General features: G+C 57.7%; 35 protein-coding genes and 1 pseudogene (1 of these 36 running past the window's edge). 24 read left to right on the top strand and 12 right to left on the bottom strand.

Annotation, left to right across the window (positions count from 1 at the left end; genetic code table 11):
- Positions 1-62: the final stretch of a hypothetical protein gene (locus tag CSK29544_RS24665; RefSeq protein ID WP_007854613.1), read on the top strand. The gene continues 106 nt to the left of window position 1, outside the view; the window shows 62 of its 168 coding nt (coding positions 107-168); its start codon lies off the left edge, out of view; it ends in the stop codon at positions 60-62.
- Positions 63-186: 124 nt separating this feature from the next.
- Entirely contained in the window at positions 187-3,126 is a 2,940-nt protein-coding gene (locus CSK29544_RS21595) for an autotransporter domain-containing protein (protein ID WP_007887724.1), read from the top strand.
- Between the two features lie 62 nt (positions 3,127-3,188).
- On the opposite strand, the gene glgX is transcribed toward CSK29544_RS21595, so the two are convergent.
- From glgX to CSK29544_RS21560, 7 genes are all read right to left on the bottom strand, one after another.
- Positions 3,189-5,264: a glycogen debranching protein GlgX gene (glgX, locus tag CSK29544_RS21590; RefSeq protein WP_007887722.1), complete on the bottom strand. Its 2,076-nt coding sequence runs from the start codon at positions 5,262-5,264 to the stop codon at positions 3,189-3,191.
- A gap of 68 nt (positions 5,265-5,332) precedes the next feature.
- Positions 5,333-7,864: a malto-oligosyltrehalose synthase gene (treY, locus tag CSK29544_RS21585; RefSeq protein WP_007887720.1), complete on the bottom strand. Its 2,532-nt coding sequence runs from the start codon at positions 7,862-7,864 to the stop codon at positions 5,333-5,335.
- Positions 7,861-9,645 (bottom strand): malto-oligosyltrehalose trehalohydrolase, encoded by a 1,785-nt coding sequence (gene treZ, locus CSK29544_RS21580; RefSeq protein WP_007887718.1) that lies wholly within the window; start codon positions 9,643-9,645, stop codon positions 7,861-7,863. Before treZ ends, treY begins: the two co-directional genes overlap by 4 nt.
- 305 nt (positions 9,646-9,950) lie before the next feature.
- A complete protein-coding gene (locus tag CSK29544_RS21575; RefSeq protein ID WP_007873333.1) occupies positions 9,951-11,270 on the bottom strand; it encodes a type II toxin-antitoxin system HipA family toxin in 1,320 nt (439 codons plus the stop codon).
- A 2-nt stretch (positions 11,271-11,272) separates the two neighbouring features.
- Positions 11,273-11,554: a helix-turn-helix domain-containing protein gene (locus CSK29544_RS21570; protein WP_007887716.1), complete on the bottom strand. Its 282-nt coding sequence runs from the start codon at positions 11,552-11,554 to the stop codon at positions 11,273-11,275.
- Between the two features lie 130 nt (positions 11,555-11,684).
- Complete coding sequence (locus CSK29544_RS21565) at positions 11,685-12,482, bottom strand: siderophore-interacting protein (RefSeq protein ID WP_007887714.1); 798 nt, start codon at positions 12,480-12,482, stop codon at positions 11,685-11,687.
- Positions 12,479-13,690: an MFS transporter gene (locus CSK29544_RS21560; protein WP_007887712.1), complete on the bottom strand. Its 1,212-nt coding sequence runs from the start codon at positions 13,688-13,690 to the stop codon at positions 12,479-12,481. Before CSK29544_RS21560 ends, CSK29544_RS21565 begins: the two co-directional genes overlap by 4 nt.
- Positions 13,691-13,825: 135 nt before the next feature.
- Here CSK29544_RS21560 and CSK29544_RS21555 point away from each other — a divergent pair, with 135 nt between their 5' ends.
- Genes CSK29544_RS21555 through CSK29544_RS21535 form a run of 5 tightly spaced genes read left to right on the top strand, consistent with a single transcriptional unit; the run spans position 13,826 to position 21,793 of the window.
- Positions 13,826-15,574 (top strand): IucA/IucC family protein, encoded by a 1,749-nt coding sequence (locus tag CSK29544_RS21555; RefSeq protein ID WP_029039469.1) that lies wholly within the window; start codon positions 13,826-13,828, stop codon positions 15,572-15,574.
- Positions 15,567-16,514 carry a GNAT family N-acetyltransferase gene (locus tag CSK29544_RS21550; RefSeq protein WP_007887706.1) on the top strand — a complete coding sequence of 316 codons (948 nt, stop codon included), beginning with the start codon at positions 15,567-15,569 and terminating at the stop codon, positions 16,512-16,514. The genes CSK29544_RS21555 and CSK29544_RS21550 overlap by 8 nt, the downstream gene beginning before the upstream one ends.
- Positions 16,511-18,256, top strand: a complete 1,746-nt coding sequence (gene iucC, locus CSK29544_RS21545) for an IucA/IucC family protein (RefSeq protein ID WP_007887703.1) — start codon at positions 16,511-16,513, stop codon at positions 18,254-18,256. The genes CSK29544_RS21550 and iucC overlap by 4 nt, the downstream gene beginning before the upstream one ends.
- Complete coding sequence (locus tag CSK29544_RS21540) at positions 18,253-19,575, top strand: lysine N(6)-hydroxylase/L-ornithine N(5)-oxygenase family protein (RefSeq protein WP_007887702.1); 1,323 nt, start codon at positions 18,253-18,255, stop codon at positions 19,573-19,575. Before iucC ends, CSK29544_RS21540 begins: the two co-directional genes overlap by 4 nt.
- A 22-nt stretch (positions 19,576-19,597) precedes the next feature.
- Entirely contained in the window at positions 19,598-21,793 is a 2,196-nt protein-coding gene (locus CSK29544_RS21535; RefSeq protein WP_007887699.1) for a TonB-dependent siderophore receptor, read from the top strand.
- 165 nt (positions 21,794-21,958) lie between these two features.
- Here the strand turns inward: CSK29544_RS21535 and CSK29544_RS21530 are convergent, their stop codons facing one another.
- The 3 genes from CSK29544_RS21530 to CSK29544_RS21520 form a co-directional block, all read right to left on the bottom strand.
- Positions 21,959-22,168: a hypothetical protein gene (locus CSK29544_RS21530; protein WP_007887696.1), complete on the bottom strand. Its 210-nt coding sequence runs from the start codon at positions 22,166-22,168 to the stop codon at positions 21,959-21,961.
- Between the two features lie 154 nt (positions 22,169-22,322).
- Complete coding sequence (locus CSK29544_RS21525) at positions 22,323-23,291, bottom strand: ParB family protein (protein WP_029039471.1); 969 nt, start codon at positions 23,289-23,291, stop codon at positions 22,323-22,325.
- Positions 23,292-23,298: 7 nt separating this feature from the next.
- The gene (locus CSK29544_RS21520; protein WP_007887690.1) at positions 23,299-24,495 is read right to left on the bottom strand and encodes an AAA family ATPase; all 1,197 of its coding nucleotides are present in this window, start codon (positions 24,493-24,495) and stop codon (positions 23,299-23,301) included.
- An 851-nt stretch (positions 24,496-25,346) separates the two neighbouring features.
- Here CSK29544_RS21520 and CSK29544_RS21515 point away from each other — a divergent pair.
- The 10 genes and pseudogenes from CSK29544_RS21515 (at position 25,347) to CSK29544_RS21480 (ending at position 45,623) form a co-directional block, all read left to right on the top strand.
- Positions 25,347-26,360: a RepB family plasmid replication initiator protein gene (locus tag CSK29544_RS21515; protein ID WP_007887687.1), complete on the top strand. Its 1,014-nt coding sequence runs from the start codon at positions 25,347-25,349 to the stop codon at positions 26,358-26,360.
- 638 nt (positions 26,361-26,998) lie between these two features.
- Positions 26,999-28,663, top strand: coding sequence for a ShlB/FhaC/HecB family hemolysin secretion/activation protein (locus CSK29544_RS21510; RefSeq protein WP_007887684.1), 1,665 nt, complete (start codon positions 26,999-27,001; stop codon positions 28,661-28,663).
- 13 nt (positions 28,664-28,676) lie between these two features.
- A pseudogene (locus tag CSK29544_RS25200) lies at positions 28,677-30,678 on the top strand (two-partner secretion domain-containing protein); the annotation flags it as partial.
- Positions 30,679-30,699: 21 nt separating this feature from the next.
- Positions 30,700-32,709 carry a beta strand repeat-containing protein gene (locus tag CSK29544_RS25195; RefSeq protein ID WP_369843536.1) on the top strand — a complete coding sequence of 670 codons (2,010 nt, stop codon included), beginning with the start codon at positions 30,700-30,702 and terminating at the stop codon, positions 32,707-32,709.
- Positions 32,710-33,023: 314 nt separating this feature from the next.
- A complete protein-coding gene (locus CSK29544_RS25110; protein WP_369843534.1) occupies positions 33,024-40,580 on the top strand; it encodes a hemagglutinin repeat-containing protein in 7,557 nt (2,518 codons plus the stop codon).
- Positions 40,580-41,059, top strand: coding sequence for a hypothetical protein (locus CSK29544_RS21495; RefSeq protein ID WP_029039472.1), 480 nt, complete (start codon positions 40,580-40,582; stop codon positions 41,057-41,059). Before CSK29544_RS25110 ends, CSK29544_RS21495 begins: the two co-directional genes overlap by 1 nt.
- Positions 41,044-41,451: a polymorphic toxin type 25 domain-containing protein gene (locus CSK29544_RS24475; protein ID WP_133051732.1), complete on the top strand. Its 408-nt coding sequence runs from the start codon at positions 41,044-41,046 to the stop codon at positions 41,449-41,451. Before CSK29544_RS21495 ends, CSK29544_RS24475 begins: the two co-directional genes overlap by 16 nt.
- A gap of 1,506 nt (positions 41,452-42,957) precedes the next feature.
- Positions 42,958-43,575 (top strand): histidine phosphatase family protein, encoded by a 618-nt coding sequence (locus CSK29544_RS21490; protein ID WP_007887654.1) that lies wholly within the window; start codon positions 42,958-42,960, stop codon positions 43,573-43,575.
- Between the two features lie 98 nt (positions 43,576-43,673).
- Complete coding sequence (locus CSK29544_RS21485; RefSeq protein ID WP_029039473.1) at positions 43,674-44,441, top strand: COG4705 family protein; 768 nt, start codon at positions 43,674-43,676, stop codon at positions 44,439-44,441.
- 123 nt (positions 44,442-44,564) lie between these two features.
- On the top strand, positions 44,565-45,623 hold the full coding sequence (locus tag CSK29544_RS21480) for a ParB/Srx family N-terminal domain-containing protein (RefSeq protein WP_029039474.1): 1,059 nt from the start codon (positions 44,565-44,567) through the stop codon (positions 45,621-45,623).
- Positions 45,624-45,627: 4 nt separating this feature from the next.
- Here CSK29544_RS21480 and CSK29544_RS21475 read toward each other — a convergent pair whose 3' ends face one another.
- Positions 45,628-46,158 (bottom strand): GNAT family N-acetyltransferase, encoded by a 531-nt coding sequence (locus CSK29544_RS21475; RefSeq protein ID WP_007887644.1) that lies wholly within the window; start codon positions 46,156-46,158, stop codon positions 45,628-45,630.
- Positions 46,159-46,451: 293 nt separating this feature from the next.
- On the opposite strand from CSK29544_RS21475, the gene CSK29544_RS21470 reads away from it, so the two are divergent.
- From CSK29544_RS21470 to CSK29544_RS21440, 7 genes are all read left to right on the top strand, one after another.
- The gene (locus CSK29544_RS21470) at positions 46,452-47,660 is read left to right on the top strand and encodes an MFS transporter (protein ID WP_007887641.1); all 1,209 of its coding nucleotides are present in this window, start codon (positions 46,452-46,454) and stop codon (positions 47,658-47,660) included.
- 210 nt (positions 47,661-47,870) lie between these two features.
- A protein-coding gene (locus CSK29544_RS21465) for an IS1-like element IS1B family transposase (protein WP_095033700.1) occupies positions 47,871-48,568 on the top strand; the annotation gives its coding sequence in 2 pieces (ribosomal slippage) (positions 47,871-48,120 and positions 48,120-48,568; 699 coding nt in all).
- A 37-nt stretch (positions 48,569-48,605) separates the two neighbouring features.
- Entirely contained in the window at positions 48,606-51,296 is a 2,691-nt protein-coding gene (gene mgtA / locus CSK29544_RS21460) for a magnesium-translocating P-type ATPase (protein WP_007896771.1), read from the top strand.
- Between the two features lie 207 nt (positions 51,297-51,503).
- On the top strand, positions 51,504-52,760 hold the full coding sequence (locus CSK29544_RS21455) for an SLC5/6 family protein (RefSeq protein ID WP_007896773.1): 1,257 nt from the start codon (positions 51,504-51,506) through the stop codon (positions 52,758-52,760).
- Positions 52,761-53,331: 571 nt separating this feature from the next.
- Positions 53,332-54,102 (top strand): AAA family ATPase, encoded by a 771-nt coding sequence (locus CSK29544_RS21450; RefSeq protein WP_029039500.1) that lies wholly within the window; start codon positions 53,332-53,334, stop codon positions 54,100-54,102.
- 361 nt (positions 54,103-54,463) lie between these two features.
- Positions 54,464-56,410, top strand: coding sequence for a methyl-accepting chemotaxis protein (locus tag CSK29544_RS21445; RefSeq protein WP_007896778.1), 1,947 nt, complete (start codon positions 54,464-54,466; stop codon positions 56,408-56,410).
- Between the two features lie 223 nt (positions 56,411-56,633).
- Positions 56,634-57,035, top strand: coding sequence for an Exc2 family lipoprotein (locus CSK29544_RS21440; protein ID WP_029039501.1), 402 nt, complete (start codon positions 56,634-56,636; stop codon positions 57,033-57,035).
- 39 nt (positions 57,036-57,074) lie between these two features.
- Here CSK29544_RS21440 and CSK29544_RS21435 read toward each other — a convergent pair whose 3' ends face one another.
- Positions 57,075-57,671: a glutathione S-transferase family protein gene (locus CSK29544_RS21435; RefSeq protein ID WP_007896783.1), complete on the bottom strand. Its 597-nt coding sequence runs from the start codon at positions 57,669-57,671 to the stop codon at positions 57,075-57,077.

Raw genomic sequence — 57,671 nt, 5'->3', positions numbered from 1 at the left:
TGTTTCGTATGCCCGAGGGCGATCCGCTGAAAAAAGACGAACAGCCCAAAGAGCACGAATAATCGCCTGCGCCTACGCCGCTAATTATCCCCGAAAACCCCGTTATATCGGCCCATCGCTGCCGCCTGCGCAATGTTACGCTGCGTGATAATCCAGTCATTTTAATAATTTCACGGCAGGTGATTGATGGCGCGTCACGTTTCCGGGCTGCTGAAAGCGGTCTGTTTCCTCTTTGTTTTTGCCGTGCTGTTTGCAGTGACGCTCTCCCCTGCCCGCGCGCTTTCCACCGCGTGCACGGCGCTGAACGCGGCAAGCCCGGTGAGTTCCGGCCTCAGCACGTACAACGCCAGCAGTTTCAGCGCAGATGAAACCCTCACCGTCTCGTTTACCGACAGTGGCGCGGGTACAGGCGGCCTGCCGATGAATGCGGATACCGTCATCATGCAATCCCGTGACTTCTCGCAGCATTATCTGGTGCATTACAGCTCCGACGGTAATGCGGGGAGTTTCAGCACCACGCTGACCGGCGCACAGCTCACGGCGGGCGGACTCTGGTTAAAAGTCTCAACGGCCAACGGCTTTATCAGCCCGGTGACTATTTCCTGTACCGCGGCGGTCACGCTCTCCTCCGATGCCACGCTGAGCGGGCTCTCGTTTTCCGGCGGCGCGCTCTCGCCTGGCTTCTCAGCCAGCAACACCAGCTACCACGCGACGGTCGATTACGCGGTCTCCTCGGTGACGCTGACGCCAGTCACCACCCACGCCGCCGCCACCGTCACCGTGAATGGCAACGTCGTGTCTTCCGGCTCCGCATCGCCCTCTGTCAACCTGAGCGTGGGTACCAATACCATCACGATCGTCGTGACCGCCGAAGATGGCACCACCAAAAACTACAGCGTTGTTATCCAGCGCAACGAGCAGACGCCCGTGGCGGGTAACGTCAGCGCGCAGGTGGCGTCCAACAGTCAGGATAACCCCATTGCGCTCACGCTCTCCGGCGGTACCGCGACGGCGGTGAATCTGGTTAGCGCGCCGCAGCACGGCACGCTGATGATTTCCGGTACGACGGTTACGTACACGCCGCTGGCCGGGTATAGCGGCAGCGACAGTTTTACCTACAACGCCAGTAACAGCGCGGGCACCTCGGCGAACGCCACAGCATCGCTGACCATTACCGCGCCCGCTGCCGTGACGATATCGCCCGCCAGCGGCGCACTCGCGCCTGCCACCGTGGGCAGCGCCTGGTCGCAGAACGTTTCCGTCACCGGCGGCACAGCGCCTTATACCTGGACAGCGCATGGCCTGCCGGCAGGTATCACGCACAACAGCGCGACCGGCGTGCTCTCCGGTACGCCCACCACGTCCGGCAGTTTCAGCATTTCGCTGACCGCGCAGGATGCCAGCGGCGTTTCCGGTACCGTAACCTATACGCTGGTGGTATCGAACGGCGCACCGACTGCCGCCACGCTCGCGGTGACGCCAGCAGCGGGCACGCTCCCCTCCGGCACCGTTGGCACAGCCTTATCGCAAACTTTCGCCGTCAGCGGCGGCGCAGCGCCGTATCGCTGGCAGCTGAGCGGCTCGCTACCCGCAGGGCTCACTTTCTCCGACGGCCTCCTGAAAGGCACGCCGGGCGTGGCAGGCGACAGCGCCTTTACGCTGTCAGTCACCGATGCGAACGGCGCCACGGTTCACGCGGCCTACACGCTGCACATTAACGCCGCGGCGGCACAGGCGGTGGATCAGAGCGCGTCGCTCTCTGCCGGGCGCGTTACCCGCGTGTCGCTCACGCGCGGTGCCACCGGCGGCCCGTTCACCGGTGCGCGTCTGCTGACAGCTCCGGATAAACGCCAGGGCACGGCCAGCATCCAGCCGCAGGGTAGCGATTACGAACTGACATTTACCGCCGCGCCGCAGGCCAGTGGTACCGTTGTACTGCGCTATGTGCTGTTAAGTGCTTCGGGCATCACGCCGCCTGCGACCATTACGTTCTCCATCGCCTCACGCCCCGATCCGTCGAAAGACGCCAGCGTGACGGGCACCGTCAGCGCGCAATACCAGGCGGCGCAGAACTTCGCCCGCGCGCAAATCCGCAACTTTAACGATCGCCTTGAACAGCTGCACGGCAGCGAAGACGTACCGTCCAGTCTGAATGGCGTGCATTTCGCCCTGCCCACCTCGCCGGCGGAACGCGGGCTGGATACCGATCTCTGGAACGCCGCGCTTCAGCAGCAGGCGCAGCTGGATGCGCAGAACAGTCTGCCGCCCGCGCTGCCATTTGGCACGCAGACGCCTGGCCAGCGGCTCTCTTACTGGACGGGCGGCTATGTCGATTTCGGGCGCGATAAAGACGCCACGATGCGCCTGAGCCATACGCTGGTGGGCGTCAGCACCGGCGTGGATTACCGCTTCACGCCCACCGTGACGGCAGGCGTGGGGATGGGGTTCGGGCGCGACGTCAGCGATATCGGCGACACCGGCACCCGCAGCAATGGCCGCTCACTGAGCACCGCGCTCTATGCGAGCTATCACCCGGACGCGGTTTTCGTCGACGGGCTGTTAGGTTACAGCCGCCTCGATTTCGACAGCAAACGCCACGTGAGTGAAACAGATGTGTATGCGCGCGGCAGCCGCGCCGGCAGCCAGGTCTTTGGCGCGCTGACCTCCGGCTACGAATTCCGCCTGCCGCAGAGTCTCGTCTCGCCGTATGGCCGCGTGCAGGTTTCACAGACGCATCTGGAGAGCTACAGCGAATCGGACGCGGGCATGTATAACCTGGCGTTCGCGCCGCAGCGTTTTTCACAGGTGACGGGCAGCGCGGGCCTGCGCGCCGAACACCGTGTACCGGTAAGCTGGGGCGATTTTCGTCTGCAAAGCCGCGTGGAGTATTCACGCCTGATGAATGACACCGGCAGCGCGCGCGTCGGGTATGCCGATACCGGCAATGACACCTGGCGCATGTCGCTGTATGAGCAAAACCGCCAGACGCTGGCGCTTGGCGTCGGGCTTGATATGGCGCTACCGAATGGCGTCACGCCTGGGCTTGCGTATCAGGGTACGCTGGGGCTGGATGACAGAGGTTCACGCGCCCAGACCATCATGGCGCGCATGAACGTGGCGTTTTAATCTGCCATAAAAAAACGGCGCAGGAGGCAGCCCCTGCGCCGTTGGTTTTTATGGCATCGCCATTACGGACGTCTGAACAGCGCGATGCTGCGCCCTTCGAGCTCGAAATCCTTCTCTTTGGTGATAACCAGCCCGTGATTCGCGGTGTCGGAGGTGGTCAGCTCCAGCACCCAGCCGCCTTCGCCAAACTGCGGAATGCGGAACGGCACGTTGCCTTCAAACGGGTTGAACAGCATCAGCACGTCGTGCCAGATACCTTCTTCGGTTTCCAGATCGGGCCTGCCGATGTACACCCCGAGCGTCGAGCCTTCGTCCCACTGCTCCGGTTGCTGATAGCCACCGCCCGCGTTGAACCACTCGATAACCATCCCGTCGCGCCAGTTTTCACGGCGCAGCAGCGGCTGTTCGGCGCGCAGCTTAATCACCTTACGGGTAAATTCGCGCAGCGCCTCGGCACTTTCCGGCAGGTTCTCCCAGTGCACCCAGGAAATTTCGCTGTCCTGGCAGTAGCCGTTGTTATTCCCCATCTGGCTGCGGCCAAACTCGTCACCCGCCAGCAGCATCGGCGTACCGTGGGAGAACAACAACGTGGCGAGGAAGTTACGTTTCTGGCGCTCACGCACCGCGTTGATGCCTTCATCGTCCGTCGGGCCTTCCGCGCCGTAGTTATAGGAGCGGTTATCGTTATGGCCGTCGTTGTTGTCTTCCCCGTTATCCTCATTGTGCTTCTCGTTGTACGACACCAGGTCGTTGAGCGTGAAGCCGTCATGGGCGGTAATAAAGTTGACGCTCGCCCACGGACGGCGGCCACGCTGATCGTAGAGATCGCCGGAGCCCAGCAGGCGCGCCGCGAAATCAGTCGAGACGTTATCGCCCTTCCAGTATTCACGCACCGTATCGCGGTATTTGTCGTTCCACTCCGCCCAGCCCGGCGGGAAGCCGCCCACCTGGTAACCGCCGGGGCCGATGTCCCACGGCTCGCCAATCAGCTTCACTTTCGAGAGCACCGGATCCTGCATGATGGCGTCAAAGAAGCCGCCGCGCTGGTCAAATCCTTCCGGTTCGCGGCCAAGAATGGTGCCGAGATCGAAACGGAAACCGTCGATATGCATCGATTCCGCCCAGTAACGCAGCGAATCCATCACCATCTGCAGCACGCGCGGGTGCGACGTATTCACCGTATTGCCGGTGCCGGTATCATTGATGTAATAGCGGTGCTGATCGGGCAGCGTGCGGTAATAAGAGAAGTTATCGATGCCCTTGAACGAGAGCGTCGGGCCAAGCTCGTTGCCTTCGGCGGTGTGGTTATAGACCACATCCAAGATCACCTCGATACCGGCGTCATGGTAGGCGCGCACCATATCGCGAAAACCCTGAATGCCGCGCGGGCCGAAATAGCGCGAGGCGGGCGCGAAGAAGCCGAGCGAATTGTAGCCCCAGAAGTTTTTCAGCCCCTTGTCCAGCAGATGCTGATCGTCCGGGAACCAGTGCACCGGCAGCAGTTCAACAGAGGTAATGCCCAGGCTCTTGATGTAATCCACCGTCGCCTTATGCCCCATGCCGTCGTAGGTGCCGCGCAGCTCCGGCGGCACCGCCGGGTTGAGCTGCGTGAAGCCTTTAACATGCGTTTCATACACCACCGCGTGTGGCCAGGCGATGGAGGGCCGGTTCTGATCCTGCCAGTCAAATTCGTTCGGATCGATGACGCGACACTTCGGCATATACGGCGCGCTGTCGCGCTCATCGAAGGTAAGGTCTTTATCTTCGTGCAGCAGGTCGTAGGCAAAATGCGCCTCGTTCCATTCGATATTGCCGACCAGATCGCGTGCGTACGGGTCGACCAGCAGCTTGTTCGGGTTAAAGCGATGACCGTTTTCCGGATCGTACGGCCCGTGTACGCGGTAGCCATACAGCGCGCCAGGTTGCAGGCCTGGCACATAGCCGTGCCAGACTTCATGCGTATATTCCGGCAGCGTCAGACGAGCGATTTCATTTTTGCCGCTCGGATCGTAGAGACACAGCTCCACGCGCTCGGCGTGTGCAGAGAAAATGGCGAAGTTCACCCCCTCGCCGTCGTAATTTGCGCCGAGGGGATAACTGCATCCCGCCGTGATTTCAAAAGCCTTACCGTTTGACATATCTCCCTCTCCCTCCGGACCATAAATGTTCAGGACTACCACGATTCATGATGTTTATTTGCATGGAATCAGTCGGTTATGAGTATCACGGACGAGCAGCCGTCGGCTGTCTCCAGGTTTATCCGATCGGCGAGCGTTACCGTCTCGCCGGTCAGCACGTTGCGCCAGCGTCGCTGCGCGAGCGTCGCTGGCAGCACGATGTGGGTGTCGTGCCAGCCTGCACGGGCCGGTAGCGACGCGCTTTCATAAAGCGCGGTAAACATCAGCCGCGGCGCTATCACGATGATGGCGTCATCGCCGTGCGTGCGGGCGTAAGCAATCACGTTACTGTCGAACTCGCCTTCGGTGTGAAGCGGCAGATAGTCGCCGTGGCGGAACAGCGCTGGATTCTGCTGGCGCAGGTGCAGCACGCGGGCGATCAGGTGCTGCTTAAGCCGCCCGCTGATCCAGTCCTGCGAGGTGGCAGCAAGATTCGCCTGCGGCGCCAGCATGCTGTCGAGCGCGATAAAATCCGGCTCGCGGCGGTTATCCGGGTCCACCAGGCTGAAGTTGAGCGCTTCGCTGCCCTGGTAGATATCCGGCACGCCAGGCGCGGTCAGTTTAAGCGCCGTTTGAGTCAGGCTGTTGACCAGGCCCGCGCGGATAAATGGCTGCAATGCTTCGTGGAAATCCTTCAGGAAATCCTGATTATCCGGCGAGAGCATATGGCGTGCGTAATCCAGCACCGCTTTTTCATAGGCGTCGTTGGTGTCCGCCCAGTCGGTGCGCAGCTTCGCTTCACGCAGCGCCTTTTCCACAAAGCCCAGGAAGCGTTCTTCCAGCGCCTTCAGGCCCTCGGCGTCATCCGGCTTCAGCGTGGCGGGCCAGACGCCCGCCAGCGCCTGATAGAGCATCCAGGTATCGGCGCCCTTCGGCGCGGTGCCGTCATTAAGGAACACCACTTTTGTCTGGTTGAGCTGACGCCAGCGCGCGACGCATTCGGCATAAAACAGCGGCGCTTCGGTGAGCACATAGAGCCTGGCGCGGGCGTCTTCGCCGCGTTTGGTGTCATGCGTCGACGTGCTGGTAAGCGCGTCCGGCTGATGTTGCAGACGCAGCTTCATCTCTTTATGAAAGCGATCTGCTGAGTAGGTGCGCGGCAGCGGTTCAGCCCCCACTTCATTGAGCGCAAGCTGCATGTTCTGGCGGAAAAACAGCGTGTCTTCCACCGATTTGGCCATCAGCGGGCCGGTAAGTTGCTGAAAACGGGTGCGGAACGTGGCGGCGTCGGCGAGTGAGCCGCCGGAGAGGTTGCCAGCCAGCACATCAGCGAGAAACCCGAGCGCCTGCGCATCCGGCGCGTGCTCGCTGGCCTGCACTTTCGCGACCACTTTCTGCAGCAGCGCGCTGTCGGCGGGCGTCAGCCCCTGCGCGGTGCCGTAGGTGCGATACACCGGGAAGGCCACCAGCAGCTCACGCAGCGCGCCGCGAAGCACCGGCTCTTCCAGCGTCACGCCTTCCTGCTGTGCAATGCGGGTTGCGAGCCGCAGCAGCGTGGTGAATTCACCTTCAAAATTCCGGTCGGCCATCAGCAGCTTGGCGTCACGCAGTTCGGCAGACATATCCACTTCCTGGCCAACCACGTCGTGATACGCCTTGCTGAGGTCGTCGAGCTTCGCGTCATCCACCAGCACATCCGAGAGCGCGGCGATAAATTCATAGCCGGTGGTGCCGGAAATCGGCCAGTCGTCGGGGATCTGCTCGCCCTTGCCGAGAATTTTTTCGACGGTGATGTAGCAATCCGGCCCGGCTTTTTCGCGCAGCCGCTCCAGATACGCTTTCGGATCGGCAAGGCCGTCGACGTGATCCACCCGCAGGCCATCCACCGCGCCGGCGTGCACCAGTTCGAGGATCAGCCGGTGGCTGTCGTCAAACACGGCGTCATCTTCAACGCGCACGCCCGCAAGCCCGGTTATCTCAAAAAAGCGGCGGTAGGAGAGCGAGCGCGGCGCGTCACGCCAGGAAATTAACTGGTACGGCTGGCGGTCATGCAGCTCAGCAATCGCCTGTTTATCAGTAATGGCCAGCACGTCCGCCTCACGCCCCTGCCAGGTCTCCGGGTTGAGCGGATAGTAGCTGTCGTAATAGGCGAGCGCGGGTTTGCCGGTTTTCGGATCGGCCTTAATACTGATTTCGCCGTTCTCCAGCACGTTCTCAAACGTGTCGCCCAGGAACGGCAGCGTCAGGCGGCGCGTCCAGTCGATATCGAAATGGCGGGCGTAACGGCTTTTTTCGCCGTGTTCAATCACATCGCGCCACCAGGGGTTTTCCAGCGACGCCGCCATATGGTTGGGCACGATATCGAGGATCAGCCCCAGCCCGGCGGCTTTGAGCGCCTGCACCATGCGGTCAAAGCCCTCGCGCCCGCCGATGGACGGCTCGATTTCATTAGCGTCGGTCACGTCATAACCGTGGGTGGAGCCGGTGGTCGCGGTAAACACCGGCGACGCGTACAGATGGCTGATGCCAAGCCGCTTCAGATAAGGCACCAGGCCCGCCGCGCGGTCAAACGTCATACCGTTGCGAAACTGAATACGGTACGTTGAAGAAGGAATACTCATTGCGCGTCTCCTTTCGCCAGGCGAACGTGAATGCTGTTAGCAGGCAGTTCGTCGCCTGCCTGCGGCCAGGCGAACAGCGTATCGCCCGGCATTTCCGGCAGCGGCAGCGGGCGCTCGCCGATATTCAGCGCCAGCGACAGCGTGCCTTTCGGGAAGGTCCAGCTCACCGCCACGAAGCCCGGCGCGGTGTCGATAACGCGCCCGCTGTGGCCGCCCGCTGTGGCCAGCAGCGGCACGATATGCGCACGGCGAAGCGCCAGCAGCTCGCGGGTGAGCGCAAGCCACGCCCTCCCCTCTTCGCTTTCCGGCTTCTGCCAGTCGAGTTTCGACATCTCAAAGGTTTGCTGCGCGTTCGGATCCGGCACGCTGTCGCCGTCCCAGTCGCCGTGGCCTTCAAATTCACACGCGCGGCCTTCGCGCACGGCTTTTGCGAGGTCGCCGTGAAAATCGGTAAAGAACAGGAACGGGTTGGTTTCGCCGTACTCTTCGCCCATAAACAGCAGCGGAATGTGCGGCGAGAGCAGCAGGGTGGCGAGCAGCACTTTGGTACGGTCGCTTCCCGCCAGCTCAATCAGGCGCTCGCCCCAGGCGCGGTTGCCGACCTGATCGTGGTTCTGGATAAAATCGACGAACGCGACCGGCGGCTGGCCGGTGCTGTCCACGCCGCGCGGCTCGCCGCTCTGTGGTGACACTTCGCCCTGGTAGGCAAAACCCTCCGTCAGTATGCGGGCGACGAGTTTTTCAGGCTGATCGGCGAAGTCTTGGTAATAGGCGTGCGTTTCGCCGGTGGCGAACACATGGATGGCGTTGTGAAAATCGTCGTTCCATTCGCCGGTAAACAGCGGCGCGCTGCCGTCCGGGTTGCGCGGGTGCAGGAAAATGACGTTGCGGCTGTCTTCGGTGGTGAGATGCGCCGGGCGGTCGGTGATTTCTGCACGGATGCGCTCGGCGATTTCAACCAGCGCATGTTTTGCTGAGGTGTCTTCAATCTGATCGATGGCGTCAAAACGCAGGCCGTCCAGGCGGTACTCTTTCAACCAGTAGAGCGGCGCTTCGACGATGTAACGGCGCACCGCATCGACGTCATAGGCGATGCCGTTGCCCCACGGCGTCATGCGCTCTTTGTGGAAGAAATCGGGTGCCAGCAGCGGCAGATAGTTGCCTTCCGGGCCGAAGTGGTTGAGCACGATATCCAGCACCACGGAGAGCCCGTGGGCGTGGGCGGCGTCGATAAACGCTTTGAAATCGTCCGGCGTACCGTAGGCGGAATGCGGCGCGTAAAGCAGCACGCCGTCGTAACCCCAGCCGCGGTTACCGCCGAACTGCGACACCGGCAGCACTTCCAGCATCGTGACGCCAAGCTGCGCCAGATACGGCAGCTTTTCAATCGCCGCGCGGAAGGTGCCTTCCGGCGTGAATGTGCCGATATGCATCTCATACACAACCGTCTCTTCCCACGGGCGGCCATGCCAGTCCGTGGTTTGCCACTGATACGCGGCGGGATCGACAACCAGCGACGGCCCGTTAACGTCCGCTTTCTGGGCGCGTGAAGCCGGGTCCGGCACGGTCATGCCGTCTTCCAGCACAAAACAGTATTCGGTTCCGGGTGCGACGCCCGGCACTTCCAGTTCAAACCAGCCATCGCCTGTCGGCGTCATGGGCAAATCCTGGCCCGCGAGGCGCAGCGTCACGCGCTTCTGTCCGGTCGCCCAGAGACGGAAGCGAGCGGCGCCGTCCGCCGCATATTCGCTACCCCAACTTTTCAGGAATGTTGACTCCATTCTGTTACCTCATTTAATCCAGAAGTGAGCAGTGGCGCGATCGCGCGATTTCCGCTCCTGTGGCGCGCCTCAGGAACGTGAATGTGAAAGCATGATCCGGGTGCCGCAGCGGGCCGGTAGCGCGCAGGCCGCCTGTGTGAAAGCGGTTTTCTGCCTGGGAGGTACAACGGATAACGGATTGTCCCGACCCTGGCGGCATACGTGAACAATCATAGACCATTACCGGAGAAGTGCCGGGACGCGCGGCGGGGCGCGTCAGAAGAAGAGGTATCCGCACCGCGTTCGAAACGGCGCAGGATGAGAGATTATGCGGCCGCGAGGCGCGCGCACTGCTGGCGCATGCCGTTAAAAATAACGTCGGCCAGAGAGGCAGGGAAATCCACCGGGAGCGCGTCGGCCACGCGCGCGATCACCGCAGGCGCGCTGGCTGTCAGCGCATCAATCATGTCGTTGACCTGCGCCGCCGACAGCCCGGCAAGCTCGCCCTGGCGCAGCCAGTGACGGCGGCGGATCTGGCTCAGATGGTAATAGTTACTGCCGCTGCGCACCGCCATCGCCAGCTTGCACTTCTGCCAGGCTATCTGGTTATTACCCGGTCCGATGACCGGCCAGGCGGAAAGGACGTCGTAAAGCGGCGTCAGGTGGTAGCGGTTGCCGGGCAGATGCGCAATGCTGAAATTCTTGGCGTGGCCGTCGGTCGCGGCGAGGATCCAGAAAATAATCTGCGCGCGGAAGAAATTCGCGCGATCCGCCTGCGCGTTTTCTGAACGGCTCAGAACCGTCATGATATCACCGATGCCCGGCCCGCCGTCGGCCTGATATTTACGCAGCGGCGAGACGCCGAGCGCCTGGCACATATCTTCCTGCGGCAGACGCAGCCACCACTGCCCATCGGCCGAAAGACGCCGGTCGAAGCGTTCGACAATCAGCACTTTTTGCTCATCGAACTGCGCCATCTGCGTGCGCGCGACCGGAATATCCCAGGCTTCCAGCAGCTGCGCGCAGAGCCATTCGTTTTCAATCGAGGTGCGCATGTCCGCCTGCATATTGCCCACCAGCCCCAGCGGCAGTTTGAAAATATGCGTGGTGGGCGTATTGCCCTCCGGCAGGCACCACTGGCCTTCGTGCCATAGCAGCGCGGTTTTCTCCTGCGCGCCCGCAATGGAGAGCCGCAGCTCCTCTTCCCCGCCATGCTGGCCGGGAAAGGCCTCTGCGGTGTGGCGCAGCATCGCGGCAATATCCACTGTGGTGAGTGGCCGGGCGCGAATGGTAAAGAGCCCTTCCGGCGCTTCACCGGCAGGCAGCAGCTGAATGGCGCCGACGCAGTCACGTCCCAGCTCCGCCAGCAGATCGAACGGCTCCAGGCTCTGCGCCCGGTAGCGCATCGCCAGTCGCCGCCGGATGTTTTCGCTGTCCGGCAGCAGGTTGTCGAAGTAATCGCGCACCTGCGCGCCACGGTATGACTGATTACCGGGCGTGAACGGCAGCGACAGCGACAGCGGCCTGCCCTGCGGATCGGCAATCCACTCCGGCAGATAGGTCAGCCGGTCTTCGCCGTTGTGTTTATCCCAGTAACCGACCGGCAGGCCGTTCATCCAGAGCGCTAAACGCGACGTGCGGCGCATGATTACCACACCTCGCGGTGGGCAGGCGAATCGTCACGCGCGGGCGCGTCAGTCTCCGCCGCCTGCGTTTCGCACAGCGTCATCTCAATGCCCAGCACGTTAAAGACGCGGAACAGGCGCTCGATGCTGGCCGTTTCGGGGTTCGCCTCCAGCCGCGCATAGGTTTGCTGCGTGACGCCAAGCCGCGCCGAAACCTCTTTCTGGGTCAGCCCCTGTTTTTTACGAAAGCCCACCAGCAGCGGGCGCAGCTGGCTGAGCGTTTTCAGTGGATACCGGGTGTTCATCTTGCTGGTCGCACCTTCAGATACATACGATAAGCTGTATTCTCTATTTTACACCCTTCAGGCTGTAGCATGCAATTACAGCGTAAAGGGTGTTAAACGCAGAATACAGCCTGAACGCTGTAAAACGGCATTATACGTGGCTTTTACCACGCGACCAGTACGCCATAAAACAGGCACGGGCGGGATCGAGCTGGCGCTCACGCGTCAGGTAGTGACGCAGCCGTTTCACCGCGCCGGATTCCGCGGCCACCCAGGCGCGAAACGCCCCTGCCCCGCCAGCGCGCTGCCAGATGAGCGTCTCTTCATCGTCATCTTCAGTCATCTGCGTCGACACCTGCTCGCTTACGGGCAGCGTCGCGGCGTCTTTCACCGCTTCCAGCAGCCGTTCGCCGTGCAGAACGTTTTCATCACGCGCCAGCCAGTGAATATCGGCAAAGGGATAACGCAGCGGCTGGATATCCTGCGCCAGGGGCACTTCCAGAAACGCCTGGACGCGCGGCGGCGCAGGCTGGCGCGCGAGCTGTTCAAGGATGCCGAGTGCGGCGGGCAGCGCGGTTTCATCAGCCACCAGCAGCGCCTGACGAAGCGCCTCGTCAGCGCTCCATTCATAGCCGCCGCTGTCGCCGTGCAGGACGAACTCGACGTCCAGCTCGCACGCCTCTCTGCGCAGCGCGCGCAACGTGTAGGTGCGCATAAAAGGCCGCCGCTCGCGCGGCAGCGCCAGATAATCCTGATACCAGCTGTCGCTCACCGGCAGCCGGGCGGTGTTGCCGTCGGGTCTGGCGAACATCAGCTTGATGCGCTGATCGGGCGCTTCATGTTTCATGTGCGCCACATCCGGGCCGGTAAACACGCAGCGCAGCAGCGAAGGGGTGACAGAAATGCGACGGCGCAGCGTCACGTTAAAAATGCGGTAACTGGCGGTCATACGGTGGGCTCCTGCGGCGCGGCGTGACGCCAGACGCCGATGCTTAACAGTAAAAACAGCGCGGCAGTGATAAAAGCGGCGGCAATCAGCATATGCTCGCCAAGCCAGAGAGAAATTACCGGCACCAGCAGGGCGCTTGCGCCGTAGCCGAGCGTGTGGCTGGTGGCGATAACGCCCGCGCCTTTGCCGGTGGTGAGACGGTCATTCAGCAACACCTGATAGCCAGGCGTCGCCATCGCCGCGCCGAAAGAGGTCACGGCGATACCGGCGTAAAAAGTAATAAGCCCCGGCAGGATCATCAACAGCAGACCGGCGGCCATCAGGACCGCCGCCGCCAGCAACAGCGCGCGCGGCTGAAGGCGCTGTGGACGCACCACCAGGAACTGCGCCAGTAGCGTGCTCGCCGCCGCCAGGCTTAACAGCAGCGCCACGTGATGGCTGACGGCACGGAGATCGCCATGAAACAGCGGCCTCAGATGCGGCGACAGGCCGAGCTGCATCAGGCTGATCGCAGCGGCCAGCAGTAACGCGAGCAAAAGGAAAGGCAGCATATCCGCACGCAGGCGCGCCGACTGGTGCGCCACGGGCGCGAGCGGCGGATCGTTATGCTGGCGCGCCACCAGCAGCAGCGCGATAAAAGGCGCGAGCGCCATCAGCCAGAGCGGCATCTGCGGGTGAACGCTTAACGCGGCGGCGGCCAGCGGCGGGCCGATAAGACGCCCGCAGCTCAGGCCGGAACTGATGGACGCAAGCGCCGCGAGCCGGTGCTCCCTACCCGCCCGCTGCATGGCCCACGTCTGGGCGGCGGGCACCATGCCGGAGACCGTCAGGCCGTAAAGCGCGCGGGAGACAATCAGCCCGGCAAGCCCTGAGGCAGCGCCGACCACGCCGCGCGCCATCCCCCAGACCACCAGCGCCATCACGGCGAAACTCAGCAGATAGCCGCCGAGCGCCGCCACGACCACAAATTTACAGCCACGCACTTCCGTCTGGCGTCCCCACCAGGGCGATCCGGGCAGAAACAGCATCGAGCCGAACATTAGCAGGCCGGCCCAGACGGAGAGCGACAGTCCCGTCATCTGCACCAGTTGGGGTAATACCACCAGCAAACCATTCTGCCCGATCCCGAGCAGACCCGCGCACAGCGCCAGCGGCCAGAGCGATTGTCCTGTGCGGCGGGCGTGTACAGCGTGAGAAGAAGCATCCATAAGCAGGTAAATATATTGTCAATAAAGATGAGGGAATTATGAAATTAATGAAAACAAATATTGCAAAAATAGTTGCCACTGTAAATAGAATCCCTATCATAACGATAATCATTATCAACAAAGGATGTGTTTGTTATGGTTTCCCTGCCCCGCCCTGCCGCGACAGATGTCGCGGCTCAGTGTTTTCTTAACGCGCTGCTGCGTGAAACCCGGGACTGGCAACTGATCCCCGGCGCATTACCGCAGGAGCCGGCGCAGATCCATTTACCACTCTCTGAGACGCAGGCAATCCGTATTGCGCTGCGCTACTTCTCTCCGACGCAACATCATCAGTATCTGTTTCCGGCAATGCTGGTGGCAAGCGATAACGATAGCTGCGAACCCATTAATTTCACAAAGCTTGTCGACCTCATTCTGGCGAAGCCCGCCGTAAAAGGCGAACTGACCGATGACGTACTGGCCCGTTTTGCGCGCCGCGTTCAGGAGAGCCACCGCCATACCTGGCAGGCGATTGAACTGCGTCACGACTGGGCCACGCTTCGCGCGCAGCCGCTCAACTTTGCAGAGGCAGAACAGGCGCTGCTGGTCGGGCATGCGTTTCACCCGGCACCGAAATCGCACGAGCCGTTTAATGAGACCGAAGCCCGCCGCTATCTGCCGGATTTCGCGCCGCGCTTTCCGCTGCGCTGGTTTGCGGTGAATAAGGCGTATGTGGCAGGCGAGAGTCTGGCGTTAGATCTGCGTACGCGTCTGCTGCGTTTCGCGGCCCAGAGCGCGCCTGCGCTGCTTGAGCACTTTACCGATACACGCTGGCTGGTGCCGATGCACCCGTGGCAGGCCGCGTATCTGCTCGCGCAGCCGTGGTGTCAGGCGCTGGTGGAGAAGGGCGAGCTTACCGATCTGGGCGAAGCAGGCGCGCCGTGGCTGCCGACCAGTTCTTCGCGTTCGCTCTACAGCGAAACCAATAACGACATGATCAAATTCTCGCTCAGCGTGCGTCTTACTAACTCGGTGCGCACGCTGTCGGTAAAAGAAGTGAAACGCGGCATGCGTCTGGCGCGGATGGCGCAGACTCCCCGCTGGCAGGCGTTGCAGGCGCGTTATCCGACCATGCGCGTCATGCAGGAAGATGGCTGGATGGGCCTTTGCGACACGCAGGGGACTATTCAGGAAGAGAGCCTGATGGCGCTGCGCGTCAATCTGCTGTTCGACACGCCAGACACCCAGACCAACGTGCTGGTGAGCCTGACTCAGGCCGCGCCGGACGGCGGCGACAGCCTGCTGGCCTGCGCCGTGCGCCGCCTCAGTGAACGCCTCAGCCTGCCGCTCGCACAGGCGGCGCGCTGCTGGGTGCAGGCGTACTGCGAACGCATTCTGCTGCCGCTTTTCAGCGCCGAAGCCGATTACGGCCTGGTACTGCTGGCGCATCAGCAAAATATTCTGGTGGAGATGCAGCAGGATCTGCCGGTCGGCCTGATTTATCGCGACTGTCAGGGCAGCGGCTTTACCGATGGCGCGCTGCTGTGGCTTGCGGAGGCCGGCGAGCCGGAAGCGGAAAACCGCTTCAGCGAAGCCCAGCTGCTGCGCTACTTCCCGTATTACCTGCTGGTGAACTCCACGCTGGCGGTAACCGCCGCGCTGGGTGCCGCCGGGTTTGAGAGCGAAGAAAAGCTGATGGCGCTGGTGCGTGACGCGCTCGCGCAACTGCGCGCCACCGCGCGCGATACCCGCTGCCTCGATTATGTGCTGGAGAGCCGCCACTGGAACTGCAAGGGCAACTTCTTCTGCTATCTGCACGATCACAACGAAAACACCATCGCCGACCCGGCGGTCATCTACTTTAACTTCGACAATCCGTTTGCAGGGAGCACGCATGATGCCTGAAGCGCACATTGTTCATGACGGTTACGGTTTTCGCTGCGCGACGCTCAATCTGGCGCTGCCGCTGGCCCTCGGGCTTGACGGCAGCGCCGTACTGCATCATCCGGGCGACGTGCCAGACGGGTGGCTGGCGGCCACTCTCGATCAGTTGTTTGTCGCGGCGCCTGCCCTCACGGGCATTACGCTGCCGTGGGCGCAGTGGCGCGATGAACCGCAGGCGCAGGCGCTGTTTGACGCCGTACAGTGCGATTATCTGGCGCGCGACACGTTCTGGCAGCTGCCGCTGTGGCTGCGCGGCGAACGCATCGCCGCACGTGCGGGAATACAGTTTGACGAGACGCGCCAGCTCGCGTTCCCGGCGCGTCCGCCGCGGCCAGAAGGCGAGGTCTATCGCCGCTACGATGCGCAAATCAAACGCATGCTCAGTTTCCGCGTGGCGGATGTGTCGCAAGATGCGGAGCGTTTTACCCGCTGGATGAACGCGCCGCGCGTGAACGCCTTCTGGGAGATGGCCGGGCCGCAGGCGGAGCAGGAGAATTACCTGCGTAAGCAGCTCGACGCGACGTACTGCTACCCGCTGATCGGCTGCTTCGACGACGAACCTTTCGGCTATTTTGAAATTTACTGGGCTGCGGAAGACCGTATCGGCCGCCACTACCGCTGGCAGCCGTTCGATCGCGGGCTGCATATGCTGGTGGGCGAAGAGCAGTGGCGCGGCGCGCAGTACATCCACAGCTGGCTGCGCGGGCTGAGCCACTATCTGTGGCTGGACGAGCCGCGCACACAACGTCTGGTGGCGGAACCGCGCTTCGATAACCAGCGCCTGTTCCGCCATCTGCCTGTCGCCGGTTTTGAAACCGTGAAAGAGTTCGATTTTCCACACAAGCGCTCGCGGCTGGTGATGAGCCAGCGCAGCCGTTTCTTCAGTGAGGTGGGACTATGACGGCCTCGCTGTGGGAGCGCGTGAACCGCGAGATGGTGGCGAAAATGCTCGCCGAGCTGGAATATGAACGCACGCTGACGGCGCAGGAAACGGCGGCCAACCGCTGGACGATTGCGCTTGGCGATGAGACCTGGACATTTGACGCGAAGCGCGGCATCTGGGGCTGGCTGCATATCAACCCGGCGACGCTCACAAACGAGAGCGGCAGCGCCATTGAGGCTGAAAGCGCCCTGCGCCAGCTGGCCGTGGTGCTGAAAATGAGCGACGCGCAGACGGCGGAGCATCTCGAAGATCTCTACGCCACGCTCAGGGGCGATATGCAGTTGCTGGAGGCGCGTAAGGAACTTAACGCCGACGCGCTTATTGATATGGATCCGGATGAACTGCAGTGCCTGATGTCAGGCCATCCGAAATTTATCTTCAACAAAGGACGTCGCGGCTGGGGGCTGGATGCGCTGAAGGCTTACGCGCCGGAATACCGTGGCCGTTTTCGCCTGCACTGGGTGGCGGTACGCCGTGACCTGATGGTCTGGAGCAGCGACGCCGACTGCGACATCAATAATCTGCTGGCAAGCGCGATGGACGGCAGCGAACGCCAGCGTTTTACCCGCTACTGGCAGGCGCTGCATCTGGATGACCACTGGCTGCCGGTGCCGCTGCATCCGTGGCAGTGGCAGCAGAAAATCGCCCTGCATTTTCTGCCGCAGCTGGCGCGCGGTGAAATTATCGATCTCGGCGTGTTTGGCGATGAATACATCGCACAGCAGTCGCTGCGCACGCTGACCAACGTCAGCCGCCGCTCATCGTTCGATATCAAACTGCCGCTCACGATTTACAACACCTCCTGCTACCGCGGCATTCCGGGCAAATACATCGCCGCCGGGCCGCTCGCCTCGCGCTGGCTGCAACAGCAGTTCGCCAGCGATAAAACGCTGCTGGCGCTGGGCGCGCAGATCCTCGGCGAGCCTGCGGCCGGTTACGTGACGCACACCGGTTACGCCGCGCTGAAAACCGCGCCCTATCGCTATCAGGAGATGTTTGGCGTGATCTGGCGGGAAAACCCCTCCTGCTGGCTGCGCCCCGGCGAACAGGCCGTGCTGATGGCCGCGCTGATGGAAACCGACAACGCGGGACGCCCGCTGATTGACGCGTGGATCGCCCGTTCGGGCCTGAACGCCGAAGCGTGGCTTGCACAGCTCTTCCGCGTGGTTGTTATTCCGTTTTATCACCTGCTGTGCCGGTACGGCGTGGCGCTGATCGCCCACGGTCAGAACGTGACGCTGGTGATGAAAGACCATGTGCCGCAGCGCATTCTGCTGAAGGATTTCCAGGGCGATATGCGTCTTGTGGATGAAACGTTCCCGGAAATGGAGAGCCTGCCGGAGCCGGTCAAAGCCGTCACGGCGCGCCTTTCTGCTGATTACATTATTCACGATTTACAGACCGGGCATTTTGTTACGGTGCTGCGTTTCGTCTCGCGCCTGACTGAACAGGGCGGCGTCAGCGAAACCCGGTTCTATCGCCTGCTCGCGGACGTACTGCATGACTATATGGCCGCGCACCCGGAGATGGCGGCGCGCTTCGCGCGCTTTGATCTCTTTAAACCGCAGATCATTCGCGTGGTGCTCAACCCGGTCAAACTCACTTTCTCCGAGCATGACGGCGGCAGCCGCATGTTGCCCAATTACCTTACCGATCTTGATAACCCGCTGTATCTGGTCACCAGGGAGACCGCATCATGAAAACGTACGATTTCATCGGCATTGGCATCGGCCCGTTCAATCTCAGCATCGCCGCGCTCGCCGAAGGGCTTGACGGCTTCAGCTCGCTGTTCCTTGAACGCAAACCGCACTTCTCCTGGCATCCGGGCATGATGGTGCCGGACTGCCATATGCAGACCAGTTTCCTCAAAGATCTGGTCAGCGCGGTGGAGCCAACCAACCGTTACAGTTTTCTGAACTACCTGGTGCAGCGCAAAAAGTTTTACCGTTTCCTGACCACCGAGCAGCGCACGGTGTCCCGTGAAGAGTTCGCCGATTACCTCTGCTGGGCGGCAGATAACCTGAGCAATCTGTCGTTCAGTCAGCAGGTGCAGCAGGTGAGTTTTAACGAGGCCAGCGGGCTGTTTGAAGTGGTGACCCAGCGCGATCGTTTCTTCGCACGCCACGTCTGCATGGGCATCGGTAAACAGGTTAATCTGCCCGACTGCGTGCCGGCGCAGAACGACCATTGCTTCCACGCCAGCGAAATGATGCTGCGCACGCCGTCGCTTGCCGGTAAGCGAGTGACGGTCGTTGGCGGCGGCCAGAGCGGTGCCGACCTGTTCCTGAATATTTTCCGCGGCGAGTGGGGCCAGCCCGCGGCACTGAACTGGGTGTCGCGCCGCAACAATTACAACGCGCTCGATGAAGCCGCGTTCGCGAACGAATATTTCACGCCGGAATACCTTGAAAGCTTTGCCACGCTCGATGAGAAAACGCGCTGCGATCTGCTCGCCGAACAGAAGATGACGTCTGACGGCGTGACCTGCGAATCGCTGCTCGCTATCTATCGCGCCATGTACCACCGCTTTGAAGTGCTGCGTGAAAAACCCTGGGCGCAGCTGCTGCCGTCGCGCTCGGTCACCCGCGTGACGCCACAGGCGCAGGGCCAGCGTCTGTCGCTGCGACATCATCTGGATGGCGGCCAGGAAACGCTGGATACCGATGTGGTGATTTTCGCGACCGGCTATCGCCCTGCCCGTCCGGCGTTCCTCGCCCCGCTGGCGCATCGGCTGGAGCTGGACGAACGCGAAGGCTTCCGGGTTAATACCGATTTCACGCTGGCGTGGAACGGCCCCGGCGCAAACCATCTTTTTGCCGTCAATGCCGGGATGCACAGCCTCGGCATTGCGGAACCTCAGCTCAGCCTGATGGCCTGGCGGGCCGCGCGCATTCTCAATGTCGCGCATCCTGACACGCCGTTTGAACTGAGCACCACCCCTGGCGTGATCCAGTGGCTTTCCCGGCCGGAAACGGTCACCCGCCAGGTTTCTCAACCTGTAAACAGCACTGACTACTAACAGACTCAGGAACACCATAACAATGAAGCGTCATCATCTTTGGGTATTGAATCCTTGTTTACTTGCCATGATTTCTGCCTCCGCCTGGGGGGCACCGCAGAAAGAAGAGACGTTGGTGGTTGCCGCCAGCCGTACCGGACACAGCGCGGCGGATATGGCACAGACCACGTGGGTTATCGAACAGGCTGACATTGAACAGCAGGTTCAGGGCGGTAAAGAGTTAAAAGAAGTGCTGGCACAGCTGATCCCCGGCATGGATGTCAGCAGTCAGGGGCGCACCAATTACGGCATGAACATGCGTGGCCGCTCCATGATGGTGATGGTCGACGGCGTGCGTCTGAACTCCTCACGCAGCGACAGCCGCCAGCTGGATTCCATCGATCCGTTCAACATTGAGCGCATCGAAGTTATCTCCGGTGCGACCTCGCTGTACGGCGGTGGCAGCACCGGCGGTCTTATCAATATCGTGACCAAAAAAGGCCAGCCGGAGACGCAGGTTGAGTTCCAGACCGGGATGAAAACCGGCTTTAACAGTCATAACGATCATGACGAAAATATGGCGGCAGCGGTGAGCGGCGGCAATGACAATGCTTCCGGGCGTCTGTCCGTCGCCTATCAGCGCTACGGCGGCTGGTACGACGGTAACGGTGATGAATCCATTATCGATAACACCCAGACCGGCCTGCAGTATTCTGACCGTCTGGACGTGATGGGCACCGGCACGCTCAATATTGATGATCACCAGCAGCTGCAGCTCACCACGCAATACTATAAAAGCCAGTCCGACGGTAAACACGGTCTGTTCCTCGGCGAGAATTTCTCAGCGGTCACCGGCAACGGCACCGCCTACAACAAAGGCAATCTGGATTCAGACCGTCTGCCCGGCACTGAACGCCACCTGATTAATCTTCAGTATTCCAACTCTGATGCCTGGGGCCAGGATCTGGTCGCGCAGATTTACTACCGCGATGAGAGTCTGACCTATTACCCGTTCCCGACGCTGAATGGCGATAAAACCCGCGTGACCAGCATTGGTGCCTCACAGCAGAAAACGGATTTCTGGGGCGGCAAACTGACAGTCAACAGCAAGCCACTGGATGCTCTTTCTCTGACCTATGGTGTGGATGCCGAGCATGAAACCTTTAATGCCAACCAGCAGTTTTTCGATCTGAATAAAGCGGCCGCCAGCGGCGGCATGAAGCTTGATAACGCGTATAACGTCGGGCGCTACCCGGATTACAGCATTACGAACCTGGCTCCGTTCCTGCAGGCGAGTTATGACATCAATGCCATCACGTTAAGCGGCGGTGTGCGCTATCAGTACACCGAGAATAAGGTCGATGATTTTGTTGGTTATACCCAGCAGCAGGGCATCGCCACCGGTAAAGCGACGTCTGCGGATGCCGTGCCGGGCGGCAAAACGGATTACAACAATCTGCTGTTTAACGCCGGTATTCTCGGCCACCTGAGTGAACGTCAGCAGCTGTGGTTTAACTTCTCGCAGGGGTTCGAACTGCCGGATCTCGCCAAATATTACGGCTCCGGCACCTATCGTCTTGAGAATGGTCACTACCGTCTGCTCAAAAGCGTTAACGTGAATGACTCGCGTCTCGATGGTATTAAAGTCGACAGCTATGAGCTCGGCTGGCGTTACACCGGCGACAACCTGCGTACCCAGCTCGCGGCGTACTACTCGGTTTCTGACAAAACCATTAACATTAACAAGACCGATATGACCATCACCCTGGATGACGACAAGCGTCGTATCTACGGGCTTGAAGGGCAGGTCGATTACTTCTTCAGTGACAGCGACTGGAGCACCGGCGCGAACTTTAACGCCATCAAATCGGAAACCCGCGTGGACGGCGACTGGAAAAAGCTGACGGTCGACAGCGCCAGCCCGTCTAAAGTCAGTGCGTGGGTTAACTGGGCGCCGGATAACTGGACCCTGCGCCTGCAGAGCACCCAGACGTTCGATGTGTCTGATGATGCCGGTAAGAAAATCGACGGCTATAACACGATGGACTTTATCGGCAGCTATGCGCTCCCGGTCGGTAAAATCGCATTCAGTGTCGAAAACCTGCTGGATAAGGATTACACCACCGTCTGGGGTCAGCGCGCGCCAGGATTGTACAGTCCGACTTATGGCTCACCGGATCTCTATACCTACAAAGGCCGCGGTCGTACGTTTGGCCTGAATTACTCCGTTCTGTTCTGATTACCGCCACATCACACAGGCCGCCTGAGCGCGGCCTTTTTTATTGCTGCTTTCTGAAGATGTCTCGCAAAAACGCGCTCGCCGGCAGGGCTCACCGTAGTGGTTATTGATTTCCGTTCTTTCCGTGTTGTGTGCCTTAGCTTTTGGCTGATAACTCTTCCCGAACTACCTGAAACCATCTTCTTTTCCCGTCATTTGGGCTTTTCTGCCTTCGCCGTCCGCTGAAATTTCTGGCAGGAAAGGCGTCATAAGCATGGCGATTTCACCGTGAAATAACTCATAAATAACATTTAAAATCAAACGCTTAATCTCATAATCAGCGTGGCGAAATGCGTGAAATTTCAGTACGCGCGCCAGCAGCAGACGGTAAAACATCCACTGTAGAGAGCAGGCGAACAAGTCATAGGCGATGCTGTGGAATAAAGAAAGGCGAGGCGAATAGTGGCGATTTCACCGTGAAATCCGTTCAGGAAAAAACGGTATTTCAGGGAGTTAACGGTGAAATCACCATGGCGAGTGCACATCCCGCTCAGGAGAGATGCTTCTTCAGAACGCTTTCAATGGCCTGGTCGAGTTCATCCTGTACGTCACGCGACAGGCGGTTGAATTCGTAGCTGAAGAGTCGTCCTTTAGTGCGCTTACGGGCGAAACGGTCTTTATCAGAGAAACGCCAGAGCGGGGAAATAACCGCTTTGTCTTTCGGGCCCGGTGACGTGAGCAGCTCCCCTTCACGCGCGATAATGCGCATGATGCGGTTCTTCACTTCATCTTCCGCCAGATCGGTGTCTGACAGCACGATATCCACTTCACTGGCAATGGAATCGGTCAGTGTTTTCAGTGCGATGTCATTTTTCAGCAGCGTTTCTTCGACAGCGCTCAGCGTTTTATAGTCGCTGAATGTCAGCTCGGACTGCACCGGGAAGAAGGCCAGCAGTTCAGCAGAGACCGACGCCGCCTGCAACGCACGGGTGACTTTTGCCTGCGACAGCCCTTCCTGCTCGGCTATCTCTTTCTGACTGAGACCTGCGTTTTTCAGCGCCATCAGCCGCAATCCGATTTCACGGATGTTGTGCTCTTTTGCCGTCTGGATATCTTTGGCGAGCTTGCGCGCCTCTTCTGACGTCAGCGCCGCTTCCGTCACCAGTACAGTCAGACCAGTATGACAGATGAGTGCCGCAGCACGACGGCGGGAGCCGTCCAGAATTTCAATACGGTCACCCGCTTTCACGCCAATCGCCGGGAAGAACTGCTGGAATTTTAGGGTGCGGGTGATATCGCGCAGCGATTCCGGCGTCAGCGCTGACTGCTCGCGCCCGTTGGTTTCCTGACGAACGAAGGTTTTTTCCGCCACATCCGCAGGCGCGACGCTTTCCAGCCGGAAGGTGGCTTTACGCCCGGAACTGAGTACAAATACTGACGTGAAAGTTTCAGCGTCCGTGCTCTCTTTAAACGGGGAATGGGTGAGTGTACGGCCAATCGTGACTCTTTTTGTGCTCATAGTATTCTCAGCTCATACGAATAAATTCAATGCGGTCAAAAACCGCTTTGGCGAAATCTTCAGCGGCGGCACGCGCATTTTTCAGCGCCTCGCTGCTGCCGATGTAAGTGGCGGGGTTTGCGGAAATCACCGTATCAAATGACTCTCCGCAGCGCTCAAAGCCGTCCAGGCGGGGCAGAGCGACATCCAGCATATCGCCGCCGAAAATCTCTTTGGCGAGGCTGTGACAGAGCTTGTGATCTGCCTTGTTGAGCAGCTTCGACATAAAGCCGATGTTTTTCTGCAGTCTGACACGGCAGCCGGACTCTTCGATCAGCGCGATGAGCTCCGGCAGACGCGTCAGGTATTTGAGCGTCGAGTGGAAATCCACCTGCGCTGGCGGCACTGGCGTGAAAAGAACGTCCGAGGCCGCAATCGCGTTCATCAGGAATGCATCCAGATGCGGGCCGCTGTCGACAAAAATAAAATCGTAGTCTCTGGCAATCTTATCGATGATGTTCTGGCGCAGGACACCATAAATACTGGTGCCCGGCAGATGCTCCGCACAGAGCTCTTCCCAGCGCGAGGCGATAAAGGCGTCTTCAATAGAAGCCGGCATTACGTCCACGCCCGGCACAATCGACGGCACAATGAATTCTTCCAGCAACTCTTCGCGAGACACATTCTGCAGCATGGCCTGCGCGCTGGTGGTATCGACCGTTCCCACGGCGCGGGTGTGATTAAGGAACATGGTGGCGGAAGACTGCGGATCGAGATCAATCACCAGAATGCGCAGATCTTCAAACAGCAGGTGAGGATGCACACGCAGCGCATGGGCAAGGGAAACCGTAGAAACCGTTTTGGAGACGCCGCCTTTCAGATTACCAACAAAAATGGTGAACGCTTCATCATGGCGGTCGCGGTATTTAGGCACGCCACGGTGATGGTAGAGATCGATAATATTCTGAACGGACATCGCATACTTGGTGGAAGAGCCCGCCGCGCGTTTATCAAAGACGTATCCGTTCGCTTCCATTTCACTGACGGCATAATCAACGCTGGCGCGGGTCAGTCGCGGAAGTTTGGCCAGTGCCGCTTTGGCGTAGACCTGATAGAAGGTGTTTTCCTGAAGCTCATCTTTCTGATGCTGGATCTGCTCGGTCAGCCCGAGAAGCATTCTTTCTGAACGTTCGGCAACTTTCGTTAACTGCTGCTCATTATCCATCACAACACTCACTGTATGCAGGATTTATTAATTTAAACGAAAATACAGCATAAAAGCCAGGTGGTAAACATAAATGTTGTACTTGTGTGCGCGTGTTCAAATCGCTGACGTCATAAGAGGTTAGTGCCAGAATCAGCAGCGCTCACCGCAAAAACGAACGTGCGTCAGCCGTTCGTTTGAGGAAGCGCAAAAGAGCGGAGGTTAAATGGGGCGTGGGATGCATATGACCTGATTTTATCCACAGGCCAGATCTAAGTTTTCGATCCAGATAAGATCCCTTATATGATCCTTAAAGATCCCTTTTCTGAATTTCTTAATACGATCAGACGGTTGCGGCAGTTTCTAACCACTATAGCGAGCAGAACATCCACTGAAGCGAGCCGGATAACCACTGTAGCGAGGAGAGTAACGGCTGAAGAGAGTGCCTGGCATCCACTGTAGCGAGTAAAACGCAGGACTTTTCCATAACGGCCCTCTCTTTATAACTGGCTGTATTAAAAAGGGTTTCACCTTCTTCTTGTCAAGTTACTTCTGCGCATCAACATGTTTATTCACAGCGTCAGTACGTCTTTTATGTCTGGCTGCGGGTGACTGTAACAGACTGACAGGTTCCTGTATGCGTTCGGGCTATCCACTATAGCGAGTGAATGACTGGATCCTGTCACGCCATCAACTAAAACAACCACTACAGAGAGTAAATAACCACTGTAGTGAGTAAACATCCACTGTGGAGAGTAAACAGCGCGGATAAGCATGTGACATATCCACTATGGTGAGTGATACTCTCACTGGCGAAGATAATAACCACTATGGTGAGTAAGCACCGGTATTCAGGACAGGAGACCCCGCACGTGGCTGATGAAGAGAACATCAATATCAACGATGCCTTCAGTGAACTGGATCGTAAAACCGGCGAAGTGGTCACGCTGATGCCGAACCGTAACAACACGGTACAGCCGGTCGCGCTCATGCGCCTTGGCCTGTTTGTCCCGACGCTGAAATCCACCGCCCGTGGCCGTAAAGGGCAGATGTCCTCGATGGATGTGACAGAAGAGCTGAAACAGCTCTCGCTCGTTAAATCTGAAGGCTACGAGAATATCAAAATCACCGGTGCCCGCCTGGACATGGATAACGACTTCAAAACCTGGGTCGGGATCATCCATGCTTTCGCCAAATACAACGTGCTTGGCGACAGCGTGACGCTGCCGTTTGTGGAGTTCGTGAAGTTGTGCGGTATTCCTTCGGCGCGTTCGTCGGCAAAGCTGCGTAAACGTCTTGATGCCTCGCTGACCCGTATCGCCACTAATACCATCTCCTTCAGCAATAAAGAAGGGGAGTATTACGTCACGCACCTGGTGCAGTCCGCCAAGTACAGTGCCAAAAAGGATGAAGTGACGCTGCAGGCCGATCCGAAAATCTTTGAGCTGTACCAGTTCGATAAAAAAGTTCTGCTGCAGCTGCGGGCCATAAATGAGCTTTCGCGTAAGGAATCCGCTCAGGCGCTGTATACGTTTATTGAGAGCCTGCCGCCTAACCCGGCGCCGGTCTCGCTTGCACGCCTACGCGCGCGCCTGAATCTCACCTCCCGCACCATCACGCAGAACTCCACCGTGCGTAAGGCGATGGAGCAGCTCAAGGAGATTGGCTATCTCGATTACACCGAGATCAAGCGCGGGCGGGTAGTCTACTTTCATATCCACTACAGAAGGCCAAAACTTCGCCCACAAAGCCTGCCAGGCGCGCTGCCTGCCGGTGACGAGTTGCCGGTAGAAAACAGCGCTGTACCGGAGGAGCAGGGCGAGATGGTAATGCTGACCAAAGAAGAACTGGCGCTGCTGGAAAAAATCCGTAAAGGCCAGATCTGAATATCCACTGTAGTGAGTACGGGATGAGGCATTTGTGCTATACCACTCGCTACAGTGGATTATGCTCTCCATAGTGGATGTTACTCTCTTTAGTGGATGTTTATCTCTTCTCTGCTCCCCATAGTGGATATCCTGTTAATGCCTTCGCAGGATCTTTTAATCATCCTTAACGATCTGGCGATTTCAGCATGAAATTGCTGGTCGAAACACTATAAAAACAGTGGGTTAACGTTATATACGTATGGCGAAAGGGGAATACTTTCCTATTCGTGATATCAAAGAGGGTAATGTTCGCGTTCACGGTACGAAAGAGTGCCTTTTTATGCTTAGTGTTATACCTCGCTCATGCGTACTCGCTTTGCTCACCTAAGACGCCCCTCTGTAAACCGCATTTAAAGTCCATTTCAGCATCATTCCTTTTTTTAAACGAAACTCATTGTGGTTTCCTCTGCCAGTATTATCTGGTTTCGCGCCGGGCCTGCGCTTATTTTTCCTTTATCCAAATTAGTGAACACCCTGCAAAGAATATATCTTTGTGAAGAAATGTAATTAACTATTACTATAGGAAAAACCTTAAAACCATTCGCGAAATAACATCGTGTTATGGCGCTAACTGATTAATTTTACAGGTCACCCGGATGACTGCTCGCGTTTATTATGGATTCTTACTGGCGCTGATATTTCCTTCTGCCTTTGCAGCCCCCCTTTCTCCTGCCGATCGCGATGCCATCCGTCAGCAACAGGAAGAACTTTTATTACAGGGCCAGCAGCAGCGTGAAGAGTTGCAACGCAGTACGCCGCTGCCCCGCGCTGAAACGCCTGTGATACCTGCGCCGTCATCCGGCCCGTGTTTTACCATTCGTGCCATTACTTATTCCGGCGCCACGCTGTTAAGTGCGCGTGAGCAGGCGAAATTATCGCACCCCTGGCTCAATCAGTGCCTCGATATGCCGCGCATCACGCAGCTGGTTAATAGCGTATCGGACTGGTATCTCAGCCGCGGTTATATCACCAGCCGCGCGTTTCTCACCGAGCAGGATCTCTCGCAGGGCGAATTACAGATTGTCGTGCTGGAAGGAAAGCTGCGTCAGATCCGCCTCGAAAATAAAACGCCGCTGATGCTGAAAATGGCGTTTCCTGGGCTTGAAGAAAAGATCCTGAACCTGCGCGATATTGAGCAGGGGATGGAGCAGATCAACCGCCTGCGCGCCACTCCGGTACAAATCGATATTCTGCCGGATAACACGCCCGGCTGGTCGGTGGTTAATCTCACCGCCACGCCAGAGTTTCCGTTACGCGCTACGGTGAGTTTCGATAACAGCGGCCAGAAGAGTACCGGCACCGGCCAGCTCAATGGTTCGCTCACCGGTAACAACCTGTTCGGGCTTGCCGATCAGTGGTTTGTCAGCGGCGGGCGCAGCAGCGATTTCGCCACCGCGTACAACGCGCGTAGCCTGCAGGCGGGCGTCAGTATCCCGTGGGGCTACAGCCTGCTGGATTACGACTATAGCTGGAGCGACTACCGCTCGACGCTTGATAACCAGGGATTCGCATGGATCTCTACCGGCGACAGTGAAACGCACCGCCTTAATCTTTCCCGCGTGGTGTTCCGCAACGGCGATATCAAAAGCGCGCTCACCGCGGGGGTGACGCGCCGCGAAAGCCACAACTGGCTTAATAATGCCCTGCTTGCCACCAGCAGCCGCAAGCTCTCCAGCCTGACGCTTGGCGTTAACCACACCCAGAAAACCGGCGGCGGCGTGGCGACCTTCAACCCGGCCTTTAGCCGCGGCATGCCCTGGTTCGACAGCGAAACCGATGAAACCAAAACCGGCGACGAACCAAAAGCGCAGTTTCGTAAATGGAGCCTCAGCGCCAGCTTGCAGCGGCCGCTTTTACAGGATTTGTGGTGGCTTTCCAGCGCTTATGGCCAGTGGTCGCCGGATCGTCTCTATGGCGCTGAACGCCTGACGCTCGGCGGCGAAAGCTCGGTCCGCGGCTTTAAAGAACAATATCTGTCCGGTGATAACGGCGGCTACTGGCGTAATGAACTCAACTACACGCTCGTCACGCTGCCGGTGCTCGGCCAGATCAGCGCCACGGCGGCGCTGGATGGCGGCTGGCTCGCCAGAGATAAACTCGACCGCTATGCCTCCGGCACGCTCTGGGGCGCCGCCGTCGGGCTGGGCAGCGCAGGGCGCTGGTTCGGCAGTCAGCTCACCGTTGGCACGCCATTACAGTACCCGGACTGGCTGGGGCCGGACCATTTCACCGTTAACTACCGCATCGCAATCACGCTTTAAGAGGCTTCAGGTCATGGATACCCGTCAACCGCCCGTGCGTTTTTCCGCTCGTCTGCTGAGCTACCTCATTATCTCTCTGCTGGTCTGGCAGCCGTTGGCCCCGGCTTTTGCGGCGGCCATGACGCCCACAGGCGCCACGTCGATGGATAAAGCAGGCAACGGCGTGCCGGTGGTGAACATCGCCAGGCCCAATGCGGCGGGGATCTCCCATAACCAGTTCAAAGACTATAACGTCGGCCAGCAGGGCGTGATCCTGAACAACGCCACCGGGCAGCTGAACAAGACTCAGCTCGGTGGGCTTATCCAGAACAACCCGAACCTGAAAGCGGGCCAGGAAGCGCGCGGTATCACTTAACGAAGTGACGGGCGGCAGCCGTTCGCAGCTCAACGGCTATACCGAAGTGGCGGGTAAAGCCGCGAACGTCATAGTGGCGAACCCGTATGGCATCACCTGTAACGGCTGCGGCTTTATCAACACGCCGAACGTCACGCTGACCACCGGCAAGCCAGTGCTCGACGCCGCAGGCAATCTCTCCGCGCTGGAGGTCACCCGCGGCACCATCACTGTGGAAGGCAAAGGGCTGGACGCCAGCCAGAGCGACGCGCTGTCGATTATCTCCCGCGCCACCGAAGTGAACGCGGCGATCCACGCACGCGATTTGAACGTGACGGCGGGCGCGAACCGCGTTAACGCAGACGGCAGCCGCACCGCGATGGCCGGTGAAGGCAATGCCCCTGTGGTGGCGGTCGATACCGGCGCGCTCGGCGGCATGTACGCCAACCGCATTCGGCTGGTGTCCGGCGATAAGGGAGTGGGCGTTAACCTTGGCAACCTCAATGCGCGCCAGGGCGATATCACGCTCGACGCCAGCGGCAAACTGAAGGTCAAAAACAGCCTGGCGATCGGCAACCTGACAGCGAAAGGCGACAACGTCACGCTCACGGGCGAGCATAAAACCGGCGGTACGCTTGCGGTCAACAGCCGAGGCGAGGTGGCGCTGGATCACGCAGAGCTTGCAAGCGACGGCGCCATGACGCTTTCCGCAGACGGCACGCTCTCCGCCAGCGCCAGTACGCTCACCAGCGGCCAGAGCCAGGCGCTGAACGGCAAAACCGTCACGCTGGATAACAATAGCCGTCTTGACGCAAAACGCGACGTCACACTCACCGGCGGCGCGCTCGCAAGCCAGGCGCAAATCAGCGCGGGCGGCAACGCGCAGATAGCGGGCGACAGCCTCACCAACAGCGGCCAGATTGCCGCCACGGGACGTCTTGATACCCGAACCACCCGCCTGACTAACCGCGGCACGCTGCAGGGCAACGGCGTGACGGTCGACAGCGACGCCGTGACCAACAGCGGAACGCTGCAGAGCGCGTCGGCACTGACGCTGAAAGGCAAAACGCTCGATCAACAGGGCACCGTCAGCGCGCGCGGCGATGCCGCCTTTAACCTTACAGACAGCCTGCGCAACGGGGCAAACGGGAAAATCCTTACGGACGGTACGCTTGCGGTTGACACCGGCGCGCTTGAGCAGAACGGCACGCTTTCCGGCATAAAACGCCTCGATGTGCAGGCGCAGCAGGTTACCTCTAGTAAGGGAGCGCTCACTACAAGCCAGGGCGATATTCGTCTCGATGCGGACGGTAAAGCCGATCTTAACGGCCAGACGATCGCGACAGGTAACCTGACGCTGACCGGTGACGCCGTCACCACGCAGCAGGACGCGCAGCTGCAAAGCGGTCGCGCTCTCGCCATTACCGCCCATGACGCGACGCTTGACGGCACGCATGCGGCAAAGGGCGCGCTGAACGTCACGGCGCAACGTCTGAGCCACGGCGGTAAATCTGAGTCGGCCGCGACGACCTTTCTGGGCGATGAATTCCTGAATAACAGCGGCACGCTGACCGGCGACGCGCTGACGCTGCGCGGTAAACAAATCACTAACCGCGGCCTTCTGAAAGGCAGTGGCGCGCTTACTCTCTCAACCGATCGCCTCGATAATCTCACGGGCGGCACGCTTTACAGCCCGGCCAGCCTGAACCTTGCCATTCCGACGCTCAACAACCAGGGGCAAATCACCACCGATAGCGATCTGACGCTGCGCGGCGCGCAGCTGACGAACGGCGGACTGCTACAGAGCCATCGCGCGCTGGATATGGCTTACGAGAGTTTCGATAACCTCTCCGGCGGTACGCTGTACAGCGCCCGCGATCTGCATCTTGCTATACCGACGCTCACCAATCAGGGACTGATCAGCACCGACGGCGACCTCTCATTGCGCGGCCAGTCGCTGGTAAACAGCGGCGAGATCAACGGGGTGAATCTCAGCGGCGATATTGCGTCGCTGAACAATACCGGCCGCCTGCTGACGGATAACACGCTGACGCTGAATACCGGCACGCTCAACTCCGGCGGCACGCTGGCGGCAGAGCAGGTGACGATCGCCGCAGATCGACTGCAAAACCAGGGGCTGGTGCAGGACAATCGCGCGCTGAACGTGACAGCGGGTGACACCGACAACCAGGGCGCGTTGCGCACCGGCGGTACGCTGGCGCTTCAGGGCGATACGCTGACCAACGGCGGCGAGCTTAGCGCCACGGCGCTGCTGCTGACGCTGGCAAAACACGCTGATAACCACGGCAAACTGGTCGCGACCGACGCGCTGCGCCTCACCACGCCGGCGTTCACCAACACCGGCATCCTGGCGGCCGGCACGCTCGATCTCAACAGCGCCGCCGTCACCAACAGCGGCACGTTGCAGGCGACCGGCGATGTACTCGCGCACGGTAAACAGTTCGATAACCAGCAGGGCGGGGTGGTGCTCGCGGGCGGCGCGCTTGCGCTGAACCAGGACACGCTCAGCAACGCCGGGCTGTTACAGGGCGACACGCTCACGGTCGCCGCACAGACGTGGCGCAACGAGGGCAACGCGCTCGGGCAAAACGGCGTCACCGCACAGATTGACGGCACCTTGACCAACCAGGGCCAGATGCAGGGCCGCGCGCTCAGCGTGACCGGGGATACCCTGCGTAACGGCGGTACGCTGCAGGCAACCGACAGCCTGAAGGCCACCCTCAGCCAGACGCTTGAGAATAACGGCGCGCTGCTGAGCCAGAACCAGGCGGACGTGAGCGCGGCGCAGCTGACGAATAACGGCACGCTGGCGGCACGCGCGCTGACCGTTCAGGCACCGGACATCATCAACCGCGGCACACTTGCGGGCAACGACAGCCTGAGCCTCACCGCGCGTAACCTTTATAACGACGCGCACGGCCAGCTTGCCACCGGTGGCGGCCTGATGCTGGATCTCGATCGTCTGGAGAACCAGGGGCAGCTGTCGGTTAACGACAGGCTGACGCTTCGGGGCAACACGCTCATCAACGGCGGCGATATCAACGCCGCAGCGCTTGATACCACGCTCAGTGGCGCGCTGGATAACACCGGGCGGCTGGTGGCCGACGGCCGCGTGCAGCTTAGCGCGGGTACAGTGACCAACAGCGGCACGCTGGCAGCGGATGACGTCACGCTGGTTGCAGGAACCTTTCGCAACGGCGGGCTTATTCAGGGCGCGCACAGCGCCGGTGCCACGGCGCAGACGCTTACGAACGACGCCAGCGGCACCTGGCTTTCTGGCGGCGCGCTGACACTCAACGGCAACCAGCTGACCAACTCCGGACAACTGCAGGGCGATACGCTTACCGGTAACAGCCTCGATAACCGCGGCGTGATGAACGGCATTCAGGAGCTCACGGGCACCGTTCAGGGCGCGCTCAACAATGACGGGCAGATGGTGAGCCGTGGCGACGCGACGCTTAACGCCGACAGCCTCACCGGCAGCGGGCGCATCGTGGCGGATACCCTGACGCTTCAGGCGAAACGGCTTACCAACAACGGCCTGTGGCAGGGCACGAAGGGGCTGACCGCGACCGGTGATACCTTCACCACGGGCGCGAACGCCCGCGCACGCTCAGCGGTGGCAATCTTTCGCTCAATGCCGGAACGCTTAACACCGGCGGGACGCTGCAGGGCCAGCAGGTCAATGTAGACGCCGATAACTGGACGCACTGCGGCACGTTAATTAGCCTCGGCAATCTGGGTGCACAGACGCAAGGTACGCTGACCAACAACGGCTCGCTGTTAAGCCAGGGCTCGGCGACTGTTACGGCAAATGAACTCGCCAACAACGGCTCACTGCTGAGCCAGGGCGCGCTGACGCTCGACGGCCAGCGGTTGACCAACAGCGGCGCGCTGCAGGGCGATACTCTGACGGCGTACCAGAACCAGATCAACAACCACGGCACCGTGACCGGCGTACAGGGGCTGACGCTTACCGCCCGGCCACAATCGCGCATGGCCCGCATGCTGCTGGCCGCGCCGCCGCGCGAGCTGATCAATGGTGCAAGCGGCGCGCTGCTCACCGGCGGTACGCTTCGTATCGATTCCGGCGCGGTGACCAACGCCGGGCGCTGGCAGGGGCAAAACATTCTGCTGAACGCGCAGCGCCTCGACCACAGCGGTGTTATCCAGAGCGCGGACGGCCTGAACATCACGCTTTCCGGCAACCTCAACAGCCAGGCGGGCAGCAAAATCACGGCGCTCGGCGCGGCAGCGCTGAACGCGCTCGCCGTGACGAACCAGGGCGAATGGGCAGCGAAAAACCTGACGCTCACCGGCAGCAGCCTGCGTAACGACGGCGCCATCACGGGCGTTAACGGCCTGACGGCGACGGTTAATAACGATCTCACCCAGACCAGTAACGGCAAACTGTTGACCGGCGGCGCGCTGACGCTGAACGCAGGCGCGGTAAATAACCAGGGCGCGGTGCAGGGCGGGACGCTGGATGTCACCACCGGCGGCCTGACCAACAGCGGCCGGTTGCAGGGCGACAACGGCGTGACGCTCACCGCGCGCGGCTCGCTCACCAACAACTTCGGCGGGCAGGTTATCAGCCGCCAGGGTCTCGGCGTGACCACGCCGGTGCTTGTGAACAACGGGCTGATGCAGGGCGGCGCTACTACGCGGGTAGAGGCCACCACGTCTGCGCGCAACGACGGTAAGCTGCTTTCCGGCGGCCAGCTGACGCTCATCATGCCGCAGTTCACTGGCGCGGGCTGGCTGCAGGCGACGAACCTTATTCTGAACGCCGCGAATGCGACCAACAGCGGCACCTGGCTTGCGGATCAGGGCACTCTGACCGGCAATACTTTCACGAACCAGGGCACCACGCAGGGCGGGGCGCTGACGGTCAACTATTCGACGCTTAACAACAACGGTACGCTGCTCGGCAATAACCAGCTGACGGTCAATGCAAATCAGGTTAACCAGCAGGCGGCGGGCAAACTCTTCTCCGGCGGCGATCTGTGGATTGGCAGCGCGGGGCTGGACGCGGCGGGACAGCTAGTGGCGCTCGGCAATCTGACCCTTAAGCTCACCAACGCGTTTACCAATAAAAACGCGCTGGCGGCGGGGAAAACGCTCACCGTTACCAGCAATGGCGCTATCGATAACCGCGGCGTGATGCAGGGCCAGGCGGTGAATGTCAGCGCGGGCGGCGCGCTCACCAACAACGGACAGATCACGACCGGCAGCGGCGCGAGCACGCTCAGCGGTAGCAGCGTGGGGCTGAACGGTGCAGGCACGTTACAGGGCGGCGGCGATGTGACTATTGCGAGTCGCGGCAACATCACCGTGGACGGTTTTACCGGCACCCGCGGCAGCCTGACGCTCACCGCGCCGGGCAGCATCATCAATACCGCGCTGCTCTATGCGGCCGGTAATCTTGCCCTTTATGCCAACAGTATCACTAACCAGCGCGGCGATATTCTCGCGGGCAACAGCCTGTGGATGCAGAAAGACGCGGCGGGTAATGCGAATGCGGAAGTGGTCAATACCTCCGGGAATATTGAGACGCAGAACGGTGATATTACGATTAAGACCGGGCATTTATTGAATCAAAGGGATGGGTTGAGTGTAAAAGAGTCAACGAATGCAGGCTCTTCTATTGGTGGCGTTGGGGATGCAATTTTATCACTTAATTATAAAACACTGCCTGCTGATACATATGGCTATATAACCTTCGATACAGAAAAAGAAATAGGGATATGTGGAGGTTCTAACGGAGGTTGTTATACAAAGAAAATTACTAATTATAATTATGTTCCTTTCTTCGAATACAGGACAAAAAAATTCTCCGTAAAAGAATCAATTATTGCCGTTGAAAGTAAAGGAGGGGCATCAAGAATCCTGTCGGGAAGAGATGTTTACATATCCAGCAATATTCTTGAAAACCTTGCCAGTGATATTGTGGCTTCGAAAGATATAAAATTGGAAGGTGGTAAACTTAATAATAAGAGCTGGCAATCAGGGAAAACTACTGAATACCTTATTTATCAGCATGCTCTTGCAGGAAATACGGATGTCATTGTAAACAACATTCCGGAAAGCGGTCTTTCTGTTCAAAGCGATAATTTCACACAAGTTAATAAGGACATAACCTATAAGCTCACTGGCAAGACAACCGAAACTGAAAGCGGCGAACTCTACCGCGCCGTTATACAAGCCGGTGGTAACGTCACCGCAAATTTTGCCGACAATATCAGTAACACCAGCACCACCGCGAACGCAGGAAAAGTCAGCAGCACCATAAACACACCGTCCCTGAATACTCTGAGCCATCAAAGTATCGGCGGTAGCGTGCAAAAACAGGGCCTCGCGGGTGGCGCGGCGGTCGCCGTCAATTCGCCGGAGTGGAAAGATCAGCTCCAGGGCGCGCTACAACAGATCAACGGCGGCGGCGCGCTGGAGAACAGCGCAGGCGGCAGCGCGCTCGCTAATCTCTCTGCCACCAAAGCGGGTAAAGCGAATCTTGGCAATACCTCGGGTCTCGTCAGCGCAGGCGTAACGGCCACCAGCGCGGCGAATATCACCGGCGGCGCGCTCGCGAACACGCAAAGCAAACCCGTTGATACCAGCGCGTATCCGCTGCCTTCCGGTAACAACGGCTTTTTCGTGGTCTCCGATAACCCGAAAAGCCCGTACCTGATCAACGTTAACCCGAAACTGGATGGCCTGGGCGAGCTCGATCCGGCGCTGTTCGGCGATCTCAACAAACTGCTGGGCGTCCAGCCTGGCGCCGCACCGCGTGAGACGCGCACGAGCTTTACCAATGAAAAACAGTTCCTCGGCTCGTCCTATATGCTCGGGCGGCTCAACCTCAACCCGGAGTATGACTATCGCTTCCTCGGCGATGCCGCGTTCGACACCCGCTACGTCAGCAATACGCTGCTGAACCAGACCGGCAACCGCTATCTCAACGGCATCGGCTCCGATCTCCAGCAGATGCAGTACCTGATGGATAACGCCGCCGCGCAGCAAAAATCGCTCGGCCTGCAGTTTGGCGTGGCGCTGACACGCGATCAAATCGCCTCGCTCGATAAAAGCATTCTCTGGTGGGAGTCCGCCACGGTGAATGGCGAGACGGTGATGATCCCCAAACTCTATCTCTCGCCGAAGGACGTCACGGTTAACAACGGCAGCGTCATCGCCGGGAATAACGTCAGCCTGAAAGGCGGCGACATCACCAACAGCGGCAGCACGCTGCTGGCCAGACAGGATCTCAAACTCGACAGCCAGAACAGCATCAGCAACCTCAACGACGGTTTGATGAAAGCAGGCGGCGGCCTGAGCCTGAGCGCCATTGGCGATATCAATAACATCAGCTCAGCCATCAGCGGGAAAACCGTGGCGCTGGAGAGCACCGACGGCAGCATTAACAACATCACGCTTGCCGAACAGACGAGCATCGACGCGCGCGGTAAATACGGCAGCGTCATGCTGAAAGATACCACGTTCGGCAGCACGGCCACCATCAGCGCGCAGGACAGTCTGGCCTTACAGGCCGGTAAAAACATCACGCTTACCGGCGCGAACCTGACCTCCGGCGGCGATCTGCTGATGAACGCCTGGGGCGACATCGCGGTAAATGCCAACCAGGTAAACGACGCTTACAGGCAGTCGGGCTTGCGGAATAACACCAATACCAGCCGCTCTTCGGTTACCTACCAGGGCAGCACCCTCAGCGCAGGCGGCAATCTCGGCATCAAAGCCGGTGACAACCTGAGCGTGGCGGCAGGCGATATCAAAGCGGGCGGTAACGCGGCGCTCGCGGCAGGCGGCGATCTCAGCCTCGACGCGCTGCAAACCAGTAAAAACAGCCGCAACGGCAAGCGCGAAACGCACAGTACCGGGCTTGATCGCACCACCGTCTCCGCGGGCGACAACCTGACGCTGAGCGCGGGCCAGGATATCAACGCCCACGCAGCGGCTCTTGCAGCCGAGAAAAATATCGGCGTTCAGGCCGGACGCGATGTCAACCTGGAGGCGGAAGCCACTACCTCGGGCGACAGCTACCGCTCGAAGAAGAAAACCACTATTAACGAGTCTGTGCGTCAGCAGGGCACGGAGCTGGCGAGCGGCGGTAACACGGTCATTGTCGCCGGGCGCGATATGAACGCCGACGCGGCGCAGGCTACGGCGAAGGGCGACATCGGCGTAACGGCCGGTCGCGATATTAATCTCGCGACCGCCACTGAGAGCGATTACCACTACAAAGAGGAAACCAAAACCAAGAAAGGCTTCCTCAAGAAAACCACCACGCACACGGTCTCTGAACAGAGCGCCACGCGCGAAGCGGGCACGCTGCTGAGCGGTGATAACGTCACGCTGAAGGCGGGCGAAGACTTGCTCGTCAAAGGCTCGGCGGTGGCTGGCGACGGTAACGTTGCGCTGAGCGCCGGTAAAAACGTGGAGATCGCGGCGGCGACCAACACCGATTCGAACTGGCAGCTCAAGGAGAAGAAAAAGAGCGGCCTGATGGGATCCGGCGGGATCGGCTTTACCATCGGCAGCAGTAAAACGCGCCATGAGCTGAAAGAAAAAGGCACCACCCAGAGCCAGAGCGTCAGCACCGTCGGCTCGACCGGCGGCAACGTGACCGTCACGGCGGGCGAACAGGCGCGCGTCAGCGGCGCCGATCTGGTGGCGGGGAAAAACCTCACGCTCACCGGCGACAGCGTGGTTATCGAGCCGGGGCATGATAAACGTACGACTGACCAGAGGTTTGAACAGAAGAGCAGCGGGTTAACCGTGGCGCTTACCGGGGCTGTGGTCGATGCCGTCAATAATGCAGTGATGGCGGCAAAGGATGCTACAAAGCAAAGCGATTCTCGTCTTGCCGCGCTGCAGGCGACCAAATCGGTGCTTTCCGGTTATCAGGCAGTACAAGGCAAAGAGATGGCGGACACCACCGGTGAGCCTAATGCCGGTATCCGCGTCAGCGTTTCTCTGACCACGCAAAAATCAAAATCTGAACAGCATCAGGTATCTGACCAGGTCACCGGCTCGACGCTGAATGCCGGAAACGATCTGTCGATTAACGCCACCGGTAAAAACCACGGGGCTAACAGCGGCGATATTGTCGTTGCGGGCAGCAGCATGAAAGCGGGCGGCGACGCCAGCCTGAATGCGGCGCGGGATATTCTCCTGAATGCTGCTGCGAATACGCAGAAAACCACCGGCAGTAACAGCAGCAGTGGCGGCGGCGTGGGCGTCAGCGTTGGGGTTGGTCAGGGAAGCGCGGGCCTGAGCGTCTTTGCAAATGTGAATGCGGCGAAGGGCAAGGAAAAGGGTGACGGCACCGACTGGACCGAAACCACGCTGGATAGCGGTGGCAAAGTATCGCTGCACAGCGGACAGGATGCATCGCTGACTGGCGCGCAGGTTAACGGTAATCAGGTGACGGCGGATATCGGGCGCAACCTGACGATTACCAGCCTGCAGGACAGCAATCACTACGACTCGAAACAGGGTAGCGTGAGCGCTGGCGGCAGTTTCACCTTCGGCACCATGACAGGCTCTGGCTATGTTAATTTTAGCCAGGACAAAATGCACAGCACCTTCAACAGCGTGGCTGAGCAGAGCGGGATTTTCGCCGGTAAAGGTGGCTTTGACGTCACAGTCGGAAGCCATACCCAGCTCAACGGTGGAGCTATTGGCAGCACGGCCACGGCGGATAAAAACAGCCTTGATACCGGTACGCTGGGCTACAGTAACCTTACCAACAAAGCGGATTATAAGGTGTCGCACTCCGGCGGTGGCTTCAGCTCTTCCGGTAGCTTCGGGGCGCAGGCTGCTCTCAGTGCGGCCAGTACGCTCATGTCGGGTATGAGCGGATCGGGGCATGCGCAGGGCACCACCCAGGCGGCGGTTTCTGAAGGCTCGATCACCGTTCGCGATAAGGCGAACTCGCAGGATACCGGCGGACTGCAAAGGGATGTAACGCAGGCTAACGACGCCATCAGCCCGATCTTTAACAAAGAGAAAGAACAGAATCGCCTGCAGGCCGTGCAGATGGTCAGCGATATCGGCAATCAGGTGGCCGATATTGTGCGCACACAGAGCGATCTCGATGGCCTGAAAGCGGCGATAGCCAAAACGGGCACGTCACTGCAGGGGCTGCCGGAGAAAGAACGTCTGGCAAAACTGGCGGCCTTGCGCGATACGGACGTCTACAAAAAAGTGACCGAAAACACCGGCACCGGCAGCGATGTGCAGCGTGCGATTACCGCCGCGACCGCCGCTGTCAGCGGGCTGGCAGGCGGGAACCTGAATGCCGCGTTAGCGGGTGCGGCGGCACCGTATATCGCTAATGAGATCGGTAAAAACATCACTGACCAGAATACGACGGCGGGCATTATGGCCCACGCGGTGGTTAACGCCGTGCTGGCGAAAGTGCAGGGACAGAACGCGCTCATCGGTGCTTCCGGCGCGGTCGTCGGTGAAGCGATGGGGATACTCATTGCGAAGGAGGTGTACAAAAAAGACCCCTCGCAGCTGAATGATACCGAGAAACAGACGGTTGCGGCGCTCTCTACGCTGGCATCCGGCCTGGCAGGCGCACTGGCGGGTAACAACACGGAAGCGACAGCGACCGCCGCGAAAGCCGGACAGACGACGGTTGAGAATAATCTGCTGGGTGGTGGAACAGATGACGGACAGGTAAAAGCGGCGCAGGAGCATGCGAAAAATATCATGTCCTGCGCAGATGATCCTGGCTCAGAACCCTGCCGTAAGGGAAAGGCACTACAGAATGCGATGATAGTTGCATTGCCAGCCGGTCTTGGTGGGGGAATGCTGATAGCGGCAACATCGGAATTAGCAGCAGCGGCTCAGGTTGCTATCAGAGCATGTGCTGGTAATGTTGTGCTGTGCCTGAATAATGCTGGCATCATGACGTCGGAGGCCATCGTTCCGGGAGGTGTGGGAGCAGGTGGTGCGATAGGTATTGGTAAGACCACGCTGGAGGCAACAACGGCTAAAGCTGAAGCTGTTGTAGCCAATGCGGCAAAAAATAATCCATCATGGAAAGCTGGTGAGTATCTAGAGGATTTTAAACCTTCACCGACACCGCTAGAGCTGGTAAGAGAGCAGGCTGGGAAAGGTTCACAAACTGCCTATATCAGAATGGATCATATACTTAATGGAGAAGTGAAAACTCTTAAGGATGGGACTAAAGTTGGTTCTGGTGGACACTATATCCGTGATCCAAACATCAAGATAGATAAAGTGACTGGCGCTCCTGATTCAACTGGCGTTTCAAAAGGATACATATCAGTCAGAGACTCAGCCTCCGGTCAATGGGTTAATAAAAAGGCAGAAACGACATTCTTTCCTGAGCAATGGTCAAAAAGGCAGACAGCTCAAGAGATTGAAAGCGCGTTTAAACATTCTGAAAGGGTACCGAATACAGAAATGTGGAGCGGGAAATCATCTAGCGGTGTGAAGATTCAAGGCTATTATGGAAAACCAGATGGAACAGGTGCAACTGCATGGCCTGTTTATACCGGGAGGAATAAATAATGTTGAATGATAAAATCATTTTTTGGTGGGATGAAAATAGTGATTTATTTATTCCTATTGGTGGAAAAATACGTCATTCCTCTGATGGAGGGGTATTAGGGTATGGAGTGCGTGAAATTTCAGGATGGTTGTCTAATGACATTCAATATGGTATTCATTCTGTTGATATCTGGGTCAGAAATCTAACTGATTTTGCATCAGGAAAAATAACTGATGGTAACTTTGGCAAAGGTAATGCCCATTGGGTGATGGTTACGCATGATAAAGTATTTATTGGGTGTGAGCACGTGGAAGAGCAACAGGTACTTTTAACCATCGAGCAAACATTATATGTTCTGGGGCAGTATCGTTTATTCCTGGAAGGATCTTATACAAAAGATTTCCCGCCAGAACCAATTGATGTTGAGTACCTGGCAGAAGGCAGAGATGCTATCACACGGTATGAGTCTCTAGACGGAGCATATTGTTTGCCATATTAAAGCTGAGAATAACTTTTGATCGAGAAATTAAGGAAATGGAAGGATGCGTTAGTTCAGAAAACATCAAAGGTGAGATGAAAGTCGACAATGATTCCTTCTCCGTTTCTACAGGATATACAAAAGAATTTGGTGTTAAAGCCGGGGCTTCAATTGGTATTGATTTTGGTCCTTATGCCCCCGGTGTATTTGGCGATTTAAGTCGTGATTATTCAGCGAGTATTGGTTTTGGCCCTGGCTTACTAGGGGTGTCCATTGGCAAAGATGGATTCGGTTTTGCCGTTTCTGTCGGACCGAGTATTGGTTATACTAGTTCTTCAACTTCACGTCATAATGAAAAGATAGATTTGAACAGTGATACCTCAAAGGAAATATACCACCATGATTCCAAATGATATAGTTCTTAGTACATTATCACTGATGATGCTATTCTTTTTGTTTGCTTGGGGGGGGTGTTTTTTTTATTTTTGTATATAAGATACTTGGGGGGGCTAAAGTAGGTAGAGATTCTTTTCTTTATTTCAATTATATTTTTTTTAAGCGCGATGTGCTCGCAAATATTTCCCTTTGCTTCGTTGTATTGGGTTACATATCTGCAGCGTTTGTAGAGTACAGAAGGGAATTCGATGATCTAATGCTACTTGCTAATTTAATGGGAGGAGCGTCATTTCTTCTTTTTGGTATATATGGCAGGTGGTTCTATTTTGATGTTCCTGAAAATGAAAAACCATTTTTTTTCATTAATGTTTTCCTTACCAGGGTTGATTTTCGATTCGGCTCTCTGTTTCTGTGGTTGTCTAGAATTTCATATGCAACATGGGTGTTTTTATTGATTTTTTGAAAGAAGAGGATATTAATCTTGTTGCGGTAAGAACTAATGATGGTTTCGTAACAATCGAATCTGGTGTGGTCAATAATAACAAACCTAAGGGGTGGTAATGAGCATCTCGCTAAGCGTTTTTTTAAAGAGCCAGTAATAATAAATGTTTGCTTGCTTTTAATGCAAATAAGGTTTTTAACCTTTTGTTGGGAACAGATAAACAATGCTTGAAAGTGGAGCTTTTTACTTCTAATGATACTATCATAAATAAAACCTGACTCAAAACAATGATATAATTTTATTGAGTCGAACATTATTTATGGTGGGGTTATTTTGCTATGTTATATTTATGAATACTGGGAATATCATAGCGATAAGAAACTTTATGAGTTTCCTTTGCTAAAATTGATTTTGATAAGAAAAAATTACGTTTATAGTCATCTTGTCATTGCTTTTTGCTGCGGCAAATTACTATGTGTGTGAATATATATACGATACAAGTGGAATATTTTCAGTAACAAGAGAGGATAAGAATAATATAGGTGAAATTCTCCATCTAAGACTTACCCCCTGATTTAAGATGTGTTAATGAGGCTTGTGATTTGTTATATGATAGACTTATAACTAATAGATTTTAATTGACTTTTATTGTTTCGAATATTGAGATTACGAATAAAAATATAACTTGAATGCTTTGAAGGATGGGCTATTTCCCCTAAAGAATCTCTTTTGATTAAAAATGTTACTCTCCGGGAGAGTATGCGAGTGAATACGCGTGGGATTGAATTTTTTCTAATCCGAGGGGTAGCCATGACATTGTTTGTTGAATGCAAGAAAGCTTTTGGAATTTATATCTATATTCTTAATGAAAAAGATGAAGCTGCGGCGATAAACCTTCTTAAACATATCCATGCTTTCAGAGCAAGCCTGGATTCAACATGCTAAACATTCATGATGTGCTCACGCTCTCTCCAAAAATATTTATTTTCAATGAGCGTTTAATCATACAATCTATATTTTCGTTAGAAAAAATACGTGTTTTTATTCGTGGTTAAGCATCTCATCGAGCAGGTAACATCCCATGAACCTCCTCCTTATCCGTCATGCCGAAACAGCGTGGAACCGCGGCGGACTCATTCAGGGGCATCATGACAGCGCGCTGACGGCGCGTGGCTTGCAGGAAACCACAGCGCTCCTGACTGCTCTGGCGCACGAATTCCCCTCTGTTGACGCGGTGTACACATCTCCCGCGGGCCGCGCGCGTCATATGGGTAACGCCACCGCGAGCCATTTTCGCTGCTCACTCTCTGTTGAGCCTCTATTACGTGAGCAGGCGTTTGGTGATTACGAAGGCCTGTCGCGGGTGCAGTTGCAGCGTGATTACCCTCTCAGCGCAGAAGCGCTGTTTTCAACCGATGCGTTATTTACGCCGCCCGGCGGTGAATCGCTCGCGTATGCCGCGCAGCGTCTGCTGACTTTTATCCAGAATGAGCTTGCAGCAACCTCATACGCAACCTGCTGCGTCGTGACGCACGGGCATATCCTTCAGGGCGCGCTGGCTGTTCTTAAAGAAGGCGTGCCGGATAACTTCCCGCGCTATGCGCAGCCGAATGCGAGCTATACGCTTTTAAGGGTCGTTCCCGGCCGCTGCGACGTCATTCAGTGGGGCATCGCGACCCATTTGCGACACCTGTCATAAACGCTGAAAACTTTCGCCGCTCTTAAGTCTTCCTTAAGATTAATCCTATAACTTCACTCTGGATCCTGCCCCTGTCGGGCCGTACCGGAGCACATTCTATGCAAAACACTACCTCTACGCTCAGTAAAGTTCCTGCCGTCACCGCCGCGTTCTGGCTGACGAAAATCGCCGCGACCACGCTGGGTGAAACCGGCGGCGACGCGGTCACGATGTCCATGGATCTCGGTTATCTCACCGGCACGCTCATCTTCGCGGCGATCTTCCTCGCAGCGGTGGTCGTGCAAATCCGCCATCACAGTTTTAATAAGTGGATCTACTGGTTCACGGTGGTCGCCACCACGACGGTCGGCACCACGCTTGCAGATTTCGCCGACCGCTCATTAGGTATCGGTTATCTCGGCGGTACGGTGTTGTTGAGCAGTTTGCTGGTGCTTTCGCTGCTGGTCTGGCGCGTGACATGCGGCACCATTGCCGTGGATTCGGTTAACAGCGTGCGTACCGAAAGCTTCTACTGGGTGACGATTATGTTCTCCCAGACGCTTGGCACGGCGCTCGGCGACTGGACAGCAGACAGTGAAGGCTTCGGTTATGACGGCGGTATCCTGCTGTTCGTGGGCGCACTGGCGGTTATCTGGCTCGCGAGCCGCTTTACCTCGATTTCGCGCACCGTGCTGTTCTGGGCCGCATTTATCCTCACCCGTCCGCTCGGCGCGGTAGTGGGCGATTTCCTCGATAAACCCATCGCCAAAGGCGGCCTTGAGCTCAGCCGTTACGGCGCATCTGCCACACTGGTAGGAATGATTCTGGTCTGCCTGTGGGTCTTCCCGCATCGCGCAGCGCTGAAAAAACGCGCGCCGGTATTCTGAGTTTTTCCTTGTTACCCGCGGCACGCGCCGCGGGTTCTCCTCTCTGTTTTTCCTTTCACAACGGTTTTGCCCTCGCTGCCCTGTGCCGTACACTGTCTCTTAGTACACATGCAGGAAGCTCAAATGACACACTACTGGTGGAAAGATTTACACGATCGTAACGACGCCTGGCTGGGGCTTGCGCTGACGGTAAAGGGCGAAACGCCCCCAAGCCTGGCGCTGGAGATGCTGAGCGGACATCACGGACGCATGGCGTTGCAGCTGCGCGGCGAAACGCTTTTCTGGGCTTCGATGCTGAAAGATTATTCCGGCGTCTGGCTCGTCACCAACCGTGAGCATCCCGATCAGCAAAATCTGCTGCCGCCGGTGCGATCTGAGGACATTGAAGCCATCAAACGCAAGGGTGACGGCGCGTGGACGGGCGAGTGGTGCCGCTATTTCGCGCGTCAGCTGATGGACTCTCCCGCGCCGCTGCTGGCGCCGCGCGACTGGCTGTTGCGCCCGATGCTGCCCGCGAAACGCCAGTCGTCATACCTGCGCAACACCACGCCCGACATCGACCAGTGGTATTTCAAAACGCCCCCCAGCGCAGGCGACTGGGGGGTGGACTGGGCGCTTTATGGCGAAGATTTTCGCTCGCTCACTGACCCGGAGCACGTCCGGCTGGTGGACTGGTGGTGGGGCGGTCATCTGCTGATGGGCCGTTATCCGGTTGATCCGCACGCCGGGCGTCTTAAGTGGTGGCGTAAAAAATGCCGCGAGGGCGCGCTGCCGCCGGTGCTGGTCTGGTATGTCGCCGGGCTGGCGTCTTATATCGTGCTGGACGGCCATTATCGCCTGCACGCCGCGATGGAAGAGGGGATCCCGCCGTCATTCCTGGTGCTGAGCGAATACGCCGAGCGGGAGTTCCCGGCGGACGAGGCGCAGCGCGAGCGGGTGCAGCGGGCGCTGGCGTTACAGCAGGCGAACAATCCGGGCTGCAATATTGATGGCATTAATCAGACGTTAATTAATCTGTGGGACCGGCGTTACCTTTACGCCGAAACGCACAGCCGCGCCACGCTCGGCAACGGCGAAGGCTGGGCGCGTGAGGTCACGGCTTACCTGCGCCGCCACGGACAGACGACGTATCTTGAGAATGTCCTTAACGGCACGGAAAACCCGGTCGACGCCGCCGGGTGAAGGCTTACAACGCGCGCCACTCGTCGTGAGCCAGAGTGTACAGCAGGCTCGGCGGCGCGTTATCGACATCATGGATCTCACGCACGTAGCGCAATCCTGCGTGCGTCAGCACTTTGCGAGATGCCAGATGATTGCTGCGCACTACCGCAGAGACTGCCTCAAGCGCCAGATCTTCAAACCCATAGCGAACGGCGAAGCGGGCGAACTCTGTCGCCAGCCCCTGTCCCCACGCCTGCGTTGCAAAACGGTAGCCGAGATTATTCATTTCCACGTCCGCATAGCGGCGCAGGCTCAACCCGCCAAAACCGATGGTCTCATCGGGCGCGGTGGTTAACGCGATGCGCCAGTTCCCAAAACCATAAGCCTGCCAGTGCGTCAGCCAGCGAGCCATCACACCTTCCGCGTGCGCGCGGTTGGGGTACGGCCCCGCCGGGTTAAAGGTGTTGGTCGCCGGAGAGCCGTAAATCCGGAATAAATCGTCCACATCGCTCTCTGTGACCGGCCGCAGCCGCAGACGCGCCGTCTCTGCAAACATACGTATTTCCTCAAAATTGCGCCGCCTCTGTTATAGCGCAGATGCGGATACAGAACGACTCACCGTCTGGTCATAAGGAAAAAGATAACGCCTAAGGAGAGTTGACCAGTCGAATAATCCGCCGGTCTGGTTTTCTGGAGATTTTTCGGCGGCTCGTGTTAAGTGTCTGAACGGCCTTCAAAAAATAGTTTATGGTTAAAGTGTAAAGATATATCGGGCGAAACAGGGACTGGCCGCTACCGGTTCCCTGTCATCATGCGTGTCGCCTCGCGACCACGACGAAAGGAGTAGTAATGCGTGCGGAAGTCACCCTGCCTGTCGGGCAGCAGAACAGGAATATTTTTCGGCTGGCGACGGCCCAGGCGCTCGCGGGCGCGAATTCGGTGGTGTTTTACGCGACCGGGGCGATTGTCGGTGACGTGATGGCACCCGATAAGGCGCTGGCGACGCTGCCGCTGACGATTTTCGTCGTCGGGATGGCGGCATTGATCCTGCCTTTTGGCGCGCTTGCCCGCCGTTATGGCCGCCGCGCGGCGTTTATGGCAGGTACCAGTACGGGCGTGCTGACCGGGTTGACCGCTGCCTTTGCCGTGGTGACCGGCTCCTTCTGGCTCTTTTGCATCGCCGGGTTTATGAGTGGCGCGTATGCCGCCGTCGCGGTGTCATTTCGCTTCGCGGCCACCGATGGCGTGGCGCGCGAACGGCGGGCGAGGGCGCTGTCGCTGGTGATGGGCGGCGGCGTGGCGGCAGGCATTGTCGGCCCGATGCTGGTCAACGGCACGATGGATCTCTGGCCGCCCTATACCTTTGCCGCCACATACCTTGCCCAGGCGCTGGTGGCGGCGGTGTCCGCGGTGGTGCTCTGGGGCGTAAAAGCGCCCGATCCGGTCGCGTCTGAACATCAGGTACGCGGACGACCGCTTCGTGACATCGTGCGCCAGCCGGGCTTCAGCCGCACCGTATTCAGCGGCGCGGTGGCGTATATGGTGATGAATTTTCTGATGACCGCCACGCCGCTGTCGATGCATATGCATGGCCTTTCACTCCAGGATGCGAATCTGGGCATTCAGTGGCATGTCATTGCCATGTACGCGCCGGGTTTCTTTACCGGCAAGCTGATTACCCGTTTTGGTGCCACGCGCATCGCCGCACTGGGGCTTGCGATCTCGGCGCTTTCTGTCGCAGCGGGCCTTGCCGGAACGGCGGTCGGGCACTACTGGCTGCTGCTGATTTTACTCGGTGTTGGCTGGAATTTCGGTTTTACCGGTGCGTCGGCCCAAATCCTTGACTATCACCGCCCGGAGGAGAAAAACCGTGTGCAATCGCTGAATGATTTTGTGGTATTTGGCGTAATGATCGTGGGCTCGTTTTCTTCTGGTGCCCTGCTGACGCTGGTGGGCTGGAACGCCGTGCTGTGGTGCTCGCTGGTGCCGCTGGTCGTCGCAATGATAGCGCTGCTGGCTGAAAAGCGGCGAGCGGCGGCGTCATTAAACCGTTATTAGCCTATATTGCGCCAGGCGATCGGCGCTGGCGCAATATAACATCACGCGATTTTATTAGCCCGCGAATAATAAAGCCACAAAATAAAGTGAAACGCCCGAAGCGTAGCGGTAGCGGGTAAGTGCCATAAGCAAATTCTTTACCGGCAGAAATATTGGGTGATGCTGCCAACTTACTGATTTAGTGTATGATGGTGTTTTTGAGGTGCTCCAGTGGCTTCTGTTTCTATCAGCTGTCCCTCCTGTTCAGCTACTGACGGGGTGGTGCGTAACGGCAAAAGCACCGCCGGACATCAGCGCTATCTCTGCTCTCACTGCCGTAAAACATGGCAACTGCAGTTCACTTACACCGCTTCTCAACCCGGTACGCACCAGAAAATCATTGATATGGCCATGAATGGCGTTGGATGCCGGGCAACCGCCCGCATTATGGGCGTTGGCCTCAACACGATTTTCCGCCATTTAAAAAACTCAGGCCGCAGTCGGTAACCTCGCGCATACAGCCGGGCAGTGACGTCATCGTCTGCGCGGAAATGGACGAACAGTGGGGATACGTCGGGGCTAAATCGCGCCAGCGCTGGCTGTTTTACGCGTATGACAGGCTCCGGAAGACGGTTGTTGCGCACGTATTCGGTGAACGCACTATGGCGACGCTGGGGCGTCTTATGAGCCTGCTGTCACCCTTTGACGTGGTGATATGGATGACGGATGGCTGGCCGCTGTATGAATCCCGCCTGAAGGGAAAGCTGCACGTAATCAGCAAGCGATATACGCAGCGAATTGAGCGGCATAACCTGAATCTGAGGCAGCACCTGGCACGGCTGGGACGGAAGTCGCTGTCGTTCTCAAAATCGGTGGAGCTGCATGACAAAGTCATCGGGCATTATCTGAACATAAAACACTATCAATAAGTTGGAGTCATTACCGGCAAAGTACAATTCCAGAAAAATGAATAATGCCGCAAAAAAACAGGCGGCGACGTTTTGCATCGAAATGGCGTCAGCAGAGCGCCACCAGGAGACATTAGCGCGGCTGGAAAGCAGCGAAAAAGGACTGCTGGAAAAAGAGGCGCAGGCGCGCCTTGCCGCTTACGGCCCGAATGCCGTGGCGCATGACAACGCGCCGCCCGCGCTGGTGCAACTGGTTCAGGCGTTCAATAACCCGTTTATCTATGTGCTGATGGCGCTGGCGCTGATCAGTTTCTTTACCGATTACTGGTATCCGCTGCGCGCAGGGCAGGAGACCGATCTGACCGGCGTTATTATCATTGTGACGATGGTGTTGCTGAGCGGCTTATTGCGCTTCTGGCAGGAGTTTCGCACCAATAAAGCCGCGCAGGCGCTGAAATCGATGGTAAGCACGACGGCAACCGTGCTGCGTCGTACCGTCAGCAACCGTGACGGCGAGAAACGCGAAATCCCCGTCGAGGAACTGGTGCCGGGCGATATCGTGTACCTCTCGGCGGGCGACCTGATCCCGGCGGATTTACGGCTCATTGCCTCACGGGATCTGTTTATCAGCCAGGCGATACTGAGCGGCGAGTCGCTGCCGGTGGAAAAATATGACGTCACCGGCCATGTGCAGGGGAAAGGCGTAAGCGCAGATGATATCCCTGACGACAGCGCCAGCCTGCTGGAGCGGGGCAATATCTGTCTGATGGGCACCAATGTCGCGAGCGGCACCGCCTGCGGCGTGGTGGTGGTGACCGGCGCGAAAACGTATTTCGGATCGCTTGCGAAATCGCTCGTCGGTAACCGCACCCAGACGGCGTTTGATAAAGGCGTGAACAGCGTCAGCTGGCTGCTGATCCGCTTTATGCTGGTGATGGTGCCGGTGGTGCTGCTCATCAACGGCTTCACCAAAGGCGACTGGCTGGACGCCACGTTTTTCGCGCTGGCCGTCGCGGTGGGGCTGACGCCAGAAATGCTGCCGATGATTGTCAGCTCTAATCTGGCGAAAGGCGCGATTGTGATGGCCCGTCGCAAGGTGATTGTGAAGCGCCTGAACGCCATACAGAATTTTGGCGCGATGGATGTGCTCTGTACCGATAAAACCGGCACGCTCACCCAGGACTCGATTGTTCTTGAAAAGCATCTCGACTGCCACGGCCGCGACAGCCTGCATGTGCTCACACTTGCCTGGCTGAACAGCGTCAACCTGAGCGGCTCGCAAAACCTGATGGACAAGGCGGTACTGGCGTCCGGGCAGGCCGCGCTTTCACCATCGATACAATCCGGCTATTTCAAAATTGACGAGCTGCCGTTTGATTTTGTACGCCGCCGCGTTTCTGTGGTGGTGGAAGGGTATGGCGAGCATCAGCAGACGCTTATCTGCAAGGGTGCCGTTGAAGAGATGCTCTCTGTCTCGACGTATATCCGCGAGGGCGACACGGTTTACGCGCTTGATGACGCGCGCCGCGACGCGTACCTGCGCTTAACGCGCCAGTACAACGCGCAGGGCTTTCGGGTGCTGGTGGTGGCGACACGCGAACTGCCACAGACCGGGCTTGATCATCCCCTCTGCGTGGCGGACGAAAACGGGCTGATTATCGAAGGGATGCTGACGTTTCTCGATCCGCCAAAAGCGAGCGCTGCGCAGGCGATTTCCGCGCTCCATGAGCACGGCGTTACCGTGAAGGTGCTGACCGGGGATAACCCGCTGGTGGCGGCCTGCATCTGCGAGCAGGTAGGGATCAACCGCCGCGAGATCCTGACGGGCGATGTCATTGACGATATGGACGAAACGCAGCTTGCTGCGGCGGTTGAACGCTGTGCGATTTTCGCGAAGCTGACGCCATTGCAGAAATCCCGCATTCTGCGGGCGCTGCAAAATAACGGCCACACGGTTGGGTTCCTTGGCGACGGCATTAATGATGCGCCGGCGCTGCGCGATGCGGATGTCGGGATTTCGGTCGACAGCGCGGCGGATATCGCCAAAGAGTCGTCGGATATCATTTTGCTGGAAAAAGATCTGATGGTGCTGGAGCAGGGCGTGCTGACCGGGCGCGAGACCTTCGGCAATATCATCAAATACCTGAACATGACCGCCAGCTCTAACTTCGGCAATGTTTTTTCGGTGCTGGTGGCGAGCGCGTTTCTGCCGTTCCTGCCGATGCTCGCCATTCATCTGCTGGTGCAGAACCTGATGTATGACATTTCGCAGCTCTCGCTGCCGTGGGATCGCATGGATAAGGCGTTTCTGCGTCAGCCGCGTAAATGGGATGCGCAGAATATTAAGCGCTTTATGATCTGGATGGGGCCGACATCGTCACTGTTCGATATGGCGACCTTTGCGGTGATGTGGTTTGTGTTTGCCGCCAATTCACCTGCGGCGCAGTCGCTTTTTCAGTCCGGGTGGTTTGTGGAAGGGCTGCTGTCGCAGACGCTGGTGGTGCATATGCTGCGCACCCGGAAAATCCCGTTTATTCAGAGCCGCGCCGCGCTGCCGGTGCTGATAACCACAGGGATCGTGATGGCAGTCGGCATCGCCATTCCGTTCTCGCCGCTCGGCCATATGATTGGGCTGGTGCCCTTGCCGTTGAGCTATTTCCCGTGGCTGGTGGGGATTCTTTTCACCTATTGCGTGGTCGTGCAGGGCATGAAACGGCTGTACATCCGCAAATTTGGACAGTGGTTCTGAGTAAACCGGTGACAAAGGGGCCGACGCCCCTTTGTTATTACCACGCGCGTCGTTGCGTTTATTTACGTTTTATCCGCCGTGAACTTCGAATTCAGCGGCCGATTTCTATATCATTCAGCCCCTGTTTGCGCCCTGTGCGTTTTTCCTTAACCGGCCTGTGAAAACGGCATCGGTACATTCTTAATCTACAAGCTGAAAACAGAGACAATGACAATATCAACCACTACGGACAGCAGCCTGCCTGCCCGTACCGGCTGGACGTTCAGAGATACCCTCTGGATGCTGGGCGTTTATGGTGCCACCGTCGGCGCAGGGACACTGTTCCTTCCTGTCGAAATCGGCACGCGCGGCCCGCTGGTTTTTCTTTTACTGCTGGTGCTGGGCATTCCCCTCTCGCTGGTGCCGCATGTGCTTATCTGCCGTGTATTTATGCGCGACAACCGGCCCGATGACGGTACGTTACCGCTTTTTGGCGCCTTTTTCGGCGCAAAGGGGAGAACGGCAATTCGTATTTTCTTCTGCGTCGCCCATTTCCCGGTCACCCTGGTCTATGCCATCTCGCTGGTCAACGCGCTCTCAGATTTTCTGGTTAATCGCCTGCATTTCGCCCCGGTGAACCGCGCGCTGCTGGCGTTTATTGTCGTTGCGGCTTTATTCCTGGCGCTCAGTAAAGGCCGTGACAAAGTGGTGAGCATGATGGGCGCGCTGGCGCTGCCGTTTGCGGTGTCGCTGCTGCTGATAGCGGTTATCCAGATCCCCGCCTGGAGCCTGGCGAATTTCAGTATGCCGCTCATCCCGGCTGGCGAGCCCGCCGGTGAGGCGTTTAAAAATATCTGGCTGACGCTGCCGCTTATCTCCTTCGCGCTCTGCTCTGCGCCGCTGATTGCGCCGCTGGCGTCGTACTATCGCGAAAACGGTCATGGCGGCGAGGCGAAGTCGGTGCGGGTTGTGCGTGTGGCCTATGCGCTGATCATTTTCAGCATCGTATTCTTTGTGCTGAGCTGCCTTCTCGCGAACCCTCCGGCCACCTTCGCACGGGCGAAAGCGGAAAACCTCAATATGCTCTCGGTGATGCAGAGCCAGGGCGGCCTGGATCTGCTGTTTATGATCGCGCCTTTTATTGCCATCGTCGGGATGACCAAATCGTTTCTTGGCGTGTGCCTGCCAGTTGCGGAAACCATTACGGCGCTGGTGGCCGGGCACGCAGGCATGAAGAAACAGGCGAAGACGCTCGCGTTCCTCGCGATGTTTATCGCGACATTCGGCGTGGTGGATCTTAACCCGGACGTGATTACGCTGATTGAAACCGTCTGCGGGCCGCTGACCGCCATCTTTCTTTTCCTGATCCCGACGTACCTCATTTACACCCGCGATGCGCTGCGTTCACTGCGCGGCCCGACGGCTGTCATGGTCGCCACCGGCGGCCTGCTCACGGTGTCCGCGCTGCTTTACAGCACGTTCTGATACGCGATTTGCATCTTATTGCGCAACAAACCCTGCTCCGGCAGGGTTTTTTTCTGTGTACGCCCGGCAGGTTGCGGCCATTTCGTTGCCGTCAGTGTTTAACCGCGTCAAAAAATAACCGGACAAATTACCGCTTTATTTCCGGAATTAATACTGAGGAAAATCTTAATTCGCCGATTCACGGGATAAGGAATAACTTATTTATCGATAATTATTTCGGCGGTTGACGGCTTTAAGATTTTTGCCTATCTTCACGCTAAATCAAATTTTAGTGATACTTAATTATCAAGTTTTCCTGATGCAATCTCGTGGGGTATTGATGACCTGCAAGCCTGACGGGAGATGCAAAACCTACATGGGGTATTCAACGGGACGCTTTTAACATCGTAATGCGCAGAAAAGACACGTAAAAACGCAGGCAGAAATGACTCTGGCGTCGGATAAATCGTGTCTGCTCACTGGCGCCATCATTATTCTTAAAGATAAAAGCGTAGCGCGATCAAAGGCCTTATTCCGTAATGAATGAGGCCGGGATTATTACATTTGTAATTACACGCTTAAGGAAAATAAAATGACACCACCTAACAATTTGTTCACGATTGAGCCACAACATGACAGGAAGGCGTTTTATTCCGGGCTGGAAGAGAACGGCATTCACGCCACCGATTTGATGGCTATGCTTGCGGTCGGAAATATTCCTGACGTGATGTATCGCGAAACGGAAATTCTTTCGGCGCTGGCGATTCTGTCATGCCGTAATACCAACAGCCTGGTGGTATCGGGAAATGAAGGGGTTGGCAAATCCTGTTTTGTCCGTAATCTCTCGCGTTACCTGTTGCAGATCCAGCCAGGGTGCCATCTGGCTGAAATAAATATGGTGTCGCTGTTTGCCGGGAATGCCAGTGAGGAAGAGATAGAGAAAAAGCTGGCACTCGCCGTGGCGCTCGCCGGGCGGTATAAGGTCATACTGTATCTGGATGGCACGCACGCGTTCACGGCGGAAAACGACGAGATGTCGCCGGGAATGCGCTTACTGAACTTGCTTAAGCCGTATCTGATGACGCCGTTCCGCTGCATTATTTCCGCGCCCTGTGAAGCGACGGAAAAACTGAAAAATGACGCCACGTATAAAAAACGCTTCCGCTATATCACACTCTGTTCACTGAACGGGATGCAAAAGAAAAATGTGATCTTACATCGTTTCGGCCATTCGCCTTTTATTGAAGATGCGCTGGCGGCGTCGGGCGGCGAAACCCGGGAATTACATCAACTTATTGAGAATATCGATTATCTTCAGTCGCTTGAACGCGTAAAAGCGAAACTGGAGTTTGTTGAGTCCTGATCGTGCGGGCGCGGATGTCCATCGATTTTATTGCCTGCGGAACGCGCGCTTTGTAAATATTTAAGATTTAACTTATGCCTTAAGTTTCCCTTAAGGTTATGGCGCTACGATAGCATCATCAGGAAAAGGGGCACCTTAGCCAATATTCTGTTTACGGGCCGCTGCGATGTCAGGCGGCCCGCTTTTTTTCTGAATCCAGTCTGTTTCCTTTCTCGTTGATCGTAATACGTTTCCCCGTTTCGCTTATTCCGACCCGTTTGCGTTAAGAAAATTTAATGGCCTGTAAGCATAAGGCTTCCTGGATAGTTGCCGATAGTGAGTAAATATGTCCCGCCTTTCTGGCGGCGTCCGGGAGAAGAGAATGATCGCTCAGCATCCTTCGAAAAGAAGGCTTAAGACCAAAACCCTCATGCTGTTATCGATTTTCGTCACGATAACCGCAGGCTTTGGTATCACGATGGGTTTACTGCTCTGGCAATCGATGTCGCAGCAGGAATATGTCGCGAAAAAACACCTGCAACAAATTGCGCAAACGCAAACCTTAGAGGTGAGCCGTCGTCTGGATTCGGCGTTAACCGCCGCGCGCGATGTGGGTATCAGCGCATGGTCGCTGCGCGAGTCCGGGCTTAACGATCGTAAAGGCCTGGAGCAGCTATTAGTCAGCTTTCTGCGCGCTCATGATGATTTTTTATCGATGTCACTGACCTTTGAACCCAACGCGTTTGATGCCAACGACGCCACGTTTGCAGGGCAGGCGGGCCAGGATCCCAAAGGGCGCTATGCGCGTTATGTGGATCGCGACAGTGCAGGCAACCCGGCGCTGCATAACCTGGTGGATTATGAAACGCCCGGTAGCGGTGACTATTACGTCCTCCCGCGTCAGCGCCAGAAAGATGTCATCATCGAGCCGTACATTTACCCGTACAACGGCGTGGATGTGATGCTGACCTCGATTGCCGCCCCGATAATGCGCGACGGCAAATTCCAGGGCTCGGTGACCTCCGATTTCTCCCTCGAAACGCTGCAAAAAATGGTGGGGGCGATTAAACCGTGGGATGGCGTGGGCTATGCGCTGCTCCTCTCGGCTGACAATAAAGTGATCTCCGCGCCGGATAAAGCGACTATCGGCAAGCCTTATAAGGGCACTGTGACGGGCCGCGAAGTGATTCGCTATGACGATCCGGTGCTGGGCGAACCGGCGTTTATCACCTGGAACACGATTGCCGTGGGCAACAGCGGCACGCCATGGAAGCTGGCGGTGGTGACGCCGGTCAGCGTGGTGATGGCCGAAGCCTGGCAGGGGCTTATCAATGCCCTCATTCTGATGGTGCTGAGCATCGCGGTTGTGAGCCTGGTGGTGGCGCTGGTGTTTACCCGCAAAGTGGCGCGCCCGGTGGGCGGTGAGCCGCTGGAGGCGTCCGAAATTGCGCTTTCTGTCGCGCATGGCAATCTGAATAACGCGATTCCGGTACAGCAGGGCGATACCCGAAGCATCTTTTATGCATTAAGCACCATGCAGTCGCGGCTGCGCGAAATTGTCGGCGATATTAGCGATGCCAGTCATTCCGTGCGCGCCGGCAGCAGTGAAATCGCTGCAGGCAATACCGATCTCGCCTCCCGCACCGAGGAGCAGGCGGCGGCGATTGTCGAGACGGCGGCCAGCATGGAAGAAATTTCCGCGACGGTGAAAAACAACGCCGAAAGCGCGTCACGCGCCATTGTGCTGACGGAGCACGCGAAAGATATCGCAGGCGCGGGCGAAGCGCTGGTCGATCGCGTGGTGCATGTGATGTCGCAGGTGGATGAGAGTTCGCAGAAAATCAGCGACATCACCAGCATCATCGACAGCATCGCCTTCCAGACTAACATTCTGGCGCTGAACGCGGCCGTGGAAGCGGCACGCGCCGGTGAGCAGGGGCGCGGTTTCGCCGTCGTGGCCGGTGAGGTACGAACGCTCGCGAGCCGCAGCGCCAACGCGGCGAAGGAAATTTCGCAACTCATCGCAGAATCGACCGGTCGCGTCGGGCAGGGCGTGACGCTGGTCAATGAAACCGGCTCGACGATGAAACAGATAATCGAAGCCGTGACCAGCGTTCACCTGGCTATCAATGAAATCGTGCGGGCGCTGGATGAACAGACCCGCGGCGTGGATCAAATTAGCGTGGCGGTGAATCAGATGGACAGCGTGACCCAGCAGAACGCCTCGCTGGTGCAGCAGGTTTCGGCCGCGGCGATGTCGCTTGAAGAGCAGGCGAAAGCGCTGGAAACCGCGCTGGCATTCTTCAGTACCCGCCAGCAGAAGGGCTGACGACGTAATGCTGCTGATAAGCCGTGCAGGGCTCACCCTGCGCGGCTTTTTTACGGACATCGGACAAATGCATGTCTTCTGAGTTCGCGCAATCCCCTGATTCGGTATGTATTAACCCTGTATTCAGCACGGTAATATTTGTCGCCTGATACATGGGGTTAGCGCACAAAAGCAACATGCGCCGGGCCTCAACACGATAAACAGACAACTTCAGGAAGAAAATATGAGGCGTTATGGAATGGTAGTCGTGGCTGTGGCTACGCTGTTAGCAGGATGTACGGCCAGAACGTCGCCAGAAATGCACGCGCGCCACTATGTTTTGCAGGGGATGGAATCACACGACGCGAATTTGAGGGTCGATAAAGCAGGCAGCATCGCCGCGTTTCTGCCGGCATTTACCAGCGTCTACAATCAGGGCAAAACGGATAAAGCACAGGGGCGCGACATCGCCTGGGCAGAGCGTCAGGCGAAGGCTTACCGTGACGATGCCTGCGGTATGCAGACCACCAGTGAATTTGCCAATCATCGCGGCCAGTTTCTCGATGACAACACCAGCCCGCGCGAAAAACGGATGCTGGGTGACGATTTGGCGCAAACCTATCTGGACGGCTTTTACGGCCGGTGAGGGCATACGCGGTGGCGATAATATACCGGCTGGCCGTCATCACTGGTTATTTCGCTGCTGGGCCAGGGTAAACGTGGGACGGGAAAAGGCGCGATTCACGTAATTTTCGAGCGTCTCGCTAAGCGTAATACCGCCCAGTTTTGCCCAGAAAAGCGTATGCGACATAAAAATATCGGCCAGCGTAAAATCATCGCCCGCTATCCACGGTGCGTTGTCCGCCAAATCCACCATCGCCACGGCTTTTGCGGCTTCGGTTTTGAAGTAATGTGTCAGTGCGGCGGACCGCTGCGCTTCCGGCACAAAAATCATCTGTTTAAGTAAATTCCATACCGGCGATTCCAGATCCGTTAAGGCGAAACTGATCCAGCTGTTTATCGCGGCGCGTCGGACGGGATCGGCGGGAAAAAGCGCGGTGGCAGGCTGTTTTTCGCAAAGCCAGGTGCAGATGGCCAGCGTCTCGCAAATGGAAACGTCGCCATCTGTCAGAAACGGGACTTTACCGCGCGGATGCGGCGAGGGTACTTCCGGGGCGTCGCAAAGAATATCGGCTTTGATGGACTCATACGGCATGCCCAGTTCTTCAAGCGTCCAGAGCACCCTGAGCGAGCGGCTCTTGGGATAAGTATAAACAATCAC

Source organism: Cronobacter sakazakii (assembly GCF_000982825.1).
GTDB lineage: Bacteria > Pseudomonadota > Gammaproteobacteria > Enterobacterales > Enterobacteriaceae > Cronobacter > Cronobacter sakazakii.
The sequence above is the reverse complement of the archived record's forward strand: the minus strand, read 5'-3'. Positions and strand labels throughout refer to the sequence as shown.

Coding starts and splice junctions, on each gene's coding strand:
- CSK29544_RS25110 (WP_369843534.1), top strand. CDS start 33,024: ATGCTGCTGGCCGCGCCGCCGCGCGAGCTGATCAATGGTGCAAGCGGC.
- mgtA (WP_007896771.1), top strand. CDS start 48,606: ATGAATAATGCCGCAAAAAAACAGGCGGCGACGTTTTGCATCGAAATG.
- CSK29544_RS21495 (WP_029039472.1), top strand. CDS start 40,580: ATGTTGAATGATAAAATCATTTTTTGGTGGGATGAAAATAGTGATTTA.
- CSK29544_RS21530 (WP_007887696.1), bottom strand. CDS start 22,168: ATGTTTTACCGTCTGCTGCTGGCGCGCGTACTGAAATTTCACGCATTT.
- CSK29544_RS21520 (WP_007887690.1), bottom strand. CDS start 24,495: ATGGATAATGAGCAGCAGTTAACGAAAGTTGCCGAACGTTCAGAAAGA.
- CSK29544_RS21490 (WP_007887654.1), top strand. CDS start 42,958: ATGAACCTCCTCCTTATCCGTCATGCCGAAACAGCGTGGAACCGCGGC.
- CSK29544_RS21445 (WP_007896778.1), top strand. CDS start 54,464: ATGATCGCTCAGCATCCTTCGAAAAGAAGGCTTAAGACCAAAACCCTC.
- CSK29544_RS21455 (WP_007896773.1), top strand. CDS start 51,504: ATGACAATATCAACCACTACGGACAGCAGCCTGCCTGCCCGTACCGGC.
- CSK29544_RS21470 (WP_007887641.1), top strand. CDS start 46,452: ATGCGTGCGGAAGTCACCCTGCCTGTCGGGCAGCAGAACAGGAATATT.
- CSK29544_RS21485 (WP_029039473.1), top strand. CDS start 43,674: ATGCAAAACACTACCTCTACGCTCAGTAAAGTTCCTGCCGTCACCGCC.
- CSK29544_RS21510 (WP_007887684.1), top strand. CDS start 26,999: ATGACTGCTCGCGTTTATTATGGATTCTTACTGGCGCTGATATTTCCT.
- treY (WP_007887720.1), bottom strand. CDS start 7,864: ATGAGTATTCCTTCTTCAACGTACCGTATTCAGTTTCGCAACGGTATG.
- CSK29544_RS21540 (WP_007887702.1), top strand. CDS start 18,253: ATGAAAACGTACGATTTCATCGGCATTGGCATCGGCCCGTTCAATCTC.
- glgX (WP_007887722.1), bottom strand. CDS start 5,264: ATGTCAAACGGTAAGGCTTTTGAAATCACGGCGGGATGCAGTTATCCC.
- CSK29544_RS21560 (WP_007887712.1), bottom strand. CDS start 13,690: ATGGATGCTTCTTCTCACGCTGTACACGCCCGCCGCACAGGACAATCG.
- CSK29544_RS21550 (WP_007887706.1), top strand. CDS start 15,567: ATGCCTGAAGCGCACATTGTTCATGACGGTTACGGTTTTCGCTGCGCG.
- CSK29544_RS21565 (WP_007887714.1), bottom strand. CDS start 12,482: ATGACCGCCAGTTACCGCATTTTTAACGTGACGCTGCGCCGTCGCATT.
- CSK29544_RS21555 (WP_029039469.1), top strand. CDS start 13,826: ATGGTTTCCCTGCCCCGCCCTGCCGCGACAGATGTCGCGGCTCAGTGT.
- treZ (WP_007887718.1), bottom strand. CDS start 9,645: ATGGAGTCAACATTCCTGAAAAGTTGGGGTAGCGAATATGCGGCGGAC.
- CSK29544_RS21575 (WP_007873333.1), bottom strand. CDS start 11,270: ATGCGCCGCACGTCGCGTTTAGCGCTCTGGATGAACGGCCTGCCGGTC.
- CSK29544_RS21535 (WP_007887699.1), top strand. CDS start 19,598: ATGAAGCGTCATCATCTTTGGGTATTGAATCCTTGTTTACTTGCCATG.
- CSK29544_RS21440 (WP_029039501.1), top strand. CDS start 56,634: ATGAGGCGTTATGGAATGGTAGTCGTGGCTGTGGCTACGCTGTTAGCA.
- CSK29544_RS21475 (WP_007887644.1), bottom strand. CDS start 46,158: ATGTTTGCAGAGACGGCGCGTCTGCGGCTGCGGCCGGTCACAGAGAGC.
- CSK29544_RS21595 (WP_007887724.1), top strand. CDS start 187: ATGGCGCGTCACGTTTCCGGGCTGCTGAAAGCGGTCTGTTTCCTCTTT.
- CSK29544_RS21480 (WP_029039474.1), top strand. CDS start 44,565: ATGACACACTACTGGTGGAAAGATTTACACGATCGTAACGACGCCTGG.
- iucC (WP_007887703.1), top strand. CDS start 16,511: ATGACGGCCTCGCTGTGGGAGCGCGTGAACCGCGAGATGGTGGCGAAA.
- CSK29544_RS21525 (WP_029039471.1), bottom strand. CDS start 23,291: ATGAGCACAAAAAGAGTCACGATTGGCCGTACACTCACCCATTCCCCG.
- CSK29544_RS21570 (WP_007887716.1), bottom strand. CDS start 11,554: ATGAACACCCGGTATCCACTGAAAACGCTCAGCCAGCTGCGCCCGCTG.
- CSK29544_RS21450 (WP_029039500.1), top strand. CDS start 53,332: ATGACACCACCTAACAATTTGTTCACGATTGAGCCACAACATGACAGG.